This is a genomic window from uncultured Butyricimonas sp., from assembly GCF_959596855.1.
Taxonomy (GTDB): domain Bacteria; phylum Bacteroidota; class Bacteroidia; order Bacteroidales; family Marinifilaceae; genus Butyricimonas; species Butyricimonas muris.
Map to the genome: position 1 here is coordinate 1 of NZ_CAUFYA010000037.1, position 54,918 is coordinate 54,918.

The following is a 54,918-nucleotide window of genomic DNA, read 5'->3' on the forward strand; positions in this document are numbered from 1 at the left end:
GATGCCAGATTTAGAGAAGAGCGATTCTGAAAAGAGTCGCTCTTTTTTTATGGTGCTAGGGATAGTATTTCAATTGTTTATCTATCTTTGTCGTGATGAGAATACGGACGAATATAATATCGATAGGTTTAATCCTGTTAGCGTTATTTATGGTAGCGATATACTTGATCGGTAAGAAGATCAGTGATGTCGGTAATGATATGAATAACGCGAACGTTCGGGAAGCATCCCGTTATCGGGCGGAGTCCGTGGCTTATGAATTCCGGAAAACAGAAGAATTACAGCGTTTGGCAAGAGAATTTTTTGGGCGAACGGAGTCATATAATGAGGTTGATTTAGTTTCTCTCATGCAGACTATGTTGCAGTTGGATCCGAAAATAAGTCGAACGTGGTTTTTCAGAGGTACAAAAGATTCCTTGCGTGTATTGGAACGCAATAGCTATGAGTTTCATCGGTTGAAACTCTCGGGAGTGGAATTAAAATATATGTATACCTTGTTGGATACAATGAAAGGGCATCATTATAGCGGGACGTACACGGAAGAAGGTAAGATTTACTGGTCGACGATAGAGGCGATAGAACCGACGGCATCCCGGAGGGCTCTTTTCGGTTTTGATATTCTGTTGACGGATTTACATTCTTACTTTGCCGAGGCGAGCGGAAAAGTTTCCAGTTACGTGTTTATCGTGAATGAACAAGGGATATTGCTTTCTCATCCTGACGAGAGATTGTTAGGTACATCTCCTTTTCCACGGGAAGAATTGGATACGCTGAGAGAGGTGTTGAAAACGAAGCACGAGTTGGAAATGATGGTGCATTCTGTCTTTCTATCTTCTCAGGTGCTCCGCATTTATTACCCGTTGACGATAGGGGAAGAGAAATGGGTGATTGCCGTGAACGTGCCCCAGTACGGGAATAAAGAGATTTTGGACGAGTTCCATAGATACACGTTAATGATCGCTTTGATGACGATTATAATATTTGCCGTGTTGCTTTTCTTTGCCCAGCATAAATGGCGGAAGGAGTATCGCCTAAGGCGTAAAATAGAGCGGGAATCCATGGAATTGCATTTGCAACAGTTGAAGAATCAGATTAACCCTCATTTCTTGTTTAATTCTTTGAACTCGTTGAGCGTTTTGATCGGAACGGATTCGACTTTGGCGAAAGAGTTCGTGTTGAAATTATCCAAGGTGTATCGTTATTTATTGGAAACGAGAAACGAGAGTTTATCAACGGTAAAGGAAGAGATTGACTTTACACGGCAATATTATTTCCTGCAAAAAATACGGTTCGGGGAACAACTGGATTTGACGATTCAAGTATCGCCCCTCTCTCTGGAGGCAAAAATACCTTCCATGAGTTTACAAATGCTCGTGGAAAATGCGATAAAGCATAATCTGGTCACGATTCAGAATCCGTTACATATTAATATACACGATGAAGGTGATTGGTTGATCGTGGAAAACAATTACCAGCCAAGAGGGGAATCCAGCGAGGCCTCTATGGGCGTAGGTTTCGAGCGGATTCGTACCATTTACGAGTTCTATTCCCCGGAAAAATTCGTATGTGGTTGTCAAAATGGTTATTACGTGTGTCGATTACCTCTTTTGAAAAATGGTTTATAACTAAAAATCGAATCTTCACTCCGTTTTTTCGGGGGTTCACTCCACTTTTATTTTTATTCAGCGAAATCTGTCTTAATATTGTATAGCATCAAAGAGTTAGACAGATTTAACGAATAAATAAAGTATGGCAAAAACAAAGACATTAATCTTAGGTGTGACAGTAATCATCGCGTTATTGTTGCTTTCCATGACGGGATATTCCCGTGAAAGACAAAAGAAGAATGAGTCTAAAGAAAAAACGGAAGTCGCCAAGAAGGATACTTATGGTGATTTAGTAAAAAAGGCAAAGGTGGCCGAAGGAATGATCAAGATTCTGACGGTCGAGAATGATTACTATTTTGAGATCGCCGATTCATTAATGGGACGTGATCTTTTGATCGTGAATAAAGTGTCGGGAGTGCCTTACGAGTTGAATGATGCGGGGTTGAACAGGGGAATGGAATATGACGATAAACTGGTACGTTTTTATAAAGACGAGCAATTGAATAAGGTTTGGGTGACGACGTACAATCCCAGAGTGAGTGCCCCGGAAGGTGACGCGATAGCGGAGTCGGTAAAGGCGAATTACCGGGAGTCGGTGATCGAGTATTTCCCGATAGAGGCTTACGGGAAAGATTCCACGTCCGTGGTAATCAAAGTAAACAAGATTTTTGACGGAAGCGAGAAGAGTTTTAATGATGTATATAATAGTATTTCTTTAGGGGGAACTATAAAGAAAGATTTATCAAAGATATTGAGTGTGAAAGTGTTCCCGTCTAACGTGGTGGTGAAATCGCTGATGACGACATCTGTGGTGGATGGTGGCGTGGCTGTCCCTTTGACAGTGGAGACGACGACTAATCTGGTATTATTGCCGGAGAAACCGATGAAGCCGCGTTTCGCTGATAACCGTGTAGGTTTTTTCACGACGGAACATGCTTATTTTAATGATGCTCAGCAAAAAGTAGAGAAACGGGAGTTCGTTCACCGCTGGCGGTTGGAACCGAAACCGGAAGATGTAGAGAAATATAGTAGAGGAGAGGTGGTAGAGCCTGTTAAACCTATCGTGTTTTATATCGATCCCTCGACCCCCAAACAATGGAGGGAGGAGATTAAAGCAGGAGTATTGGATTGGCAGGCCGCATTCGAGGCAGCCGGTTTCAAAAACGCTGTTATCGCGAAGGATGTCCCGGAAGGTGATGAAGATTTCGACATTGATGATGTTCGTTATTCTGTCATTACCTACGCGGCGTCTGAGCAAGCGAACGCCATGGGGCCCTCTGTGGTCGATCCTCGTTCCGGAGAGATTATCGAGGCTGACGTGGTATGGTGGCATAACGTGATGTCGTTGCTTCATTCATGGATACAGGTGCAAACGGGACCGATAGACCCGAGAGCACGGGGGAATAAATTGAGCGACGAGCATATGGCAAGTGCTATTCGTTTCGTGTCTTCCCACGAGGTAGGGCATACTTTCGGGTTGAAACACAACATGGGTGCTTCATGGTCATTCCCCACGGATTCTCTAAGATCCCCGAGTTTTACTTCCAAGATGGGGGGGACGGCAAGTTCTATCATGGACTATGCCCGTTTTAATTACGTGGCACAACCGGGAGACGGGGTGGTGGATATAACGCCGAAGATCGGGGTGTATGATAAGTTTGCCATTAATTGGGCTTATCGTTGGTTGGACACGAAGACTCCGCAAGAGGAATTGCCTGTATTGAACGGTTGGATTCGCGAACACGAGGGTGACCCGATGTACTGGTACGGGGAGCAACAAGACCCGAAAGACCCGATTGATCCGCGGTCACAGGATGAAGACCTTGGGGATGATGTCGTGAAAGCGAATCGTTACGGGATTATGAACTTGAAACGTATCGTGCCGAATATCGTGGCATGGACGGAAGAGGAAGGTGAAGGCTTTACACAAGCCGGCAGGTTGTTGATGGCGGTGATTAATCAATGGAAGATGTATGCCGGACACGTGACGGCAAACGTGGGAGGAATATATATAAACAATCCGGTGATGGGAAGTGCCGAGGATCGTTATGTCCCCGTTCCGAGGGAAAGACAGAAGGAGAGCGTGAAATACTTGATTGATGAAGTCTTTATCGTGCCGGATTGGTTGTTCGGGGCAGATGTATGGAAGAAGAGTTACCCGATACAAATGGGGGTAGAGTATTCTCCTTACACGGTAGCCCGGGAAATGCAGTACGCTACGTTTTATAATTTGTTGAAAGATGAACGTCTGATGCGTATGTTTGATGCTGAGGCCACGTTGGGTCGCGCCAAGTGTTACACGCCCGAGGAGATGTTCGCGGATATTCACAATGTTATATTTGCTAGTTCTAATGCGGGAAAGAATCTGTCCCTTTATGAAAGAATGACACAGAAGAATTTTATCGATGCCATCATTGTAAGCTCCAATAAAGCCGTGGAGAAAACAACGAAAAAGGCTTTGCACAATAATTCTAATACATGTTGCTTCGCGTCAAAAGAAGCGGCATTTAAAATAGAACCTAGAGAAGACGCTCAATTGAGAGTTTTACATTTCACTTCTATGGGACGGGTTTCCGAGGCGGTATCCGTGAAGAGAGGTGAGTTGTTGAAAGTCTTGAAATTGGCGGAAAGTAAGCGAAACACGGGCGACGTTGAGACGAGAAATCATTATGAAGATTTGATCATCCGTATCAAGGAAGCTTTGAACATGAGATAATTATTATACCTTTAACATACGAAGTAAACAAATGAACATGAGAAAGATTTTATTATTAATGGCGTTATTCTGTCCGCTTTGGTTGCTCGCTCAAAACGAGGGAGATTACCGAACAATTAAGGGCGTGGTAATGGACTCCGTTACGAACGAGACTTTGATTGGCGCGACAGTGGTTATTGATCCGGATGCCCCCGAATCCAAGAATTTAGGGCCTAAAGGAACAATCACGGATATTGATGGGAATTTTGAATTGAAAGTGCCTAAAGCCGTAAATTACGTGGTAATTAGTTTTATCGGCTATAAACCCTTGAAACTGGATATCTCCAAGAAAACGGAGTTTAAAGTGCTTTTGCAACCGGATCAGGAGCAGTTGGAAGAAGTGGTGGTGACCGGGTATCAGCAGATAGAGAAACGGAAAGCGACGTCCGCGATTCAGACGGTGAAAATGGATGATATAAAACGTATAGGTGTTGCCAGTATCGACCAATTATTGGAGGGACAGGTTGCCGGTATGACATCTATTCCGACAAACGGTGCTCCGGGAGCACCGAATAAGATGCGTATTCGTAGTACGGTGTCTTTGACTGGTAGTACTGATCCATTGTGGGTTTTGGATGGAATGATATTGGAAGGGAATGATATTCCAGCTAATTTCAGTGATAAGGATAATATTGATAATTTGTATAACACCTCGATTGCAGGTGTGAATCCTGCGGATATTGAAGATATTACCATTTTGAAGGATGCTGCCGCAACTGCTATTTATGGAGCTCGTGCAGCTAACGGGGTAATTATTGTGACCACGAAAAAAGGAAAAGCAGGTAAGATGCGGGTGAATGCTTCGGCAGCTTGGTTTGTGACAACGAGACCTGATCTAGGTAAATTGGATTACATGAACGCATCTGAAAAGGTCGATTTCGAGTTAAATATGACTAAAGTTGATTATGCTGATAATAGTGATAAGGCGGGTAAAGGAGAAGTTGCTCGGATTTTGGCGAAATATGATCAATTGGAAGCTTATCGTGAAGGGGGTTTTAGTGCGCTGTCGCAAGAGGCTCAGAATGAAATTAATGCTTTGAGAAATAAAAACGTAAATTGGGGGGATGAAATCTACCAGACTGCCGTGAATCAACAATATAATTTGAGTATATCGGGTGGTTCCGAGAACGCTCGTTATTTTGCTTCTGCTGGTTATTATAATGAAACAGGGACAACGAAAAAAACAGGATTCGAGCGTTTTAACGGGACTTTGAAGACGGATTTTGATTTGCGGGATAATTTACAATTGGGATTGTCTATGTTCCTTACCCATAGCACGCGTAAGAGTTATATCACGGATTTGGGAGGGTTCACGAATCCTGCTAATTACTCGAGAATGGTCAATCCATACTTGGAAGTAAAGGATGAAAACGGTATGTACATATATGATCCGGATATACAAGGGTCAGAAGGGTTCGTTGAGAGGTATGTACCTTTTAATGCTGTTGAAGAAAGGGAAAATACGGATTATTCGTTGAAGAATTTGGCGGTAAAACCGATGATTTCTTTGGAATATAAACCGTTTACTTGGTTAAAATTATCCACGCTATTGGGATTGCAGATAGAAAATTCCGAAACGGAAAAATTAGCGGAAGCGGATACTTATTATGTGCGTAAATATAAAGAGAATGCTTATAATGGTACTTATTGGTTGCCGGAAGGGGGGATTATTCAAAATTGGACGGATAATATGTCTCAGTACCAGTGGCGTTTGCAAGGTGAGTTTCATAATGTATTTGCGGATAAGCATTCTGTGGATGTCATGGTCGGTTACGAAATGCGGGGAAATAAATCTACGCAAGTACATACGAAAGGATTTGGTTATGATTCCAAAGCGTTGACTACGAAACCTCTTGATTTTCCTAACGGGTTCAATGATAAATCTAGTTCCTTGTATAAACAATATAGCCGGACAGAATCGGAGAATCGTTATTTGTCTTATTATATGACGGCATCATATAGTTATGACAATCGTTACACTGTATTCGGTAGTATGCGTTTTGACGGTTCTAATTTGTTCGGGGTTTCGGATAAATACAAGTATTTGCCGTTGTGGGCATTGTCGGCTGCTTGGAATATTGACCGAGAGAGTTTTATGAGCAATGCTGAATGGTTGTCTAATTTGAAGTTAAGACTTTCTTACGGTTTACAGGGCAATGTGGATAAAAATACTTCTCCTTATATAGTGGGAGAGTGGGGAGAAACTTCAAATCTCGGAGATTCCAGTGAGACTACAATAACCGTTTCTTCTCCTCCTAATCAAAATTTGCGTTGGGAAAAAACCTCGAACTGGAATGTGGGTATCGATATGGGCGTATTGAATAACCGGATTACGTTTACTGTGGATGGGTACTATCGCAAGAGTAAGGATTTGATTGGGACCCGGACTTTGCCTTGGGAGAATGGATTTGATTTCACCACGATGAACTGGGCAGAGGTCACGAATAAGGGGGTTGAGTTCACGTTATCCACGGTAAATATCCGTACAAAAAAATTCCGTTGGGTAATGGATTTCAACATTGCTCATAACAAGAGTAAAGTGGATAGAATTACTGTACGGGATAATGAACGTACGCCTTCTTTACAAGGTTACTCGATTGGTGCATTATTTAAGTTGAACACGGCTGGAGTAGACGAGAACGGTCTTCAGATGTTCTGGAAAAACGGACAGAAAGTTTCATTGAAAGATTTCTTTAGTTTGACATCTGATGCTTCCGGTGCCACTGTAAGTTCGTTAAGTAATGAGGAGTTTAGAGAGTTGTATACTTATGCCGGAACAACCGAACCGAAATTCACAGGTGGATTTATTAATAGATTCTATTACAAAAATTTCGATTTAACTATTAGTACGAGTTTCGTTATAGACCAAACAATGCAGGAATCTCCCTTCTATGCTCCTTCTTCTATGTCCCCGGGATGGAATTATTCTAAGCGTGTGGCAGATATTTGGTCGCCTTCTAATCCGGATGGAATATACCCTAAAATTATGAATCATTCATATTATATGGACCCGGAAAATAATGACTTTTTCTATGACTGGATGGGAAATTCGACGGGAGCTTTTAAGAATTACGATTACTGGTTTAAGGATATGAGTTATTTACGGGTGAATAGCATTCGTTTGGGTTATTCTTTACCTGATAACATTGTTCAGAAATTGCGTTTGGGTGCCGCCCGGGTTAGTTTCGAGGCGAGAAACCCGTTCGTGATCGCTACTAATTATGATGGTTATTTTGATCCGGAAACATGGGGTAATGCTTACACGCAACCATTACCGCGGACATTCTCTTTGGGTTTGGATTTAACCTTTTAATTTAATATTTGGTAATCATGAAAATAAAAAATATACTATATACGATTTTTTCCGTGCTGGTATTTTCCTCGTGTAATTATTTGGATATAACTCCGGCAGGGAAGGTTATTCCGGAAACTGTAACGGATTTTAGGGCTTTGATGACCTCGGCTTACTCGACGGTACCTACCTATAAGTATTTGTTATCGCTTCGTTCCGACGAATTATATCCGTTGAAAGACGGAGAGGCGTATTCTACCTTTATTGATTTTGCGCTTTGGGAGGATAATTCTTCGAGTAATACGATAAGTTACCCGTGGTCAACTTTTTATAAGACAATTTTCTACACGAATGCCGTTATTGAAGACGTGATGGATGCGAAGATTAACACCACCGAAGATTCCCGGGAACAATTGATGGCGGAAGCTCTTTTATTGCGTGCTTATATGCATTTTGAACTGGTGAACTTATATGCGAAATCATACAATGCAAGTACTGCTGCTGCCGAGCGGGGAATTCCATTGGCAACGAAGGTGGATATTGAACAACATTATACTCCTGCGACCGTGGAAAAAGTATACGAACAGATATTGAATGATATTGAAGAAGCCCGGAAATTGATCAAGGTTGAGCAACAACCGGATGCTGTAAAATATCGCTTCTCGAAGGAAACGGCAATGGCTCTCGAGGCGCGCGTACGTTTGTTCCGGTCAGAGTGGGAATTAGCTTTGAACTTGGCAGAAGAGTTACTCCCGAATTGTTCTTTGGAGGATCTTAATACATCCGAAGTAGCGCCTTATGAAAAATCCTCTCGGGAAATGATGATGAATTTAGGAATGATAGGGGAAGGTCGTGATATTCGAGAGTTGTATATTCTCCCGGAATACCTTGATAAATATAAAACCGGAGATTTGCGTGTGGGCAAATATTTTGAGGAAACCGGAGATTTCCGCAAGTTGATCAAGGGAACCGAAACATTGAAGGTGTCTTTCCGGACTTCAGAAATATATTTTATAGCGGCAGAAGCGGCAGCCCACTTGGACGGGAAATTGGAAACGGCAAAAACGCATTTGAAGTCTTTTATCGAGACTCGTTTGACTCCGGAATATTATACTCGGAAGGCTGCTGAGATAGATGGAATGAATCAACAGCAATTGTTAGAAGAAATTATGGATGAGCGAGCACGTGAATTTATTATTGAAGGGCAGCGTTGGTTTGATTTGAGACGTACGACACAGCCGGAGATCACAAAACCAAGTTCGAAAGAAGGGGCTACCGTGACTTTGGGCGTCGACGGTGTTGGTTACGTGATTCCTTACCCGCGAGAAGCCACAGAGAATAATCCGGATTTGAGAAATTAATCCGAGTAGCAATTAGGTTTAGGTTAGTAGTTGGAAATCCCGCATGGTTATGTAATATGACCGTGTGGGATTTTGTTGGTAAATAGAAATGTGTATTTTATAAATTTTTTCTCTATTTTTGTGGATATGGAATCGGGGATATAACCTGATGGGTATTTATCAAAAATAGCTTATGAATGCAGTTATCATTGAAGACGAGTATCTTGCGGCATCGGAATTAGAGAGGTTGTTGGGGGAGGTGGCTCCGGATGTTGCTATTTTGGCGAAGTTGGATTCGGTGAGCGAGAGTGTGAAATGGTTGAGGAAGAATAAGGTGGATGTGATTTTTATGGATATTCATCTGGGGGACGGGCAGAGTTTTGATATTTTTGAACAGGTGGAGATCACGGTTCCGGTGATTTTTATCACGGCGTATGACGAGTACGCGTTGAAGGCGTTTAAATATCAAGGGATAGATTATATTTTGAAGCCGTTTGACAAGGATGAGTTGATGAATGCGTTGAGTAAACTGGATTCGCTTTCCGCCACGAATGCGCCTTTCCCGGCTGCTTCGTTGACGGTGTATCAAGAACGCTTTTTAGTCACCGTGGGAACGAAGATGAAGTCCGTGGCGATAGGTGACGTGGCTTATTTTATGGCGGACGGGAAGTATCTGGTACTTTTTACCCGGGACGGACAGAATTTTATCCTTGACCAGACGATTAGCGGGATCGAGTCGAAGTTGAATCCCACGCGGTTTTTCAAGATTAACCGGAAGTTTATCATCAGCTATGATGCTATCAAGGAGATGGTGAAGTATTCCAATAGTAGGATAAAAATTATTTTGTCACCCTTGCCGCCGAGCGGAATAGAGGCAATCGTGAGTTCCGAACGGATACAGGAGTTCAAGCAATGGTTGAACCAATAATAACGAAAAAAGGCTGTGTCCATCGTGAACACAGCCTCGTCCCTATTGATTACCCAGTTGTTTTTATTTGTTTTAATTTCCCATGAATACGATACCCACGCTAATCGTGAAGTTTTGCATGGCTTCTACTTTTCCGGCTTTCGTGCCGTAGGTGTATTTAGCCCCTATGTTGAATGCAAACTGATCGTTTACGGGGATGATAGTACCTATTTCAGGAGCGAAGGCGAATTGCCATTTGGAGTTCGTGGAGCTGAATTGTCCCACGTCCAGTTTCATTTCCGTCCAGCTTGTTCCGACACCTAAACCGAAATAAGGTCTGAATGTACTGTTTTGATCCGTGAACCAGTAACGCCCGATAGCCATGATGGGCACTGTATTGACGTAGCGGTATTGATAACCGGTGATGGTGTGAATGTCGCTGCTACCTTTGAATTTGAAGTTACCACTCATTTTTCCTTTATCTTTGTAGTAGGTGTTCCAGCCGATCATACCTCCGACAGAGAATCTTTCTCCCAAGAATTGATGGTACTCGAGGTCCATACCTCTGAAACTCATTTTACTCGCAAAATCGTGCATTTTGCCAAACGGGGCAGACATCTGGTAGTTCAAGTTCAGCATCTGTCCTTTTACCAATGGGCTTAACCCGAATAGTATAAGCGATATAATTAATAACTTTCTCATAATCGTTTGAATTTTAAATTGACAATTAGTGATCTACTCTATTGCTTTTTCAAATACGGTGATTGAACGAAGCATTGGTCGATGGTTGATTCCATCCTGTCAAGAATAGATTGGGCAGAGCCTTGTAACAAGCCGTCGGCAACACCACTCCAGAGTACCGGAATTTTCTTGTTCGCGCTTGTCGGGGCGGTTTGGTCCGCGGCGATCATATCGATCACGATAGAACCACTTCTGTAAGAGTACACGGCAACAGGATACCACGGGTAAGAAGGTCCCCAACCCGGTCCCCAAGTCGGACCCCAAATCCAGTCCCAACCCGGATACCAACCCCAGTAGTTGTACCAGTAGTCGTTCCCGTAATAATAATTCACGTTAGAGAAAGCTGATACGGTGACAATGAAACTCGGTTGTTCATCACTTTCGCTTTGCGGGTCGATGTAGGTGTAACCTAGCTGAGTGAAATTGTCTTTTACCAGTTGTAAGATTTGCGGATCGTAAGTGTGATTCGGTGTTTCTCCTTGAGCCACGAAATAAACGATCGTATCGGGAAGTGAGAATGTAGTGTACTTGGTGAAGTCTGCGCTCTTGTCATAATTGGTTATGGCAACATCCATCTCCTTCACTGTGTCTGCGCCTCCCGGGTAACATGAGACCAGAAACTGTGCGAACAGTCCGATGCATGATAAAAAAAGTAAACGTTTCATACTGTGTTAGTTTTAGTTTAACAATTGTTGCTAATATATTTTATCTACAACGAGATAATCATTACAAGCGATGAGTATCAAGTTCTTGATCGCTTGTGTGAGGTTGTATACGCCGACGCGGGCGATAGGTTTCAGCTTCGCCAATTTATTTTTTTACGTTGATTTTAAAGATAACCTATTCTGGGGTAGTAGCTAAGATCAAGCGATATTTATGGTCTTTCGCGATGTTCATTACTTTCACGATTTGTTCTAGAGGCACTGATTTGTCGGCTTGCAGAGAGATACAGGGATCTTCCTGTTCTTTTAGTTCTTCCACTAATCGGCGTTCGAGCATGGAGAACGGGATGACCTTTTCGTTCAGGTAAAAAGTATAATTTTTATCAATAGAAACGACAACAATCGGTCTGTCGGAGGTTTGGTTTGTACTTTGAGGTAATAGCAACCTTAGGGCGTTGGGATTGATCAACGTGGACGAAACCATGAAAAAGATCAGCAGTAAAAATACGATGTCGGTCATGGACGACATGTTGAAGTTCGGGTTAATTTTACTTTTGCGTTTGATTGCCACGATTTATAATTGAGAATTTATAATTTAGAATTATTTCTTTCGGAGGCAAAGATTGATAAACTCGGAGGAGTGGTGTTCTATACGGAGAACGATTTTATCGACTCTTGCAACCAAGAAATTATAAGCTAATTGTCCGATGATACCAACGATAAGTCCTGCCACGGTGGTGATCATTGCCGTGTAAATACCGCGGGACAGGAGGGTGATATCGATGTTACTTCCTGCCATTGACATGTCATAGAAGGCTTGCACCATACCGACTACGGTTCCGAGGAACCCGATCATGGGTGCGACTCCGGCACAAGTTGCCAGCGTGGGTAAGCCTTTTTCCAAAAGGGCTACTTCATAGTTGGCGGTTTCTTCCATGGCTTGGCGTATTTCACTCGGGGCTTCTCCCTGCATAACGATACCTTTGGCTATTGTCTTTGATAAAGGGCTTGCTTCCGCTTCACATTCGGCAAGCACGGCTTTCGTGTTATCGTTTTGGATATATTCCTTGATTTTTTGCATGAACGCGACATCGTTTATACCCGTCTTGCGGAATAACCAATAACGTTCACACGCGATGTAAATGGCTATGATGGATAGAATGAAAATCGGGATCATCAGCCAACCGCCTTTTACGACCATCCCCCACAGGCTCATGTCCGTGTTCGTTGCCGGGGCTGCAAGGATTATAAATGTTGTGTACACCATGTATTCTTTATTTTGTCGTGCGAAGATAATGTTGTTTTTGTGAACCTGCAAGAAAATGAGTTTATAAGGTTATAAACTTTATGAACTAGAGGGAGAGTCTTTTCGACTCTCCCTAATTTTTATCTCGATCTGATTTCTTTTCTCATGAATGAGGCGTATGATAACGCGAAGCAGATCACGGTAGCGGCGATCAGTCCCGTGAGTTGTGGCCAGACGACCATCAAGCTCTGCCCGAGTGGTAGCGGGCTGGGGATAGCGCCGTGTACTTGTTCCATGGTTAGCGGTCCCAAGCTTCTTACCGAGGGCATCAATAACGTGGTGGTTGCCTCGTTGAAAAGCATACTTGGGGCAAAACGCAACAGGTTGAGCATGAATCTCTGGTAACTGATGACTTGGTACGTGCTTGCCATTGCCGAGGGGCTGATGGCTTTTCCGACCAGATTGACGATCATGTTATAGAAAACGCTGAAAAATAACCATACCGCGATGCATGCCAAGGCGGAAGTGGCAGCTTGTTTGAATTTGATCGAGAAGAAAATCGACAGGTTCAACCAAAATGCCACGTACACGATACTTACCCCGATGAAACATATAATACGTAAGAATTCTTCTGCTGTCGGGGGAATCCCGATGGCGATCAACCCGAATCCCATCACCATGAATGCCAGTGCGAACAGCATGACCCCGATAACGATCAAGGCTCCCGTGAATTTGGCGTTAATCAAGTAATCCCGATGTATCGGTTGGGATAAAACCCGACTCAGTGTTCCCTTGTTTTGCTCGGAATTGATGGCGTCAAAACCCAGAGCTATCCCGAGTAGTGGTCCCAAAAAACTGATAAAAATCACGAAAGAGGGTAATGTCCCGTCAGACACGGTGAATAGTTTCAAGAAAAGAAACGAACCGTCGGGATCGTTGGGTTTTATCGCTGCCCCTATATTGGTCAGTGCCGTGTAGAGCGAACCCATGCAAGTCAGGGCGATGATGGCTATCAATATAATGAAACGCCAACTTCTGACATGGTCGGCCACTTCTTTACGGACGATAACCCAGAATGGACGTTGTATTCTACTCATGGCTTTTTCCTCCTCCGAAATAACGGTTATACATGTTTTCCAACCCGTGTTCCTCGGTTTGCAATTCGGCGATGTTCACTTCTGCCAGAAGTTTTCCCGCCCCGAACAACCCTACCCGGTCGCAAATTTGTTGTACTTGATCCAGATGGTGGGACGAGAAAAGTACGGTCAGCCCGTGCTCATCCCTCAGTTGCCGGATGAGATCCATAAATTCTTGAACTCCGGCAGGATCGATACCGGACGTGGGTTCATCGAGAATGATGACTTCCGGTTTCTTGATCAGTACATCGGCTAAGCCAAGACGTTGGCGCATACCGCGGGAGTATTTCCCTGCCTTTTTTTTCGTGTCGAGGGGTAATCCTACCCGTTCAAGTAATTCTTGTGCTTTCGTTCGGGCTTCTTTCTCGTCGATACGATTGAGGCGAGCCGTGTAGAGCAGGTTTTCGATACCGGTCATGTCATCGTAGAAACCCACGTCTTCGGGGAGATAGCCAACCTTCTCCCGTACTTGTATGGGGTTGCGGGTGGAGTTGATGCCGCATACTTTCACGTCTCCGGATGTAGGGTCGGTCAACCCGAGCATCATCAGTATTGTCGTGGATTTTCCGGCTCCGTTCGGTCCCAGTATCCCGAAGATCTCTCCCTTGTGCACGGTGAGGTTGATATGATCCACTGCCGTGAATTTCCCGTATTGTTTCGTTAAATCATGAAGTTCGATAATGGGTTCGTCCATGATTTACCTCCTTCCATATTTGCGGAATAGGAAGTACACGCATCCCAACGCGATCAGGATGACTAATACACCCATCCAGCCCCAGATCATAGGTGTTCTTACTGCAATACGGAAATCTGCCGTTGAATTGACTTCCGGTGTTTTGGCAGATATTTTGGTGACGTAATCTCCCGGTAAAGCTTTTTTGGATGCTTTCACGACAGCGACAGCATTAGCGGTTTCCCCGGCTTTCAGGCGGTCTATTTTTGTCGGCTCGAACGTGACTTCCCAATCTACCGGTTTATTGGCAGAGAGTTGAATGTCTTTCAATTCTGCCGATCCCGTGTTTTTGATTACCAAGTCGATTCGTTTCGTGTCCCCCGCCGTGATTTCCGTGCTGAGTAACCCGCGGGGAGTAGTCAGTTCCATTTGGTAAGTCCCCGTGATCACGACCTCGAGTTCCATGTCCGCGGAAGTCGTGCTGGTTGCCGCGCGAACGGGAATTTTGTATGTCCCTGCTTCAACATTGGCAGGCGGATTGATATCGATCGTGATGTTTTGGGTAGCATTCGGTTCCACTTGAGCGGAAGTTGCTTGTTTGTAATTTGCCTTGAAGACCACATTCCATCCCCGGGGGGCTTGTGCCATAAGGGCGTAAAGTTGCTGGTCCGCCGTTTGGTTTTTCAGCGTGGCATTAAACGTGAATGTCGACTTCGAATTTCCTTGCATGTTGGGTTGGTTCGTGGTGAAATCCGTTTGGTAAGTACCCTGTTTCGAGACCGTGATACTCAAAGGGAGTTCGCCTAATCCTTCCGCCATGACGGAAAAACGGTAAGTGCCTTTGTTTACCTTTAACGGAATATCCACTTTCAGGGAGAAGTTTTTCTTCTCTTTCGGGAGGACGGAAAGTTGGTTCACAGTCCATGTTCCGGCTTTGATCTCGTACTTCCATCCCCGGGGCATTCCCTTGATGGTAATGTCGGCGTTTTTCACTTCGTCACCGTTGTTGATGACGTCAATGTTGTAGTTTACAGATTCTCCCGGCGGCACGGCTATTTTCGTGTAGGGAGTGTACAGAATCACCTTTTTTTCGGGTTCTGCTGCCTGCATACTGAGGGGAAGAAATCCCGCGAGCAGGACGAGTAATAGATTTAAATAATTTGCACGCATTGTCATAAAAAATTTCGTTAGATATTTTGATATGATTCTCAATACATTGCTGACAAATTTAATTACTATGTGTATTATATAATTTTAAAAGATTAGAAAAAAGTTTATAGAGAGGTCATGATAATATAAAAAAGGCTGTCTATTTACTTTTTAGGCAGCCTTTTTATGTATAATGAAAAAATGAACGTAATAATCAGAGAAGTAGAATTACGCTAGCAGACAAGATGCTGATACAAATCCATAGTATGATACCCAACAAGATGGGTTTGAAGCCGACTTGTTTGATCGTATCTTTAGAAAGTCCGGCACCGATCAAGAACAGGGTAAACAACATTCCCACTTTGGCAAAGCTGACGATTTCCGTGTAGAGATGATTCCATTGTGGGGTGTAGGTTGCAACAATCATGGCAATGACATACAAGAAGATGAAATAAGGAATCGAAATTTTTGATTTTTTGTTTGTTCCTTTGTTGTAAAAGAATGCGGCAATGAGCGATACGGGTATGATCCACAATGCCCGGATCAGTTTGGTTGTGGTAGCGATAACCAATGCCTCGTTGCTGTATGTTTTGGCAGCACCGACTACCGAGCTTGTGTCGTGAATGGCGATAGCACACCAGTAGCCGAATTGATGGTCGTTCATTTCCAACCAACGTCCGAGAGGCGGGAATATGAATAGAGCCACGGCGTTTAACATGAAGATTGTTCCCATGGCGACCGTGATATCTTTGTCTTTTGCATTGATAACGGGAGCCAGAGCTGCGATGGCGCTTCCCCCGCAAATGGCGGTACCCCCGGAAACCAAAAAGCCGGTATCCCTTGCCACCCGTAGTTTACGGGTAAAGAAAAGTCCCAGACTGATGGTGACCACGATGGAAACGATCGTGAAAAGGATTCCTGTTTTTCCGGCTTCAATAGCTTGACCTACATTCATGCCGAAACCGAGGCCGACAACGGATATTTGTAAAAGTATATGGGTGACACGACTATTAATGGACAGGAACGGGTGTCCGATCGTCAATGATAAAATCAGACCTAATAAGAGGGCAAAGCCCGGATCAAGAAATGGTACAAGAAACATCGCTACGATGAAGAGTACTTCTTTTTGATTTTTGTTCAGTTGAATTTTGCTCATGATCTATTTAAAATTTTGTTCGGTGCAAAATTCTTCTAAATCTATGAATTTTGGAAATAAAAAATATTCAGAGGGTATTACTTAAAGATATAGTAGAGGGGGCACTCTTTTTATCCCGGTAATCAACCGGATTCTTACCCGTGTGCCTTTTGAAGTAACGGGACAGATAGGATTGGTTGGGGAAGTTCAGATGGTTGGAGATTTCTTGAATGGTCATTTCCGTCGATTGCAGCAATACTTTTATTTCAAGTATGACATGTTTGTCGATAATCTCTTTTGCCGATTCGTCGGTGACTTTTCGCGTGATGGCTGTCAAGTAGCGGGGCGAGATGCATAATTCATCGGCGTAAAAAGTGACTTCCTTTTGTTGAAGGTAATGTTTCTGCACGAGGGAAATAAAACCGTGAAAAATCTCTTCTGCCCGGTCGTGTCCTTTTTTTTCACTGGCAAAAAACTTTTGTGTCTTGTCGTACATGTTCAGAAAAAAGCATTGCAGCAGGTTTTTAATGATCGGGTTACGGAATGTGTTTTGTCGGTCGTGATACACGAGAGTGACCATTTTTATAAGTTCGTTTATGATATCGATTCTTATTCCTTCCGCGTGGGAGCACACGGGATGCTCTTTCAAAAAGCCGAAAAACGGGGCTTCCAGACGAAAAGAAACTTCGTCCATGAGTGCTTTGGAAAAAGCGATGTAATCGACCCGAAATTCCGGTGATGAACTATTGAGCGATAGGGTGGTTGCCGGTAGAATCACAACTTCGGCGTTGGGTACAACAGGATATTTTTTTAAATCGATCTCGATTTCTGCCGTCCCTTCCCGACAGAATAGTATTAATCCGCTATCCAGCCGGTATGGACGGTCAAAAATCATATTCAAGTCGGATGTCCCGGTCACGAGTGGTTCTTCGGTGGTGGTGTAAAATGGCTTCATGTATTCCTGTTTTTGTACAAAAGTAATGGAAAAAGGTCATTTATCGAATTATTTGTTCTCAAAATGGACAACGACGAGCGGATAATGGAAATAGTCGGTTGAGGACATCTCGGTATCTTTGCCCCCGAAAAAGGATAATATATAACATGAAATAATTTGTATTATGGTAAAAAATAAAAATTCAAAAGTATTCTTACTTCTTTTCACGGGTTCGCTGACAGCTTTCGGACCCATTATGACCGATGTGTACTTACCTGCCTTTCCCCAGATGCAGCAATATTTCGGGACATCGGTTTCACTCGTGCAGTTGAGCCTGACGTTCGGGATGCTGGGGCTTGCCCTCGGGCAGCTGTTCCTTGGTCCGGTCAGTGACAAGTACGGGCGTGTACGTCCTTTGGCGTTTTCTTTGGGTGTATTTTCTTTGGCAACAGTCGCTTGTATTTTTTCTCCCACGATTTACTATTTCCTGTTTTTTCGTCTCGTGCAGGGTATATTCGGGGCGGGGTGTGTCGTGATTGCCCGTTCGATCATTGTCGACTTGTATTCCGGACGGGAATTGTCGGTGTTCTTTTCCCTGCTCGCGGGAATACAGGGGATCGCCCCTATTGCCGCACCGGTACTGGGAGGTGTGATGATGAACGTGACGGATTGGCGGGGAATATTCGGTATACTATTCGCTTTCGGGATGATTTTGTTTTTTATGACTTTTGTCTTCCGGGAGTCGCACTCCCGTGAGAAACGCGTTCAAGGCAGCACGTTTTCAGCGTTGAAAGGTTTTGTCCCGATTTTGAAAAACCGGAGGTTTATGCGTTACGTGCTCACGCAGGCTTTGGCTTTTGGTGTGTTTTTCGCGTATATAGCGGCTTCCCCTTTTATTTTTCAATCGCATTACCGGTTATCTCCCGCTCAATATAGCCTGTGTTTCGGGGCGAATGCTTTTTGTATTATGATCGGGAGTGTACTGGTTTCTTTCTTTCGGAATGAACAGAAGGTATTGTCGATGATGACGAAAGTTTTTCTGTTACTTAGTGTTTTCACGGCAGCGGCGTTGATTATGGAATTATCTTTTATCGTGGTGGAAGGGATGTTCGTGTTGCTTGCCTTGTGTTTCGGGACGATTATGCCACCGACAACTTCGCTTGCTCTGGATTTGGAGAGAACGAACTCGGGATGTGCCTCGGCAATACTCGGTTTCTTCCAATTTTTGTTCGGGAGCCTTGTGTCCCCGCTGGTCGGAATAGGGAATTTGTTCGTGACCACGGGGATCATTATACTCGTGTGTAGTTTTCTGGTCTATCTTTTCTGCCCGAAACAATTCAAAGATTCAAGGAGCCAGTGATTGCCGATGGGGTGATTCTTCAATCACTGAATCATAAGATTTTCTTGCGTTGTTCGCAGAATCTCAGCAGCAATTCGGCATAAGAGTCTATTTGTCCCTGTTTGTGGATGGCGTAAAGGGTTCGGGTGATCTCGAGGTCGTCCATGTCGACGATCTTGAGCATCCCGCAAGCTAATTCATCTCGAATGGAGAAAATAGAAACCAAGGCATAGCAATCCGAGTATTTCAAGTATTGTTTGATGCCTTCCGTGCTTCCGATTACCATTTGTTGGTTGAGGTCATTGATTGCAATTCCGGTGTCGGAGAGATGTCTTTGGATGATGTTGTAAGTACCCGAACCTTTCTCGCGCACCACGAATTTCAGTTCTTGCAATTGTGCCTTGGTAATTGAATCCCACGTTGTGTTTTTGGATGAGGTTACCAGTACGATTTCATCTTTCAGGAAAGGTATGTAATGAATATCCGGTTGTGAAGGTGTTCCCTCGATGAATGCGAGTTGAATATTCCGGTTGAGGAGTTCCTGTTCGATCTGATCCGTGTTGCCGCTAATCAAGTTGATTTTTATCTGGGGGTAACGTTCTCGAAACTGGGCCAGAAGTTCGGGTAGGATGTATTGCGAGAGCGTGGTGCTTGCCCCGATATGGAGCGTGCCGGAAAACTCTTCTTTCATGTGTTGCAGGTTGAACGTGATCGCGCGTTCCCGTTCGATAAGGTCTTCGCTTTGTTCCAGCAGGTATTTCCCGGCAGGGGTAAGTGCCAATCTTCCTTTTTCCCGTTCAAAAAGGGTTAGTCCCATTTCCCGTTCCAGTTCTTTGATACTTTTGGACACTGCCGGTTGGGAAATCCGTAAAATTTCAGCCGCTTTCGTGGTGTTCAGATGTTTTGCCGTGTGGTAGAATATAGTGAGTTTGTGATCCAGCATTCTTTTTTTGTTTTAGTTCCGAGAGAATTCGGTGTTCCCTCGAAAGTTATATTCCCGGCGAAGGTATTAATTTTAGTTGATATTTCATATTTGCACCCATAGAAGACCCAATGCAATCCTACCGAGAACCCAAGGTAATAAGTTCATAGGGCTGATGTTCGAGTAGTTCTGCTCCAGTGTTTCTATATGAAAGATTATAGGATGTTCAGAGGATAAACGGAGGAAGAACGAAGGAGGGGTATGATTACGGTATTATTTGGGTATAATTACAGTGGGTCTTCTATAGGTATTGGTGGAAGAGAAAACGGGATGATGTTAAAAAGAGTAGTATTAATCGTCAATGGGGCAAAACAGCGATGTGGTGGAGTTTTGGAGTTGAATATGAGATTATTATGTGATATTTTTAAACGATCGTTTGATGCGGTGCAAATATACATCAATTTTGAGTATCGCAATACTTTTATTAGATTTTTTTTTGACTCTCGTAATTAGGTGTTTACACTTGTGTGTACATAAAAGTGAATATTAATATTGTTAATATCATTAAATGATCGTTTTCTGATATAAAATATCGTTTTGCGAAACAGCTTTCGTGCGTCTATAATACATAGCACTGTTTAAGTGGGGTGCGTGAAACACATGGCAATAAATCAAAACCGGTGAGAGGGTTAGTGCGCGAAGCGCGTCCGGTCGGCTCATCCCGCGGAATTGCCGAAGTATCAAAAAAACGTTTGTAAAGAAGGTGAATAAATAATTACATGATCAAGGAGAAACAACTACACTGGTATGTCGCTTACACGCGAGTGAACCAGGAATTATTGATCAAGAAGAAACTGGACGAACTGGGAATAGAGAATTTCCTCCCGCTGGAAGAACAAGTGCGGGAAACCCCGTTGGGTCGCAAGATGATCCGCGTGCTTTTGATTCATGGGTTGATTTTTATCCACACGGACAAGGTGACGAGTTTCTCCCTGATCAACGAGTGTTCACTGAATATCGTTTACTTGAAAGATATAGAAGGGCATTGTTCTTTGATCGTTCCTGACAAGCAAATGGAAGATTTCATGTTCCTGCTGGATTTCTCGCCTGCCGGCATCGAGATATTGAATAAAGACCTCAAGCGAGGAGACCGGGTTCGGGTGATCAAAGGTCCGTTACAGGGACTGGAAGGCGAATTGGTGCGTTTGAGAGGGCACAAACGGGTGGTAATCCGCTTGGAAGGAGTGGCATCGATCGCCACGTCTTATATCCCGGGTTCATTCTTGGAAAAAATAGAGTAAAACAAATGGATTAATTTAAGATTTATGAATCACGATTTGCGATTGAAAAAAGTGTCAACAAGTACAATTGAAATCATAAATCTAAAATCGTAAATCAAAAAATACAAATGGAAAAAGGTTTATTTCACGATTTGTACAAGCAATTGGACAACCTTGATCTCCGGTCGTATCCCCCGGCACGATTGTCGGGCTTGTTACACGGTTACCTGACGGTGTACTCTATGGTACGGGTGTACCCGTGGCTGGAGCGTGATTTTGGAACTCCCGGTATTATTCACGAGCGAGCGAAATCGATCGTTCACTTGTATCCCGGGCAGTTGCAAAACGATGATATTTCTGTGGATACCCGGGCGGGTTATGCAGCGGACAAGATGGATGTCTACCAGGTGTACTCGGACTTGAGTTACTTGAAAAACGGTTTGGATGCGGCGTACCGGATTCTCTCGGCACGGGGGAACGGCAAGATCGCGTTGCCTTGCCGCACGCCGAATATTTGCCGTTTGTTATGCAACTGTTATTATTTTGCCGGGGACGAGGAGTGTGGAGAACTTGCCGGGCGATTGGTGACAGAGGCGTTGGGGTATACGCGGGGTGGAAATCGTGAAATGTTGTTGTCTTGGTGGGATGCCATTTGCCTGTATGATGATGCGGTCGGGGCGATGATGTTGCCGTTGGAAGAACATACGCGTCTGGGGGAAGAGCGTGCGCGTTTGGTTGTCACCGTGAGGCAAGAGGAGGAGGAGATTGTCAAACGATTCCTGCAATCGCGGGAGAATGGTTTTGATGTTACAATAAAAGTGTTTAATATACTTGCAAAGCGGGAGTTCGCCGCTTACAACGAGAGATATGCCGGGTTACGCAACCCCCGGTAACAGCGTCACCCTCGACGGTACTTCTATGCCGGATCAAGCTATTATACCGGAGGGGACGCTTCTTTTGCTGAAGCACAAGTAGTGTGTTTTCGTGCGTGCAAAATAACTAAATAAAGATAATATAATTAGCGTATTATGTTGAATAATAAGTCTGTGTTGATAACCGGGGGAACAGGTTCTTTTGGTAAAAAGTTTATTGAAACGATTTTGAGAGATTACCCAAATGTAAAACGAATTGTGATTTATTCGCGTGACGAGTTGAAGCAGTTTGAATTGAAACAAAAGTATCCGGAGAATAGTTATCCTCAATTACGTTTTTTTATTGGAGATGTACGTGATGGAGAGCGATTGAAGCGGGCTTGTGAAGGGATTGACGTGATTATTCATGCTGCCGCAATCAAGCAAGTTGATACAGCAGAGTATAACCCGGAAGAATGTATTAAGACTAATGTTCATGGAGCACAAAATGTGATTAATGCTGCTTTGCAGATGGGAGTAAAGCATGTTGTTGCTTTATCAACGGACAAGGCTTGTGCCCCGATTAATTTATATGGAGCAACCAAATTGACATCAGATAAATTATTTGTAGCCGCTAATAATATAAAGGGAAGTAGAGATATCCGATTTTCTGTTGTTCGTTATGGAAACGTGATGGGGTCTAGAGGCTCTGTGATTCCGTTTTTTATTAATAAACGAAATAGTGGGGCAAAAGAATTGCCAATTACTGATATGCGGATGACTCGTTTTAATATATCATTAGAAGCGGGAGTTGATCTGGTAATGTATGCTATCGCTCATCACCTGGGAGGAGAGATTTTTATTCCCAAAATTCCGTCTTATCATATCAAGGATGTTGCAACTGCAATAGCCCCAACTTTACCGCAAGTGGAGGTCGGCATTCGTCCAGGAGAGAAATTGCATGAAGAGATGATAACAATAACGGATGCACTAGATACCATTGATCTAGGAAAGTATTATGTGATTATGCCTTCTGTTTCGTTCAATCATTCCAGAGAAGAGTATGTAAAACATCATCATGCTGTTTATGTTCCGGATGGATTCCATTATAGTTCGGATAATAATATAGAATGGGAAACCGTGGAGAGTATGCGAGAGAATATTAAAAGGTTTGTTGATCCTAATTTTGAGGTGAAATGATAGAAAGGGCGATTCCTTATGGTCGGCAACATATCACGGACGAGGATATTCAGGCGGTTGTCGAAACGTTATGTTCGGATTATCTTACGCAAGGACCCAAGATCACTGAATTTGAGAAAGTTTTTGCCGAATACGTGGGAGTAAGATATGCGGTAGCGGTAAATAATGCTACCGCCGGGTTGCATTTGGCAGCTTCTTCTTTAGGAGTTAAGCCGGGGGATAAAGTGATCGTGACTCCAATGACATTTGCAGCTAGTGCCAACTGTGTTCGTTATTGTGGGGGAGAGGTCGTGTTTTGTGATATTGACAAGGATACTTATTTGATGGATGCTGTCAAGTTACGTCAATTATTGGCTGAAAATCCTAAAGGTACATTTAAAGGAATTATTCCGGTCGATTTCGCGGGTTATCCCCAGAATTTGGAAGAGATGAGAGGGATTGCAGATGAATATGGTTTATGGATACTTGAAGACGCTTGTCACGCTCCCGGGGGCTATTTTATGGATAGTAAAGGAGATAAACAATTCTGTGGGAATGGGAAATACGCGGATATCGGTGTTTTCTCCTTTCATCCGGTAAAGCATATTGCCACGGGAGAGGGTGGCATGGTAACGACGAATGATGAGGAGTTATATAAAAAATTGAGCTTGTACCGCACGCATGGGATCACGAAAGATCCAACTTCCCTACATGAGAATCACGGAGGGTGGTATTACGAGATGCAGCAGTTGGGATTTAATTACCGAATGACTGATTTTCAAGCTGCATTGGGTGTTTCTCAATTGAAGAGGGCGAACGAAGGTTTGATGCGTAGACAAGAGATCGCTCATAGGTATTATGAAGCTTTTCAAGCAGTAGAAGGTATTAATACTCCCAAGGTATTGGGGAATGTATATCACGCTTTTCATCTTTATATTATTCAAGTTGAGGATCGGTTAGGGTTGTATAATCATTTGCGGGAAAATAAAGTATACGCTCAAGTCCATTATGTGCCGGTACATATGCAACCTTATTATCAACAATTGGGATGTAAGAAAAAAGATTGTCCAGTAGCAGAGAAGTATTACGAACATTGTTTGAGTTTACCGATGTTCCCGACATTGACAGAAGAGGAACAAGAATACGTGATTGATCGAGTTCTGGAATTTGTGAGAAAGTAAATCATGAAACAATATTTGCCCGAGATAAACTTTTTAAAAGGAATGGCGATTATATTTGTCTTGTTCTTGCATTCGTTGGATAAGTCTATTTTAAAAGATACTTATTCTGTGTGCCATATAGGGCAAGCTGTCCCGATATTTTTTTCTGTGACATTCTATCTTGCGTTCCTTTCTTTAAAAAATAGAGAGAAAATGTTTCAATATTGGTTTTCTAAAGAACGATTTGTTAAATTATTTAGAAGAATTGTGGTGCCTGTGATAGTTCTAACATTTTTTCAATTACTATATCTAATAATAATTGGGGATATTGATATGATTAAAAGAATGTTGCTTTTAGGTGGATGGGGACCGGGGTCTTATTATGTGTGGGAGTATTTGCAAATATGGATACTTGCTCCATTTTTATATATGTTGTTAGAAAAATATGAAAATGCGGGACGGGGGATTATACTACTTTTGGGTATATGTGTATTATTAAATATTGGTTGCTCCTACTTTGTTCATATAAACAGATTGTATAGCATTTTATGCATTCGGCATTTATTTTTAGCGGCAATTGCTTATATTTGGTTGAATAACGACAAATATAAATCATGGGCGTTAGGTGTATTGGGTATTTTGTCATTGATTTATTTGATATATTTCCGGAATGTAAATTTAGAACCATTCGTTTATTATGGAGAATGGAATGGGCAGAATTATCCGATTTATTTTTGGAGTCTAATATTTATATATATGTTGTTGAGCGTTTTTAGAAAAATAAAGGATGTAAGAACGATTCGACTTATAGAATGGTGTGGGATAAATTCTTGGTCAATTTTTTTATGCCAAATGTTCGTGATAGGTTTTATCCCTTTATCTAGATTTTCCACAATAACACGCATGAATAATCCAATAATCATTCAATTGTTATATTGCACATTTGTATTCTTTATTTCAATTGTGCCTATTAGTATCACCGAAGTGGTGAGAAATAAGTTTTTAAGAAAAAAATATTGAAAGTTCGAGATACTAAATAATAATATCGACTTGAAAATGCGGTGAAACTTGTCACTTCCAAATTTGTGTGATTTTTATATCGTGAGAAAGAAATATTATTTGAATTATTGGTGGACGTATATGGATAGCTCAACTAAATTAATTTTAGGTACGGTTCAATTTGGATTGAATTACGGTGTTAATAATCAGTCTGGACAAGTTTCAAAAGAGTCGGTAGAAACAATATTGTCATTGGCTGGCAATAAAGGAATTAAAATATTGGATACCTCTAGTGCTTACGGAGCAAGTGAAAAGGTTCTTGGTGAAGTATTGAAAGAGAATGATATGAAATTTCGTATTATATCTAAATATCCTCGATCTTCTCGCTCTGTAAAGACAATCTTTGAGGAATCTTTATATACCTTGAATCAAAAAAAACTTTATGGTTATTTGATTCATCATTTTGATTTTTTTAGAGAGAAACAAGGGATGTGGAGAGAATTTTTGTCATTGAAAGAAGAAGGAAAAGTTACAAAAATAGGTTTTTCTCTTTATAATGTAGATGAATTGAAGTTCTTGCTTGATAGAGATATTACTTTTGATATATTACAATTCCCGTACAATATTTTTGATCGACAGTTTGAGGAATTTTTCCCATTATTAAAAGAAAGAAATGTTGAAATCCATGTTCGATCTGTTTTTCTTCAAGGTTTATTTTTTAAGCCATTGAAGAATTTTGAAGGGAAATTACTTCCTCTAAGGAAATATGTTGAAAGCTTACATTCTTATTGTAAAGTTCATTGTCTAAAAATAGAAGAATTGGCTTTAGGGTATGTGTATTCTTCGGAATACACGAATGGGGTTTTAATAGGTGTTGATACCAAAGAACAATTGGAATCAAATATAAAAAATCTCGGTTATAATATTTTACTTGAGGATATTGATTTTGTTCGTTCGATAGAAATAAAGGAAAAGGAGTTATTGTCTCCTGTAAATTGGAAATAAAATGAAAGTATTAGCAATTACTCAGGCTCGGTATGGTTCAACTCGTCTTCCAGCCAAAATATTAAAAACAGTTAATGATCGAACTTTACTTGAAATACATCTTTCGAGATTACTCCAATCAAAAAATATCACGAAACTTAAAGTGGCAACGACAACCGAACCTAATGCTGTATATATAGTTGATGTCGCAAAAAAGATGAATGTTGATGTTTATCAAGGTTCTATTAATGATGTTCTTGATCGATTTTATCACACTGCTCTGCCGGAAGATCCTGATTATGTAGTGAGAATTACCTCTGATTGTCCTTTGATTGATCCATTAATTGTAGACAGGGTTATTGAATTGGCGATAAATGGTAATTTTGATTATGTATCTGCAGATACAAAATCTTTCCCGGATGGCATGGATGTGGAGGTGTTTAAGTTTTCTGCATTATTAAAAGCATATGATGAAGCCACAATGCAATCAGAAAGAGAACATGTTACTTCATATATATGGAAAAATGGTACGGTAAAAGGAGGGAATCTTTTTAAATCAGAAAAATTGTATTGTAAAGAAGATTATTCCAATTATAGGATGACAGTTGACACGGCTGAAGATTTTGAATTAGTGAAAAGGCTTATCGAGGCTCTTGGATATGATAAGAGTTGTGAGGAATATGTTGAATATCTTCAAATACATCCTGAAATTTTGGAGATAAATTCTATGTATGAACGTAATGAAGGATATATGAAGTCTATAAATAACGATAAAAAAATAAAGTAATTATATGGGGCAAGGACAAGAACTTTATAAAAAAGCGAAGACATTGATTCCTGGAGGAACGATGTTGCTATCTAAAAGACCGGAGATGTTTTTACCGGAACAATGGCCATCATATTTTAGCAAAGCTAAAGGATGCAAAGTATGGGATTTGGATGGTAAAGAATATATAGATGTCACGATAATGGGGATCGGAACTAATACTTTGGGGTACGGGAATGATGAGGTTGATGAAGCTGTTATGAAAGTTATCCGTGATGGAAATATGTCTACGTTTAATTGTCCGGAAGAAGTACAGTTGGCTGAAAGATTACTTTCTTTAGATCCTTGGGCAGATATGGTGCGTTTGGCGAGAACAGGAGGAGAAGCGAATGCAATTGCGATTAGAATAGCTAGAGCCGCAAGTGGAAAAGATAAAGTCGCTGTTTGTGGTTATCATGGTTGGCATGATTGGTATCTTTCTGCGAATATAGCGGATCACGGTAATTTGAATCATTTACATTTGGCAGGACTTGATACTGCTGGTGTCCCGAATGCATTGAAAGGGTATACGATTCCATTTTATTATAACAATTTTGAAGGATTGGTGGATGTTGTTCGTAAAAACGATATTGGCGTAATTAAAATGGAGGTACAACGCAATATGGGACCTGAAAATAATTTTCTTCAAAAGGTTCGAGAACTTTGTGATGAAAGGGGTATCATATTGATTTTTGATGAATGTACAAGTGGTTTCCGGGAAACATTTGGTGGGCTTTATAAAAAGTATGGAGTGGAACCAGACATGGCGATTTATAGTAAAACCTTAGGTAACGGATATGCGATTTCTGCGATTGTTGGCAAAAAGGAGATAATGCAAGTTGCAGATGGAAAAACATTTATTAGTAGTACATTTTGGACTGAGCGGATTGGACCTGCAGCAGCCTTAGCTACATTGAATGTTATGGAAAGAGAAAAATCTTGGGAAAAAATCACGGAGATTGGAAAAAGTAACAAGAAAAGATGGCAAGAACTTGCGGATAAACATGAAATATCTATTACTCAGTGGGGAATACCTGCTCTTGCCGGATATACATTTAGTAGTGAAAAAAAACTTGCTTATAAAACCTATATTACTCAGCAAATGTTGGCTAAAGGTTATTTAGTCGGGAATAGTATGTATACTTGTCTTTGTCATACACCGGAGATACTGGAAGGGTATTTTTATGAATTGGATAAATTATTTGCTGATATTAGAGAGTTTGAAGATGGAAGGGATGTGATGAAGGAATTGAAAGGACCTGTATGTCATTCCGGTTTTAATCGATTAAATTAATATTTGTTTTTGTAATATACTGAATGTCATGTAAGTATGTTTTTGTTATAATGCAATTGTAAATATTATCCAGATCAATATTGTAAGAGTATATTAATTTTGAATTATGGCAAGATTATTTTTAGGAAATGATAAAGATGTATTTCTTGAATTCAAGAGACATAATTTGGGAATTGGATTTCATAATTATTCCAGTTTTGAAAAGGATAATATATCTGTTATTGCATTTAAAAAACTGAAAATTGATAATGAAAATTATTGCGAATTTGGAAATGATTTTATATCAGGTGTCGGTACATTTGTTTATAAAGAAAGTATTGGGGCTGTAGCTTTAAAACAGATTTATAATGATTTTTCCGGGGATCTTTTGGAAATTCGTAAAAATCTCATTGGGAATTATTTATTGGCATTAAAAAAGTCTGAAAAAGTTTATGTTTTTTGTGATGCTAATAATATTTTTAATGCGTATTATTATGAGAATAAGGGGCAATGGTGCATAAGTAATTGTTTATATGAAATCGCTTTAGCTCTTCCAATAGAATTGGGAATAAATGAATTTAATGTTATCGAGCAAATTTTTCAGTATAATATTTTAGGTAATGGTACTGTATTTAACGAGATTCAGAAATTATTAGGTAGTGAGTATTTAGAAATAGATCTTGAGGAAGGCTCGTTCTGTAAAAAGCAATTATACCTCAGTAGTCCATACAAGATAAGTGAACGACCTTTAGAAGAATTAGTTGATGAGTTTTGTTCGGATCTTCAAAAGATTACACGAAAGATCGTCAAATGTTTTAACGGGGACATTGGTGTATGTATGACGGGAGGACTTGATGCGAGAATGATATTAGCTGCTTTCTTATCGGATGGTTGTAAGCCTGTATTGACTTATGGAGTAGGTAATAGCCAATTGACAAATACTAAAAATGGAGATTTAGAAGTAGATAAGATTTATTCAGAAAGATTTGATTTGCCTCTGAAAATAATGGATTGGAGTACTCCTGAACCCGTGGATTTATTCTGGGATAAATATATTGATAAGTATGGGTTTTATGCGAGTGTTTATTCAAGTTCTAACTATGTGATGTCAGCTTTTGAAAACCTAGAGGAGAGGTTTTTGAATATTGGTTGTTATGGTGAATTATATCGAAATATAGAATGGATAGATAGCTTAGATTCTACATATTTTACGTTAGATTCATTTTTAGATAATTTTTATATAGAGCAAAAATTAGATACGAAGATTTTGAATTATTTAGAATACAGGAAACATTTAAAAAGTAAGATTAAGAAACTAATAAAAAATTATGATGGATGTATATATGAGCAGGAGAAAATTAGTAAAGAATATTTTACATTTTTAAATTTCGAGAGAAGAAAAAATGCAGATTCTAGTGTAATCAATTTGTTGAATCAGCATCGATATTCATTTGCTATTCTGGCAGAACCAAATCTAATAGAAAAAGCATTTATCCCAATAGATAGTAAAAAAGATGCGATATTTATCATTAAAGTACTTGAAAGATTATTTCCTCCAATTTTAGAGATCCCATTTTTTTCTCGTTGTGAATGGTGTGTTTTTGATCCAGAGTGTAAACTAATAGTGAAAGATCCTAAAGGACTTTCCAAGTATCATAAATTAATACGGAAATTCTTTTTTTTAACTCATATCGGGCAGCGTGTTTATTATAGCTTGGGTGCTGTTGTAAATTTATTACGAGGTAATAAAAAAACAGCAAAAGAAGCATTTCAGCGAAAAAAAATAGCAAGTCGTTTATCTTGTATTATTCGAGAATATGGAATATTTAATCATCATGTTGATCCGATGGTTTCTGTTTATTTGTCGCAAGAGTCTAGATATGCTATTTTATTAAAAACTTTCTTTCACTTAAGGCGTAGAGAGCGGATATGAGGAAACTTTTCTTTAGAGCAGATGCAGGAATTAAAATCGGTTGGGGACATTTTATTCGAACCTTGGCTCTTGCCGATATGCTAAAAGACGTTTTTGAATGTACGTTTTTTACACAGGAGCCAACATTGTATCAGATAAATGAAGTTGAAAAAGTTTGTAAACTTGTGTCGTTACCTAGTGATGATTCTAAACTAAGTATTTTCTTGGATTATTTGTGTGGAGATGAAATAGTGTTTTTAGATAATTATTTTTTTACTTCGGAGTATCAAAAGCAAATAAAGGAGAAAGGATGTAAGTTAGTTTGTTTAGGGACAAATGATAGGCATTATTATGCGGATTTGTTATTTAATTTTGCAGAAACCAATCCTTGTATTTTTTCTGTAGAACCATATACAAAGATTTTCTGTGGAGTAGAATGGGCGATTCTTAGAAAACCTTTTAGGGAGAAATTTGCAGATAGAGTTGTAAATCGAAATGGTATTGTCATTTGTTTTGGTGGGACGGATCAATATTTTATGACTGAAAAAGTTGTAGATTATCTAAAATCGTTTACTCCAAATTGTGAGATTCATGTCATTTTGACAACATCTTTTTCATCGGTTCGAATCAAGGCTTTACAAGAGAAAAAAATTATTATTCACGTAGATCTATCGGCAGAGCAGATTGCATTGTTGTTTGACCGTGTATCTTTGGCGATATTGTCAACTAGTACGATATGTCTAGAAGCATTATCGAGAGATGTAGATGTAATTGCAGGATATTATGTCGATAATCAGGTGAAATTGTATGATTTGTTAGTCGGGAAAAATCTAGTGAATGGGATAGGAAATTTGATGGATGGTGATTTGAAAATAAGATTAAGAGATACGTTAAAGGATATGCTAAATAGGCATAAGGCATCATTAAATTTTCATGATATAAAAGAACGTTATATTGATTTATTTAAAAAAATATGCTGATAGATAGAGATAAAGTCTATACGGTAGATGTTTATTCTTATAAAAACTTTGTTTCTCTTTCTAAAGAAGAAATTAAACTTGTTTGGGAATGGAGAAATCATGATAAAACGAGGAAATGGATGATAAATCAAAATGAGATTACTTGGGAGAATCATTTAACGTTCCTTAGGAAATTGAAAATGCGGGAGGATGCTTTTTATTGGTTGATGTTTCGAGAGAATAAACCTATTGGAGTCCTGAGTATTGTAAATATTGACTATTTAAGGTCAGAATGTGATCCGGGGTATTACCTTGCTCCGGATTTAGATGGTACAGGGCTGGGTTTAGAGATGCACTACTACTATAAACAGTTAATATTTAATTATTTGGGATTTGATTATTTAGTTAGCCATATATTGTTTGGTAATACAAATGCCTATCAACTCTCTCTCTTTTTTGGAGCAGAAAAGGAAGGGGAGGAACATATTAATGGAGAAAAATATGTTATAGTACGAACTCCTAAATCTAGATTCAATAAAATTGGGAGAGAAAAACTTATAAATCAATTTGTGAAATTTAATAGGGAAAATCCTATAAAATGGGAATAGAAAAATTCTTAAATAAGAAAGAGGCCTTTATTATTGCAGAGTTATCTGCAAATCATAATCATGATTACGATTTGGCGATAAAAACGATAGAGGCAATGGCAGATGCCGGGGCAGATGCCGTTAAAATTCAGACCTATACGCCGGATTCGCTCGTTATGGATATTGATAATGAGTTTTTTGGACCGATAAGAGGAGGGTTATGGGATGGTATTAAGAGATATGATCTTTATAAGCAAGGAATGTTACCTTATGAATGGCAGCCAAGGTTGAAAGCATTTGCTGAAAAATTAGGATTGCTCTTTTTTTCTACACCTTTTGATTGTGCTGGAGTTGATTTTTTAGAACAAATGAATGTTCCGCTGTATAAGATAGCCTCTTTTGAAATCAATGATATTCCTTTAATCCGTTATATAGCAAAAAAAAAGAAACCGATAATTCTTTCAACGGGAGTAGGTGATGAGGAAGATATTGCTTTAGCTTTGAAAGTATGCCATGAAGAAGGGAATAACGATATTTCTTTGTTAAAATGTACATCTGATTATCCGGCTTCTTATGAGAAAGCTAATTTGCAGACAATACCTGATATGAAAAATCGTTTTGGCGTTCGCGTTGGTGTTTCAGATCATTCAATGGGAAGTTTAGTGCCAATGGTAGCGGTTGCTTTAGGAGCAACTATTGTTGAAAAACATTTTATCCTCTCTCGTTCTGTTGGGGGACCGGATGCCGCATTTTCAATGGAGCCACACGAGTTTAAACAAATGGTGCAGGATGTGCGTAATGTTGAAAAAGTTCTGGGCAATGTTAAATATGATATTTCGGAAACGGAACGTCGTAAACGTCGTTCTTTATATGCTTTTCATAATATAAAAAAGGGAGAAGCTTTTACTGAAAATAACGTACGTTCATTTCGTCCCGGTTTTGGGCTTTCTCCAAAATATTATGATATTATAATGACAAAAATCAGTCGCCGCGATTTCCAACGAGGAGATATTTTAACAGAGGATGATATTAGATAGCATGCGAACAAGTGTTGTTGAAAAATTTGCTGTAGGTGCAGGTATTTTATGGTTATTGACCGTTTTAGACTCATTTTTTATTTGGAATTCATACGAGAATTTTTTGAAAGTATTGGCGGGGATGTTGGTTGTGATTGCATCATTTTTTTTGTACAATAGGAAAAAAATGATATTTACAATTCCTAGAATGTGGTTGGTGTTTTCGGGCTTTTTGTTTTTCATGTATGTTAATCTTAGAATAGATATAGGAATATGGGGTATATTGGTACGTTTTTTTGTTGTCTTTCCGTTTGTGCTTTTAGTTACCTGGAAAAATGAGATTTTGAATAACCTATATTTGATATTTAGAAAAATCATTATTTTTTTTGCAATAGGTTCCATCCTGATAACTCTATTTTTTGTAACAGGTTTAATACAGTATATTCCTTATTATGTTGTAGAAGCCCGTTCTAACGTTCATGAATTAGCAGATCTAAATTATCATATATATGGTTGTTTTGTAACAATTCATAGCTATATTCCTTCAATGATACCAAGGGCTTGTGGACCTTTGCAGGAGCCGGGGCACTTTGCGATTATTTTGGGATTTGTTTTTTTGATAGACCGATTTTTGAAGCAGAAAGTTAATATAGGAATTGTAATGTGTGGTATCTTGACATTCTCAATGAATTTTTTTGTACTTGCAGCTTTGGGTGAAATTTATGATTTTGTATATAATAAAGCCGGATTGAAAAAACTATGGATATATATATCAATTTTATTAATGATGCTTCTTGTATTTCTATTTTTGAGTAAAGGGTTACAGGAACAATTAATATATTTGTTTTATGAACGGAATTTAGAACGTGTTTTTGAAGCTTACCAATCAACAAATTCTTTGTCTAATGCGTTAGATGAAAGAATTAATCAAACAGGTGCATTTTACTATGAACAATTTCTTCATTCATCAAAATTATTGTTTGGAGTCGGAACGACTGATGATGAAATTGTCCTTTCTGATTACCGGGGGATGTTGCTCAGACTCGGGTATGTTGGATTTTTCTTGTCACTTTTATGGGCTTATATGTCGTTATTGAATGCTCCTTTCCGTCTTAGAATTTGTCTTATTGGTGCGATGCTTTTGATTTATCTTCATAGAGCATGGATGATGCAGCAGCCATATATTTATTTTTTAGTGTTTCTTTCAGTTTGTGTCTACAATTATCATTTGTCTCATCGTGTAAATGAATTGAAATGAAAATTTTAAGAGGGATAAAGTTAGTACTGAAAAATAAAGTGATGCTTTATATGTTGACGCGATATGTTACATATGGGATGAGTTTTTTTGTATCAATGTATGCTGCTAATCGAATGGGACCTTACTATTATGGTATTTGGGGATATTTGATATTACTATTGAATTATTTTAATTTAATTAATTTTGGAATACCTCAAGCTGCTCAAGTGCTTCAAATTCAGAATAGAGAAAACTTAAGTCGGCGAGATGCTTTTGAAAAGAGTGGATTTGTGTTGACCGGAGTATTGGGAGTTGGTGTTATCTGTTTTGCATTGTATGAAAGAATTGTCGGAATAGCTTTTTTTGAAAAATATGAACTTGGGAATTTATTTTATTGGATTTGTTTATGTGGTATAATAAATTATTTTAATCTGTATTGTAGTAAAGTCTATCGGGTTAAAAATAAATTGCTGGAAATAGCTTTTCATCAAACTTTCGTTGTGTTGTTGACTTTTGTGGTGGTTTTTTGGAAAGAAGGTTATCCATTATTACAATGGATGTTGGGTGCATATGTTATTGCTTATTTCGTTATTTTTTTATTTTATTCATTTCGGGGAGGAATTACTTTAAAAGGAGAATTTCGATTTTATGATTGCAAAAAAATAATTAATAAGGGATTCTTTCTATTTTTATATAACTCTGGTTTCTATTTTATTATGATTTCTACTAAAACAATAGTTAGTATCAATTATACTGTAACGGAATTTGGTTATTTTACATTTGCCTATTTGTTAGGACATGCTGTTTTACAATTATTAGAGGCTTTTTCTTATTTGATCTCTGCAAAGTTATTAAATAGATATCGTTCTTCTGATACAGAAGTTGTTTCTTCAACCATTCGACTGATAAGGGTAAATTATGTTGCCTTGTTTCATGGGATTATGTATTTGGCAATGATTGTTTTTCCTGTATTTATTCGTTTTGTGCCCAAATACGAAGGCACATTATTAATGATTAATTTGGCTTGTTTGACAATGTTACTTTTCACAAATTCCTTTGGTTACTCTACATTTCTTATGGCAAGAAATAAAGAAAGAGTACTAGCTTTTATTGCAATATTTTCTTTGGGAATAAATGTTTTACTGGGTGTGTTTTGTGTGAACGTTTTACAAGTAAATTATCAATATACGATATTACCAACACTTTTGACTTATTTTATATATGCTTATTTATGTGTATATTATGGTCGGAAAGAATTAAAATTGAATCGAAGTATCATGAATGTTTTTAAAGACTGTTTTCCATTGCGGTTATTACTTCCATTTATTGTAGCAATTATCCTAATTCTTTGTAATATAACGTATTTGTTGTGTATACCTTTGGTTATTTATATCGCTTTAAATGGAACGACAATAAAAGAGATTTTTCATTCGTTCAAGAGAATTTTTTATAAACCTGAGATTGTTGATTTGTAGATTATGTGATTGATGAACGACCAATTTTATATACAATAAAAGGTTGAGAAATGATAAGTTTGTTAGAGAAGTATTTAAGCACGATTAGTTAAAAAAATGATAAACGAGATTTAACGAAAGATATGACACAGTTATCAAGGGGAGAAGAAGAATTACTGCGTATTATTGAGGATGAAAAGTTGCTGTATAAATATAAGATATATGGAATATCCGTATGGACTATAGTAAGGAGAAGGTATAGACAACTTCGTCTTGAAAAGATTTGTGGTATTGCTTCGATGTCAAATCATGCTCATTTTAATTTCAAGAGGTTATTATTGACATTTTTTGTATCATTGAGGCAGTTTATTCATTTTTTATTAAAACGAAAACAAGTCGATATATGGTTTTTAAATTTTACGCGATTGGATTGTGCGAATGGGATTTGGTTGGATAAATTTATAGATCCTATCATTGATGAATTAGGACTAAGTAATTATATATGTTTCGAACGAGGAAATTCTGGTGTACACCGGAAGCCTCGTTTGCATCAAAATTCAATTGTATACACGGAAGTGATAGATTTTTCAGTTAATTTATTGGAGATTCTAGTTTCCCCTTTTTATTATTTGAGGTATAGGAAAGTTTATTTGGGACTTTTTAATGCTGCCCAAAATTCATTTTTCATGCGGCGGAAAGATTTCTGGCAAATTGTTCGCTTGTTCGCTAGATTTGATATCAAAAGGAGAATATTCAAGAATGTTTTTAGAAGAAAGCATGTTAAATATTTATTGGGAGTTGCTAGATCGGGCTTTTATCCAGAAATGGTGGCATGTAAGGAACTCGGCATTCCAGTGTTCGAGTTTCAGCATGGAATAACGGTGGGTGAGACGGTTCTTTATTCTGGTTCTGTTGATGAAATGTTTGTTCCTGACTATTTTTTGGCTTTTGGTAAGATGTGGGTCGGAGCTCAATTTGGGATTAATTGTGAAAGAATAAAAGTAATAGGATGGGCCTATCGGGACTATCTTCGTAAAACACTTGCTGCCATATCAAAAAAGGAAAAATATATATTATTTGCATCAGAACCTGAAATATCAGACAAGATAATATCAGCCGTTACTGGATTAGCAAAGGCTTTTCCCGATTATTTTTTTGATATCCGTCTTCATCCGCAGGAGCGATTTAAGTCAGGGCAAAATGCGATAATTGAAACTATTCCCAATGTTAGGGTTGTGGATAATAAAATTGGCTCGTTCGTAGCACTTATGCAGTATGATTATGTTGCGGGTGAACATTCAACTGTTCTATATGAAGCGATGAGTTTGGGTAAAAAGGTTGCTAAAATATGTTTTGCTGATTTGCATCCCAAGTCGTTAATTGATAATTATGATGATGGATTCTATTATGTTCATAATATAGAGGAATTCGGTCTTTTCTTGAAGACTGAATTGAACGAGTCTCAAAAAGAAAAAATGAGTCAGATATATTCACCATTCGACAAAGAGGGGTTCTTGAATTTGTTAGGATGTGATTCGTAGTTTGTCGGTTGATAATAATGTTGATGACATATCATTTTTATTCTTAAATTCTTGATGATGAAAAAATTAATAATCATTGGTGCCGGAGGAATGGGGCGAACATTCTATGACTGGGTGAGAGAAAGTGTAGGGTATGGGGAGTTGTTTGTGATAAAAGGTTTTATTGATGACAATGTTAATGCATTGGATGGTTTTGAAGGATATCCTCCGATGTTAGGTCCTATTAACGAGTACGTTCCAGAAAAAGATGATGTGTTTACTTGTTCAATGGGAGGAAGAGCCAAGAAGATATGTTGTGAGAAAATTTTAAGCAAAGGTGGGGTATTTGTAAATATTATTCATTCAACGGCTCGTGTTGGTACGAACGTGAAATTGGGTTTAGGGAATGTAGTTGGGGCTTATGTGGCGTTAGGGGCGGATGTTAGAATTGGGGATCATAATCTGCTCCAGAGTTATAGTGTTGTCGGGCATGATGCTGTTATCGGAAATTGGAACCGAATAGATACGCATGTGACTTGCGTGGGGGGAATAAGAATTGAGAACGAAACGATGATTCATACCTCTGTGGTTATCAATCATAAGGTGGTCGTTGAAACTGGTGCAAAGGTTGGGGCGTGTAGTTTTGTGATTAAAAAAGTGAAAGCAGGAACGACCGTGATGGGAAATCCTGCTAAAAGGATTGAAATTTAAAGTAAGTTAGTTATATAAAATATTTAGTTATGGAGATTTTTAAGTTTATCGAGTTATTTGCAGAGTTGTTTGACGAGACGGATGTAAACGTGTTTACTAAAGAGACAGAATTTAAAAAGTTGGAGGAATGGTCTTCTTTGATGGCTCTTTCTGTTATTGCGATGGTGGATGAAGAATATGGGATAACTATTCAAGGAGAGGATATTCGAAATGCTAACACAATAGCAGATCTTTTCGATAACGTGAAAGCTAAGCAGTAATGGAGATGTTATATAATCCGTTTTCGCTTTGCGATAAAGTCATTTTGGTTACAGGGGCGGCGTCCGGTATCGGGAGGGCTACCGCAATAGAGTGTTCTAAAATGGGAGCTTCAGTGATTATCACGGATATCCGTGAAAACGGATTGACGGAAACCTTGCATTTATTGTGTGGAGAGAATAGAGAGCATCGAATGATCACTTGTGATTTAACGGAAGATGCTGATTTGGAGAGAATGGTGTCGTTTCTTCCCATGTTGGACGGGATGGTAAATAATGCGGGGATCACAAAACCATTGCCAGTGAAATTTATAAACCGTGGAGATATTGAAAAAATACTTTCGGTGAATGCACTTGCTCCGATATATTTAACACAAAAATTATTGAAAAAGAAGAAGTTGAAGAAAGGAGCATCTCTTGTTTTCACTGTTTCAATCGGCGGAGTTTATACAGTGGCTCCGGGTAATGCGATGTATGGTGTTTCTAAGGGTGCTTTACATGTATTCATGAAAAATGCAGCTTTAGAGTTAGCTTCTACAGGGATTCGGTGTAATAGTGTAAATCCGGGGATGGTGGATACTAATTTAGTGGCAGGTAAACAGTATTCGCAAGATGATAGGGAGCGGGATATGAAAACCTATCCGATGAAGCGATACGGGGAACCTCGAGAGGTCGCATTGGGGATTGTTTACTTGTTATCGGATGCTTCCTCGTTTGTTACCGGACACACGTTAATTATTGATGGGGGGAAAACTTTGTATTAAAGATGGAAAAATTATTACATGGCAAGGTTTGTATTGTTACAGGAGCCGCTCAAGGAATTGGGAAGGCAATCGTGGAGCGTTTTGCCGCAGATGGAGGTATTGTCTATGCTTTTGACCGGCAAACGGGAGTAATGGAGCAATGGGCGAAGGATTGTTCAGAACGTTATGATGTGAGAATAATTCCTGTTTGTTGCGATATAACAGATAGTACTGGAGTGAAAAATGTTTTAATGTCGATACACAAGCAAGAGGGAAAAATAGATGTACTAGTGAATAATGCCGGAGTTGTTTTTAATCGGAAGATTGGGATGATCATACGAGAGGAAACGGAGTTGATGTTTCGTGTGAATGTGATTGCCGTATTGGAATTAATGCAGTTGGTGGCTCGTTTTATGGCTAGAAATAAACGTGGGACGATTGTGAATATTGCGTCCGTTACAGCCGTATTGGGTTCCTCGGGACAGGTTGCCTACTCTGCCACGAAAGGGGCGATAATTTCATTGACCAAATCGGCAGCGAAAGAACTTGCTCCGCAAGGAATACGCGTGAATGCGGTGGCTCCGGGAATAGTGGAAACAGAGCGTTTTGCAGAGTTGTATGAATCTTCCGGAGATAAAATAGACGAGAGGATAAACCGGATTGCTTTGGGCAGGTTGGGGACTCCCGAAGATGTAGCTAATGCATGTTCCTTTTTAGCTTCCGAGAGAGCTTCATATATTTCAGGACAGATATTGGGAGTTGACGGTTGTGCTTCGATTTAGAAGTTATGATACTGAATATTAATAAGCATGAAAGAGATTCTTTGGCTGTAATAGATTCAGCCGGAGACATGTTGAAATATGGTGAATTGACGGAATTTGTCAATGAGTTAAAAGAACTAGTACGAAATCGTTCTCTCGTGTTCGTTCTTGCAGGTAATGACGTGGGGGGAATAGCTTGGAGCGTTGGATTGATTGGGGCGGGGATTATTCCTTTGTTGTTAAGTCCGAAGATAGACAAGGAGCTATTACAAAAATTAGAGGATATTTATCAGCCTGGGTATATATGTCTTTCAAATGGGGATTTAGGAGGGGTTGGTGTTGAACGGGAATTGTGTCGTTGGGGGTATTCCCTGTTGGAAACAGGTAAAAAGAATTACCCTCTTTATGAGCAATTATCACATCTTCTTCCCACATCAGGATCCACGGGTAGCCCGAAACTCGTGCGTCACAGTTATGAAAACGTGGAAGCCTCGGCTTTAAATATTTCGACTTTTTTTGAACTGAAGAGCGAGGATCGCCCCGTGCTTGTTTTGCCCCTGTATTATACCATGGGCTTGTCGGTTGTATTCAGTCATCTATACGTGGGGGCGACGGTTCTTGCGACGGATTTGAGTATGACACAAAGAGAGTTTTGGACTTTTTTGAAAGAGCGAAAAGCGACGAGTTTCACCGGAGTGCCTTATAGTTTCGAGATTTTGCGAATGATGCGTTTTTTCAAAATGGATTTACCTGATTTGGAGTTGTTGACGCAAGGGGGAGGTAAGTTGTCGAGGGAATTGAATCTCCAATTCGTGGAATACGCACAACAAACGGGAAAACGATGGATTGCTACTTACGGGCAAACGGAAGGGACGGCTAGGATGGCTTATTTGCCACCGGAATATGCCTTGTCGAAATGTGGGAGTATCGGGAAAGCGGTACCTAACGGGGAGTTATTTTTAATAGATTCGGAAGGACAATTAGTTAAGGAAAGTCACAAAGAAGGGGAGCTGTGCTATCGGGGGAGGAATGTAACTTTGGGGTATGCCTTGTGCAAGGAGGATTTGGCGTTGGGTGATGAACGAAAGGGATGTTTGAAGACGGGAGATTTGGCTTATCGGGATGATGATGGGTTTTATTATATCGTGGGGCGTACGGGACGATTCTTAAAACTTTATGGGATGCGGGTTGGGCTTGATGAATGTGAGCAAATCGTAAGAGCTGCATTCCCGGTTGAATGTGCATGCGTGGGAACGGATGCAAAGATGATAGTTTATATCACAAATGCGCAGTTAGCTGGGTTGGTGAAAGGGGAGTTGGTTGAAAAAACTGGTATTGTGGCATCAGCTTTTGAAGTGCGAATTATATCTGAGATACCCCGAAATAGAGTGGGGAAAGTTTTATATAGTCAATTGAATAACCAATAAGTAAAAAATGGAGCAAAAATATAACAAGGTGTTTGTGGAAGTATTTGGCGTGACAGAAAGTGTTTTAAATGATGATTTTTCTAAAGACAATGTGAAAGAATGGGATTCGGTTCATCAGTTAAATATAGTCGCTTTATTGGAAGAATCGTTTGATGTCATGTTCGAGCCGGAAGATATCATGGGATTCACGTCTTACAAGGCGGGTAAAGAGATATTGTGCAAATACGGGGTTGAAATTTAAACACGTTAGAACTTATGGCAAGGTGGGAAATTAAAAACGTGAAGGTGGCGGGAGTGGCTGCTGCTGTTCCCCGGAACGTGGTTCACACGACGGATTTTGAGTTTTTTACCCCGGAAGAGGCTGAGGTGTTTAATAATACTGTCGGTATTAAGCAGAGGCATATTGCCCCCGATGATGTTTGTGCGTCTGATTTGTGTTTTGCCGCAGCGGAACGACTATTGGCAGACCTTAAATGGGAGCGGGAGAGCGTTGATGTTTTGATATTCGAATCAGTAACGGGTGATTATAAAACTCCTCCAACTTCTTGTTTGTTGCAAGATCGGTTGGAACTTTCGGAAGATTGTTTTTCGATGGATATTCCTATGGGATGTTGCGGGTGTATGTATGCAATCACAACAGGAGGAAATTTGTTGTCTTCCGGTAGCGTGAAGCGGGCGTTGTTACTTGTCGGGGATACGGCTTTGCGGATGGGCTCCATGAAGGATAAGAGTAGAGTTCCGTTATTCGGGGATTGCGGAACGGCGATGGCTTTGGAATATGATCCGACAGCGAATGATATCGTGGTCGACTTTCACACGCACGGGAAAGGGTACGAGGCGTTGATGACTCCCCACGGGGGATTTCGTCACCCGGTCACGAAAGAGTCTTTCGAGTACAAGGATTTCGGGAACGGGATTGTTCGTGCTCCTATGCACACGTTGATAAATGGGATGAATGTGTTTTCTTTTGCGATTTCCAAACCGCCCAAGTCGATAGAGTCTTTTATGGCAGATTATAGTATTGATAAGGAGCATGATGTGGATTATTTTTTGATTCATCAGGCGAACAAGATGATTGTGGACCGGATCGTAAAGAAATTGAAGTTACCCTTGGAAAAAGTCCCTTATAACTTGGAGGAATTCGGGAATCTAGGTGGAGCTTCAATCCCCTCGTTAATGGTGACCCGTATGCGGGAACAGTTGATGAGAGAGGGGAAAAGTTTATTAATGTCGTCTTTTGGTTTAGGATTGACTTGGGGAACGATGTGGATGAGAACAAATCCGATGGTAATATCAAAATTAATATTAGTATAGAAACAGCTCGCTGTAATGGTTATTATAAAAATTTAAGCTTGTAAAATTAATTGAATATTATTAGTGAATATATGGAAAATATCAAAGTTTGTGTAGTGGGATTAGGTTATGTGGGTTTACCTTTGGCTCGTCTGTTTTCTACTAAATATGAGACCATAGGATTTGATTTAAATGAAGAACGTGTGAATGCTTTGAATGCAGGTCATGATTTGACTTGTGAAATTACAGATGATTTATTACAAGTGGCGATAAAAAATGGTTTTAAATGCACTGCAAATATAGAGAAGATAAAATCTTGTAATTTTTATATAGTTGCAGTCCCAACTCCTGTCGATTCAAATAATCGTCCTGATTTATACCCTTTAATTAGTGCAAGTACAACTATTGGTAAAGTAATTTCTAGAGGAGATATTGTCGTTTATGAATCAACAGTATATCCAGGAATGACAGAAGAGGAGTGTCTGCCTGTAATAGAGCAAATTTCGGGACTCAAGTTTAATGTTGATTTTTTTGCAGGGTATTCACCGGAACGCATTAATCCTGGAGACAAGGAACATACTGTGGAACGCATTAAAAAGGTAACATCAGGTTCAACGCCTGAAATAGCAGAGATTATAGATAATGTTTATAACTCCGTGTTGATAAATGGAACTTTTAAAGCCTCTTCTATAAAAGTTGCGGAAGCTTCAAAAATTATAGAGAATAGCCAACGAGATGTAAATATTGCTTTTGTAAACGAATTAGCTAAAATTTTTAATGCAATGGGTATAGACACCATGGAGGTTTTGGAGGCTGCTGCAACAAAATGGAATTTCATAAAATTGACACCAGGGTTAGTTGGAGGGCATTGTATAAGTGTAGATCCATATTATTTAATACAGAAAGCTCAAGTGTATGGCATATTGCCGCGAGTGATGTCAACAGCTCGTCGATTAAATGATGGTATGGGAGAATATGTTGCAAATCAGGTGATTAAGCTAATGAATAAAAAAGGAGTTTTAGTGAAGGATTCTAAGATTCTAATACTAGGTGTGACGTTTAAAGAAAATTGTCCTGATATTAGGAATACTAAGATAGTAGATGTATATAATTTGTTGAAAGAATATACAGAAAATATAGATGTGTATGATCCTTGGGCGGATGTTCAAGTTTTAGAACGAGAATATGATGTACATTTACTACAAGATAATCCATTTTTGTTGGAGAAAAAGTATGATGCAATAATTTTAGGCGTTGCTCATAAACAATTTAGTGATTGTAATATCCGACAATTGCTCCAAAATGAGAATGGAGTGGTATATGACGTGAAGTCATTTCTGGATAAAGAAATGGTTGATGGTCGATTATAATTAGGTCCCTTTATGAAAAAAATCATACTTGGAGTAACTGTCCCAGAAAGTTGTATATTGTTGGAAGGACAATTAAAATTTCTTCATGAACGTGGTTTTGATGTTTATTTTATAACAGGATATTCCGATGCGGCAAAATTGTTTTGCGAGAAAGAAATGTGTACATTCGTTCCCGTTTTTATGAGAAGAGAAATATCTCTTTGGGAAGATATAAAAGCTTTCTTTTTAATATTGCGAATTATTTATAGAATAAAACCAGATGTTGTAAATTTTGGGACTCCCAAAATGGGATTACTTGGAATGCTTGCTGCTTGTTTATTAAGAGTAGAACGTCGAATTTATACTTGTAGAGGTTTTCGTTTTGAGCGAGAGTATGGTTTTAAAAAGAAAGTTCTTCTATTAATAGAAAAAATTGTTGGGAAATGTGCCAATAGAATAATTTGTATAAGTTCTTCATTGAAAGATATGGCAATTCGGGAAAATATATTTTCATCTTCAAAAGTTTTAATAATAAATAAAGGTAGTAGTAATGGGATAAATCTTAATTTGTTTTCAACACATACTGTAGAAATTGAGAAAAAGAGAGAAATAACCATTAAGTATCATTTGGATCATACTTTTGTATATGGATTTGTTGGGCGAATTTGTAATGATAAAGGTGTGTCTGAATTATATCAAGCATTTGATCAGCTTTATTTGCAAAATAATAATCTTCGGTTAATTATTGTGGGAAAAGTAAATCCAGGTAATTTGAAAGAAAAATCATTACTTAATACAATTAAAGAGCATCCGGGGATAATTTATTTGGGTACATTTCCTAAGATGGAATTACCAACATATATGTCGTTATTTGATGTATTTGTTTTACCAACGAAAAGGGAAGGTTTTGGAAATGTGTTGATCGAAGCGGCTGCATTGGGGATACCTGTAATAACAACAGATGCTACAGGGAGTCGTGATGCCATTAAAGACTATTATAATGGTCGTCTTGTACCAGTAGAAAACGTTGAAGCTTTAAAAACAATGATGTTACTATTCTATGAAGATGAAAAATTAAGAAAATGTTACGGAGAGAATGGGAGAGCATGGGTAAAGAATTTTAGTAGGGATTTAATTTGGCAAGAGCAGTATAATTTGTATGTATCGTAATTTAGGGAAACGTTTGATTGATTTAATATGTGCATTCTGCCTATTATTGATATTTATTCCATTTTTGTTATGTGTGTCGTTAATTTTATTGTTAGTCAATAGAGGTGCGGGAATATTCTTTATACAGAAACGTCCTGGCAAAGATGCAAAGATTTTTGATGTTATAAAATTCAAAACGATGACGGATGAACGAGACAAAGAGGGGAAATTACTACCAGATGACAAACGCTTGACGAGGGTTGGAAGAGTAGTGCGTTCCCTGTCTATTGATGAGCTACCGCAATTGATAAACGTATTGAAAGGGGATATGGCCTTTGTAGGCCCACGTCCCTTGTTACCAAAATATTTACCGTTATATTCTGAAGAACAGTTTCGACGTCATGAGGTGCGGCCTGGTATTACTGGTTGGGCACAAATTAATGGGAGGAATAATATATCGTGGACAAAAAAGTTTGAATATGACGTTTGGTACGTGGATCATGTTTCGTTTTGGTTGGACTTGAAGATTTTGTTTTTGACGGTGAAGAAAGTTTTCGTGAGGGAAGGGATATCGAAAGAAGGGGAAGCAACAACAATTCCTTTTGATGGGACGAATTGAGAGGTCGAGAGTGAAAAAATGAATGTGTTCGTTATTAGAGGGATATTTGTCATACATGAATATTGTTCGAGTTGTAAATACTATTTTTAGTTCTAACACGTACGTGTTGCAAGAGGAAGGGATGGCTTGGTGTTGGTTGGTAGACGTGGGGGATGTTGATTCGGTATTGGAGATTATTTTTGGCGAAGTATCGGTTCGAGGAATATTTCTCACGCATACGCATTATGATCACTTGTACGGGATTAATCGGATCGTGGGACTCTACCCGGAATGTGTAGTTTACACGTCAGAGGCGGGGAAAGAGGGTTTATACTCGGACAAGTTGAACTTCTCGAGGTATCATGATGACCCCGTCGTGTTCACGGGTGACAATGTTCAAATTTTACATGATCGAGATGAAATTGAGCTATTTCCCGGGGAATTTTTGACAGTGTTGGAGACGCCCGGGCATGACAAGAGTTGCTTGACTTATTACACGAGGGGAGAGGTATTCACGGGCGATTCTTTTATACCGGAAGTGAAGGTAATAACTACTTTCCCACGTAGCAACAAACAAGATGCAGCCCGATCCGTGGAGGCGATTTTGAAAGTCGCGGAGGGGCGGGATTTATATCCCGGTCATGGAGAGGTCTTGTTGGGGAATTGAATATTTCGTAGTATAATCATAAGTTTTATTTATCAATAGGGCACTCGCGGGAGTGAAGACGTGGTTGTTATGTCTTGACCGGAAGGGTGTGTTCAAGAGATTTTTGCATGAAAAGGGAACGAATTTATCTTTGTTTGGCGCACATGAGCGGCAAGGAACAGGATTTTATTAAAGAAGCGTTTGACACGAATTGGGTAGTGCCCTTGGGACCAAACGTGAACGCTTTTGAAAAATCACTGCGGGATTTTTTGATTGGAAGTGGAGAACAAGCAATTGAAAATGGAAAGTTGAGAGTTGAAAATGAAGGGAAGCAGGTGGTGGCATTGAGTGCGGGGACGGCGGCCTTGCACTTGGGGTTGATATTGTTGGGGGTACAGGCGGGTGACGAGGTGATATGCCAGAGTTTCACTTTTTGCGCTTCTGCCAACCCGGTGACATATCAAGGGGCGACGGCTGTTTTCGTAGACTCGGAGGAAGAGACGTGGAACATGAGTCCCGTGTTGTTGGAGAGAGCTATACAAGACCGGATCGCTAAAACGGGACGGAAGCCGAAAGCAATTATTCCGGTGCACCTGTACGGGATGCCGGCGAAGATGGACGAGATTTGTGCGGTGGCCGGGAAATATGACATTCCGGTACTGGAAGATGCTGCCGAGGCATTGGGTTCGGAATATAAGGGACAAAAGTGCGGGACTTTCGGGTTGTACGGGGCGTTGAGTTTTAACGGGAACAAGATGATAACAACCTCGGGAGGAGGAGCATTGGTTTGTCCGGACGAGGAGTCAAAGAAGAAGGTGATGTTCTACGCCACGCAGGCACGGGAACCGTATCCTTATTACCAGCACGAGAAGATCGGTTACAATTACCGGATGAGTAATATCTGTGCCGGGATCGGTTTGGGACAGATGACAGTATTGGACGAGCATGTGGCTCATCACCGCCACGTGCATGAATTATACGAGCGGGCATTCGCCGATGTGGATGGAATAGAGTTGATGTCGAATCCCGATAACCGGTTTAATGCGAATTACTGGTTGTGTACGATTTTGATCGACAAAGCGGTGACAGGGGTAGATCACGAGGAGGTGCGTGTGGCTTTGGACGCTAAAGGAATTGAAACCCGACCGTTGTGGAAGCCTATGCACCTGCAGCCGGTTTTCGCGGGAAATCCTTGTTACGTGGATGGTACTTCGGAAAAGTTATTCGAGAGGGGGTTGTGTATCCCTGCCGGTCCTCGCGTGACGGATGAGGATGTGGCGTATATCACGAGAGAGATAAAAAATTGTATCAAGAAATAATCTAAATCTATGTGTTTGATAAAAAACGTGATCGTGTTGTTGTTGACCGGGGGATTGTTGGCCTCCTGTGCCTCGAGCAAGAAAGTGGTGTATTTGCAGGATGTGGATGTTAATAAACGGATAAAAGCGGAGAGTGAGTACAAGACTGTGATCCACACGGATGATCTGTTATCCATCATCGTGTCGTGTGATGATCTGGAATCTGCGTTACCCTTTAACACGCCGATGATTGGGTTGGGGCGGGAGGTAAGCACGACTTCGACACAACAGATTCCAAGGGGATACCTCGTGGACAAGAACGGAGAAATAGATTTCCCGGTACTCGGGAAATTGAAAGTGGAGGGAATCTCGCGAAATGACTTGGCAGAGATGTTGAAAGAAAAATTATCTGTTTACTTGAAGAATCCGATCGTGACGATACAATTCCAGAATTTCAAGGTGACGATATTGGGAGAGGTGAAAAGTCCCGGTAGTTATAAAGTGGTCAGCGAGCGAGTGTCTTTGTTGGATGCCTTGGGTATGGCGGGAGATTTGCAGATTAACGGGAAACGGAAGAACGTGCTGGTGATGCGAGAACAGGGCGGCGAGAAAATCTTCGCACGGATAGATTTAACATCGAGTGATTTTATAGATTCCCCCTTTTTCTACCTGCAACAGAATGATGTGGTTTACGTGGAGCCAAACAAGGGGCGTATAGCCGGGGGAAGCGTGAGTACTTTCTTGCCTTATATATTGTCGAGTTTATCGACGATCGTGGCACTTATAACCTTGACTAAATAGTTTCGGAAGAATTAATTTATGAAGATGACCAACCAAGATAGTAATTTGATTCAGGCAGAAGAAGAAGAGTATTTTGACCTGAGAGCTTTTTTCTTTAAAATTTTGGCTCGTTGGTGGTGGTTTGCCATCAGTATTCCGTTGTGTGCAGGCATAGCTTTGTACGTTTGTTTTAGTTCGACGCCGGTGTATAAAGTGGGGGCGAAGGTGATGATTAGTGACTCGAAGAAGGGGGAAGTCGGGGTGAACCCGATGTTGAAAGAGTTGGGTTTGTTTCAGGGGAACATGATGGTGGAGAACGAGATCGTGGAATTGAAATCCAAGAATTTGATTCTGGATGTGGTAAAGGAACTGGAATTGAACGTGGATTATACGCGGGAGAAAGTATTGAGGGACGAGAAGTTGTATAAGGACTCTCCCGTGCGGGTTTTGGTAGATTTGCCGGAGAATATTAAAGATACGACGCTTTACGTGATAGCAAGAGAGATGAACCGGATTGAGGTACTTGATGCGGACAGGAATATCATGTTCGAGGGGGAGTTTTCCCGGGCGATCCCGATGGGTGATTATCGGATGACGGTGGAGAGAAGTGATTCGTCGTTACGGGCTGGAGATGAAATACGCGTGGATCTGTTATCTTACGGGAAAGCCGCCACGGATTTCCACAAGCGGCTGGAAATAAATTTACTGGAGAAGAACACGAGTGCGGTGGGGGTTTCGTTGAAAGAAACGAACCCGATAAAAGGCATGGATTTTCTTTACACGATGATCCGGCGTTACAATGAAAACGGGATTGATGATAAACAACTCGTGTCGGAAAAGACAGTGGAGTTTATCAATGAGCGTTTGCGGGTGATCAACCAAGAGTTGGGTGATATAGAGAATGATGCAGAATCGTTCAAGAAAAGGAACCAGTTGACGAACTTGACTTCGGATGCGGCTTTGGTGATGGAGCAGAAGAAGGTGACCGATGCGGAGTTGTTGAAGTTGGCGACGGAAATGGACGTGGTAAAGAGCGTGCGCTCTTACCTTGAGGATAGGCAAGGTGAGGAGTTCAGGATTTTGCCGGAACGGCTCGGGCTTACGGACGAGACATTAAACAGCGGGATCAGTAAGTATAACGAGATGGTGTTGCGAAGGGGAAAGTTATTACAGTCTGCCCGCGAGAGTAACCCGATTATCACGGGGTTGGAAATGCAGCTCCGGGAATTGAAAAGTAGTATCCGCTCGGCAATTGCGAATGTGGAGAAGGGGTTGGATATTAAGATTAAGAGTCTGGAGCGTGAGAGTCAACTGGTGGAAGAGAAATTGATATCCGTTCCCACGCAAGAAAAACAATACCGTTCCATTGCCCGCGAACAGGAATTAAAGGAGAATCTTTTCTTGTTCCTGATGCAGAAACGGGAGGAGGCGGAGATCGCCAAGCTGATGTACGTGCCGATGGCCAAAATTATCGAGAACCCGGACCCGGGGGAGCATCCGGTAGCCCCGAGAAAAATGCTTATTTTATTATTCGGGTTGTTTATCGGTGTCGTTTTGCCCGTGGGGATTATGTTTGTGGCAGATATGTGGGATACGAAGGTGAGAGATGCTTCCGAGGTAGAAAAGGTTGTGAGTTCACCTTTGCTGGGAACTTTGCCGCAATTACCCGAGGATAAAACGTCTGTTTCCCAAGAAGATTTCCTGATGTCGGAATCGATGCATTTGATTCGGGAAAATTTGAATTACTTGATCAAGCAAAAGGGAGTGCCGGTGATCATGGTTTCTTCCACTATACCAAGAGAGGGAAAATCGCTAGTTGCCGCACATCTGGCTAACGCTTATGCCAAGGCGGGTAAGAAAGTGATCGTGATCGGTTGTGACTTGCGAAACCCGAAATTGAACGAGTATTTCAAGAGAGAGAACAAGAAAGGGCTGTCTGCGTACTTGGCAGGGATGGTGGATGACCCGGGTTTGATTATCGAGAAGGTGGATGATAACCTTCACGTGATATTCGGGGGTACTGTACCGCCGAACCCGACACAGTTGATAGCGAGTCCCCGGATGGGCGAATTGTTGGAATGCTTGAAAAAAGATTTTTCTGTTATTATTCTTGATACACCGCCGTTGGGGATACTGGCGGATGGATTCTCCTTGAGCGGGTACGCGGATGCCTGTGTTTACGTGGTTCGGGCAAATGTGCTTGACAAGAAGGGATTGCGGGTGATTACCGATCTGGAGAAAGGGAAACGTATGGAGAATTTAGGAATCGTGGTGAACGGTATAAAGATGAGTCGTTCCGGTGGTTACGGGTACGGTTATGGCTATGGTTATGGTTATGGCTACGGTTATGGTTATGGCTACGGGCAGGATGCCGGTGAGAAAAAGGGGAAAAAACGTAAATCGACAAAGTGATGAGTTGGTTTCGAAGGGAGAATAAACAATACTTCTTTTACGAGCATGACGTGCATTCTCATATCTTGCCGGGATTGGATGACGGGGTGAGGAAGATGGAGGATTCGGTGGTGATCGTGAAGAAAATGTTGGCACTGGGGGTGAAGAGGTTTTCTTTTACCCCTCATATATCTTTCCCGTCGCCTTTGAACACGCGAGGTGGGATTTTAGAGAAGTTGGAGGTATTGAGAACGTGTTTGGCAAAGGAGGGGATTGATATAGACGCTGACGCGGGAGCGGAGTACAAAGTCGGGGAGTACATGATAGATTTGATCAAGCAGGGGGATATTGCCTCGTTTGACGGGGGAAAAGTGCTGGTGGAGCATAGTTTCGTGGCGGCATCGCCTTCTTTCGAGGAGGTGGTTTTTCGATTGCAGGACAAGGGCTACACGCCGGTATTGGCACACCCGGAACGTTACCCGTTTTACGCGGGGCATTTGGAAGAACGTGCTGAGGATTTGAAGCACAGGGGATGTCGGATGCAGGTGAATCTGTTATCGTTTGTCGGATTTTACGGAAAAGAGGCTCAACACGGGGCGAAGGCTCTGGCAGCGGCAGGTTTGATCGATCATGTTTCGGGAGATATTCATTCGATCAAGCAAGTGGAGCTTTTGGAGAAGTTTTTGAGATCGGGAGAGGCGAAAAACCTGACTAATTTACGATTTTAAATTTTAGATTGAAGGAATTTCTTGTTCGTTCCATGATTTACGATTGATGAAAGGATTTATGGGTAAAGGGATTGCCGGTTAGACGATGCGGTGATTGAAGATATGCCTCGGGAGAAGAGTTCCCGGGGCTTTTTTTATAAATTAAAAAATGTGATTATGGAACATTTATTGAAAGGGAGGTTGTTCTCTTGGTTAAAAGAAGGTGCTCAAGAGATGTCGGGTGAACAAATAGAGGTGATTGTTCAGGAGTTCGTGAACGATTTGGTGAAATGGAGTGAGGAGGTGCGAGATTATAGTGAGGTGGCTCGAGGTTTGGAAGGTATCCGTATCCGGTTGCAGGTTTGGGACGAGGTGTATCAAATTTGTGACGGGACTGGAAAAAAAGATCACGGTGAGTTTGTGTCTTCATGCCGTATTGATGCGGGTGGAGCACGAGATCCGGTTGGTGCGGGAGCGATTGGAAAAACCGGAATGGTTTGCCGGGCATCTGGATGACGGACCGCTGGCAATTTGGAAGTCGGAAAATCCGAAAATGGAAATGGCGGAATTGGCATTGGGGATTTGTCTAGCGAAGGTGTTGTGGTCGCCGAGGGGAAAGTTGATGGGTTATGACGAGATTATCAAGCTGGTGGAGCGGGTTTTCGGGATGAAACTTCCGAATTACCGGGATCTGAAGCGGGATATTTTTGGAAGACTGAAGGATGTAGCGGTGTTTTCGAAACAGTTGGTGTTTTTGATAGAGCAGGCCAAAGATGAGAAGGATGCCCGGAGGCATTAAATGATGTGGGGTAGAGTTAGTTTGTGGATTTTTCAAAAAAAAATCGCTATTGATAATCAATGCATTGAAAATAAAATCACTACACGCGGGGCACGCGTGTAGTGATGGAGTTTGGCAGGGGATGTACTTTTGCATTCAGAAAAACGAGAGAGATGTAAACGTTGGTATTTATTAAAACGAGAGCTTATGGCAGAAGTAAAAAATTGTTTGGGAATCAGAGGACGAGTGGGTGATTTTGTTCTCTACCGGTTAGGGGGTAAAACGTTTCTGAGAAAACGGGCAAAGCGGAATGACTCCAATACGGAGGAACAACGGGCGGTGCGGGCAAGGTTTCGGACGGCAGTCCGGTTTTACCAGAAATTGAAGGAAACGCCTTTGGATGAGGTGCTGGATATTGCAGCCCAAGGGATCTGTGTTAGCGGTTATGCTTTTTTCATGAAGGAGAATTTGAAGGCGTTTGGTCCGGACGGGAGGATCAAGGATTATTCACAATTGCAGTTTGCTGCCGGGAAACGACAGAAGGTGTTTAACTTGGAAGGATGGGTGGATAAGGAAGGACAGGTGACGTTGAAATGGATGAATAGTTTGATCGGGACGTTGACGGAAGGGAAAGATCGGTTGGGGGTAATGGTGTTGTGCGAGGATAGGGCATTTTCCCCGGAGGTAATTGATGAATTGACGGTTTGTCGAAAGGAACGGGAAGCTCATTTTAGGGTGTTCCGCAAGAAAGGGAAAAAAGTACACGTGTATTGTTATTTTATTTCCCCTAACGGAAAAGTGTTGTCGCCGAGCCAGTATATCTGTTTGCAAGAGGAAGAATGAAACCGGTAGTGAATATGGTGAACGCGCTCGGAGAGTTAGTCGGTCGGTTGACACTCCCGGCGAGGGAGAAAAAGGAATTGGAAGCAGAGATCATGAAGTTGATGTACGAATATGAACGTGAGATCGCGGAGGTCCAAGCAAACGTGATTCAAGCGGAAGCGACGGGGAATTGGTTGCAGAGGTCGTGGAGACCGTTGGTGATGCTGACATTCGCGGTGATCATTCTGGTGGGGACTTTCACGAGTTTGCCAATCTTGGCGGATTCTTCCCGTTTTTGGGATTTGTTGGAAATCGGATTGGGTGGGTACGTGATCGGGCGGAGCGGGGAGAAAATGTTGGGGGCTATCGCACGAAAGCGGCGCTGATTTTAAATTTTAAGATTTACGATTTATGAGTTACGAGTATTAATTTAAAGATTTTTGTTATGACATTTTCAATTTTCAATTCTCAATTTTCAATTGTGAACGATCGGTTGATAGGTCACGGGGTGATTTATCTGGATTGCGTGAAGAATACACGAGCTATTGTCGGGCCGGACATGATTATTTTACATTACACGGCAGGGAGTAATTGTATGTCATCGGCTCATTATCTGACTCGACCGGATGTGGCGGCTTCGGCTCATCTGGTAATCGGGAGAGCGGGGGAAGTGGTTCAGTTGGTGCCGTTTAATATCGAGGCTTGGCATGCCGGGAGAAGTTGGTATGCCGGACGAGAGGAGTTGAATCATTATTCTATCGGGATCGAGTTGGATAACTTGGGACAATTACGGATGGAAGGGGGAAAGTTTGTGGCGGAATGTGGACGGGAGGTGCCTTTCAAGGAGGTATACACGGATGATTCCGGGAGAGAACTTACTTACTGGCACAAGTACACGAGGGTACAGATGGACGTGTTGCGGGAGGTGTGCCGGTTGTTGAAGAAGCGTTACCCGATAAAGTACGTGGTAGGGCATTCGGATGTAACGGCGAGGAAGGTGGATCCGGGACCGGCGTTACAATTTTAGATTTATGATTTACGAATTACGATAGAGTGATTTTTAATTTTTGATTGGGGTGGTGCGCACGCTTCAATCGGGAGAGTGAGTTTTTTATTTATTAATTATTTAAATTTTGTTGTTATGGCAATATTTGATTCAAATTTGTTGGGAAAGGTAACGAAGTCCGTCGGGAACGTGACGATGTGTTACACGAATAAGAAGAATGTCGCGAAAGCGAAAGTATTCAAGAGGAAAGATAATCCGACGCCGGAGATTCTGGATCAGCGGGCACGGATGAAAGTGTTGATACAGTTGGCCCGTCGTTTGTTAGCGGTTATCCGGAAAGGATTCAAGGGAGTGGGAGGAGGAACGACTTCGAACGCTTTCGTGAAAGCAAACATGGGAGCCGTGAGCGTGACTGAAGGACACGTTGCCACGATGGAGTTCGAGCGGATGAAGGTGGCAGAAGGATGGCTTGAGGTACCGGAGATTTCGGTGACGTATAGTGCGGATACAAGTAAATATCAATTCGAGCAAGAGACAAACGAGGACGAGTACGCTAACTCGTTAGTGGATGATAGGGTATATGCCGTATTGTTCGAGACTGCATTGAAACGCCTGAAGATTGTCACGTTGAGGAATAGAGGCGAGAGTGGCAGTACCAGTTTTGCGCTTCCGAAAGGTTGGGATAACTCGAAGGTTGTGGCCTATTGTTTTGCCACGTCAAAGAATGGTAGTCAAGTATCGGATAGTGAATATTTGATTATCGAGTGATCCGTGATGAGTATTTATTTTTTTACCGGAATATTTTTCACGTTGAGTTTGAATGCCTTTTTCTCACAGTTGGCGAATGATTTAGTGGCGGGGATATTGAGTATCGTGGGAGGAGTGATCAGTTCAGTCGTGGTGGCTTGGTGCAAATATCGGTGGAGTAAGCATCGACGAGAGAAATAGCGAAAAGTTAAACAAGTGAAGAGTCGCATCTAAATGGTGCGGCTTTTCGTTTTATAAGTTTTTCTCGTGTACTTTTGGCAGGCTGTTGGAATACGAGCAGGGCGAATGCGTCAAAACGCTTTTCGCCCTTTTAGTTAAAAGTTTATAAAGTCTATAAAGTTCATAAGGTTTATGGACCCTAGCGGGCGCTTTGTCCACGG

53 protein-coding genes are annotated in these 54,918 nt (G+C 40.7%); 43 read left to right on the forward strand and 10 right to left on the reverse strand.

Translation table 11 applies throughout. The features are described from left to right. Positions 1–149 precede the first annotated feature (149 nt). From Q5866_RS14885 to Q5866_RS14905, 5 genes are all read left to right on the forward strand, one after another. Positions 150–1,625 carry a histidine kinase gene (locus Q5866_RS14885; protein WP_176554946.1) on the forward strand — a complete coding sequence of 492 codons (1,476 nt, stop codon included), beginning with the start codon at positions 150–152 and terminating at the stop codon, positions 1,623–1,625. Between the two features lie 124 nt (positions 1,626–1,749). Next, on the forward strand, positions 1,750–4,323 hold the full coding sequence (locus Q5866_RS14890; RefSeq protein WP_303181033.1) for a zinc-dependent metalloprotease: 2,574 nt from the start codon (positions 1,750–1,752) through the stop codon (positions 4,321–4,323). Positions 4,324–4,360: 37 nt separating this feature from the next. Beyond that, positions 4,361–7,675, forward strand: a complete 3,315-nt coding sequence (locus Q5866_RS14895) for a SusC/RagA family TonB-linked outer membrane protein (RefSeq protein WP_303181034.1) — start codon at positions 4,361–4,363, stop codon at positions 7,673–7,675. Positions 7,676–7,692: 17 nt separating this feature from the next. Then, a complete protein-coding gene (locus Q5866_RS14900) occupies positions 7,693–9,015 on the forward strand; it encodes a RagB/SusD family nutrient uptake outer membrane protein (protein ID WP_303181035.1) in 1,323 nt (440 codons plus the stop codon). A gap of 172 nt (positions 9,016–9,187) precedes the next feature. After that, the gene (locus tag Q5866_RS14905) at positions 9,188–9,922 is read left to right on the forward strand and encodes a LytTR family DNA-binding domain-containing protein (RefSeq protein WP_186977114.1); all 735 of its coding nucleotides are present in this window, start codon (positions 9,188–9,190) and stop codon (positions 9,920–9,922) included. A gap of 72 nt (positions 9,923–9,994) precedes the next feature. On the opposite strand, the gene Q5866_RS14910 is transcribed toward Q5866_RS14905, so the two are convergent. From Q5866_RS14910 to Q5866_RS14950, 9 genes are all read right to left on the reverse strand, one after another. After that, a complete protein-coding gene (locus Q5866_RS14910; RefSeq protein ID WP_227217709.1) occupies positions 9,995–10,603 on the reverse strand; it encodes an OmpW family outer membrane protein in 609 nt (202 codons plus the stop codon). A gap of 38 nt (positions 10,604–10,641) precedes the next feature. After that, a complete protein-coding gene (locus Q5866_RS14915) occupies positions 10,642–11,307 on the reverse strand; it encodes a DUF4136 domain-containing protein (RefSeq protein WP_099290787.1) in 666 nt (221 codons plus the stop codon). Between the two features lie 175 nt (positions 11,308–11,482). Next, positions 11,483–11,875, reverse strand: coding sequence for a biopolymer transporter ExbD (locus Q5866_RS14920; RefSeq protein ID WP_099290786.1), 393 nt, complete (start codon positions 11,873–11,875; stop codon positions 11,483–11,485). A 30-nt stretch (positions 11,876–11,905) separates the two neighbouring features. Beyond that, complete coding sequence (locus tag Q5866_RS14925; RefSeq protein WP_099290785.1) at positions 11,906–12,571, reverse strand: MotA/TolQ/ExbB proton channel family protein; 666 nt, start codon at positions 12,569–12,571, stop codon at positions 11,906–11,908. A gap of 119 nt (positions 12,572–12,690) precedes the next feature. Further along, positions 12,691–13,647, reverse strand: coding sequence for an ABC transporter permease (locus Q5866_RS14930; RefSeq protein WP_099290784.1), 957 nt, complete (start codon positions 13,645–13,647; stop codon positions 12,691–12,693). Then, on the reverse strand, positions 13,640–14,380 hold the full coding sequence (locus Q5866_RS14935) for an ABC transporter ATP-binding protein (protein WP_186977110.1): 741 nt from the start codon (positions 14,378–14,380) through the stop codon (positions 13,640–13,642). The genes Q5866_RS14930 and Q5866_RS14935 overlap by 8 nt, the downstream gene beginning before the upstream one ends. A 3-nt stretch (positions 14,381–14,383) precedes the next feature. Further along, positions 14,384–15,529, reverse strand: a complete 1,146-nt coding sequence (locus Q5866_RS14940; RefSeq protein WP_186977161.1) for an NEW3 domain-containing protein — start codon at positions 15,527–15,529, stop codon at positions 14,384–14,386. Positions 15,530–15,722: 193 nt separating this feature from the next. Beyond that, positions 15,723–16,664, reverse strand: a complete 942-nt coding sequence (locus tag Q5866_RS14945; protein ID WP_303181037.1) for a YeiH family protein — start codon at positions 16,662–16,664, stop codon at positions 15,723–15,725. Between the two features lie 67 nt (positions 16,665–16,731). After that, positions 16,732–17,598, reverse strand: a complete 867-nt coding sequence (locus tag Q5866_RS14950; RefSeq protein WP_303181039.1) for a helix-turn-helix domain-containing protein — start codon at positions 17,596–17,598, stop codon at positions 16,732–16,734. Between the two features lie 163 nt (positions 17,599–17,761). Between Q5866_RS14950 and Q5866_RS14955 the strand changes: the two genes are divergently transcribed. Next, a complete protein-coding gene (locus Q5866_RS14955; protein WP_186977104.1) occupies positions 17,762–18,937 on the forward strand; it encodes a multidrug effflux MFS transporter in 1,176 nt (391 codons plus the stop codon). A 31-nt stretch (positions 18,938–18,968) separates the two neighbouring features. On the opposite strand, the gene Q5866_RS14960 is transcribed toward Q5866_RS14955, so the two are convergent. Further along, on the reverse strand, positions 18,969–19,859 hold the full coding sequence (locus Q5866_RS14960; protein WP_303181041.1) for a LysR family transcriptional regulator: 891 nt from the start codon (positions 19,857–19,859) through the stop codon (positions 18,969–18,971). 758 nt (positions 19,860–20,617) lie between these two features. Here Q5866_RS14960 and Q5866_RS14965 point away from each other — a divergent pair. The 37 genes from Q5866_RS14965 to Q5866_RS15145 all read left to right on the forward strand — a co-directional run bounded on the left by Q5866_RS14965 (position 20,618) and on the right by Q5866_RS15145 (position 54,718). After that, positions 20,618–21,139, forward strand: a complete 522-nt coding sequence (locus tag Q5866_RS14965; protein WP_099290779.1) for a UpxY family transcription antiterminator — start codon at positions 20,618–20,620, stop codon at positions 21,137–21,139. A 107-nt stretch (positions 21,140–21,246) separates the two neighbouring features. Next, entirely contained in the window at positions 21,247–22,011 is a 765-nt protein-coding gene (locus tag Q5866_RS14970) for a hypothetical protein (protein WP_303181044.1), read from the forward strand. A 135-nt stretch (positions 22,012–22,146) separates the two neighbouring features. Continuing rightward, on the forward strand, positions 22,147–23,169 hold the full coding sequence (gene pseB, locus Q5866_RS14975; RefSeq protein ID WP_303181046.1) for a UDP-N-acetylglucosamine 4,6-dehydratase (inverting): 1,023 nt from the start codon (positions 22,147–22,149) through the stop codon (positions 23,167–23,169). Beyond that, complete coding sequence (gene pseC / locus Q5866_RS14980; RefSeq protein ID WP_303181048.1) at positions 23,166–24,329, forward strand: UDP-4-amino-4,6-dideoxy-N-acetyl-beta-L-altrosamine transaminase; 1,164 nt, start codon at positions 23,166–23,168, stop codon at positions 24,327–24,329. The genes pseB and pseC overlap by 4 nt, the downstream gene beginning before the upstream one ends. Positions 24,330–24,332: 3 nt before the next feature. Further along, positions 24,333–25,328, forward strand: coding sequence for an acyltransferase family protein (locus Q5866_RS14985; RefSeq protein ID WP_303181050.1), 996 nt, complete (start codon positions 24,333–24,335; stop codon positions 25,326–25,328). A 120-nt stretch (positions 25,329–25,448) separates the two neighbouring features. Continuing rightward, a complete protein-coding gene (locus tag Q5866_RS14990; RefSeq protein ID WP_303181052.1) occupies positions 25,449–26,312 on the forward strand; it encodes an aldo/keto reductase in 864 nt (287 codons plus the stop codon). A 1-nt stretch (position 26,313) separates the two neighbouring features. Continuing rightward, positions 26,314–27,078: a glycosyltransferase family protein gene (locus Q5866_RS14995; protein ID WP_303181054.1), complete on the forward strand. Its 765-nt coding sequence runs from the start codon at positions 26,314–26,316 to the stop codon at positions 27,076–27,078. A 4-nt stretch (positions 27,079–27,082) separates the two neighbouring features. After that, the gene (locus Q5866_RS15000; protein ID WP_303181056.1) at positions 27,083–28,390 is read left to right on the forward strand and encodes an aminotransferase class III-fold pyridoxal phosphate-dependent enzyme; all 1,308 of its coding nucleotides are present in this window, start codon (positions 27,083–27,085) and stop codon (positions 28,388–28,390) included. A 106-nt stretch (positions 28,391–28,496) separates the two neighbouring features. Next, positions 28,497–30,302: a hypothetical protein gene (locus tag Q5866_RS15005; protein WP_303181057.1), complete on the forward strand. Its 1,806-nt coding sequence runs from the start codon at positions 28,497–28,499 to the stop codon at positions 30,300–30,302. After that, positions 30,299–31,261: a hypothetical protein gene (locus Q5866_RS15010; protein WP_303181058.1), complete on the forward strand. Its 963-nt coding sequence runs from the start codon at positions 30,299–30,301 to the stop codon at positions 31,259–31,261. Before Q5866_RS15005 ends, Q5866_RS15010 begins: the two co-directional genes overlap by 4 nt. Further along, positions 31,255–31,848: a UDP-4-amino-4,6-dideoxy-N-acetyl-beta-L-altrosamine N-acetyltransferase gene (gene pseH, locus Q5866_RS15015; protein ID WP_303181059.1), complete on the forward strand. Its 594-nt coding sequence runs from the start codon at positions 31,255–31,257 to the stop codon at positions 31,846–31,848. The genes Q5866_RS15010 and pseH overlap by 7 nt, the downstream gene beginning before the upstream one ends. Then, positions 31,839–32,864: a pseudaminic acid synthase gene (gene pseI / locus Q5866_RS15020; protein WP_303181061.1), complete on the forward strand. Its 1,026-nt coding sequence runs from the start codon at positions 31,839–31,841 to the stop codon at positions 32,862–32,864. Before pseH ends, pseI begins: the two co-directional genes overlap by 10 nt. Before the next feature lies 1 nt (position 32,865). After that, positions 32,866–34,101, forward strand: a complete 1,236-nt coding sequence (locus tag Q5866_RS15025) for a hypothetical protein (RefSeq protein WP_303181063.1) — start codon at positions 32,866–32,868, stop codon at positions 34,099–34,101. Then, positions 34,098–35,555: a lipopolysaccharide biosynthesis protein gene (locus Q5866_RS15030; protein ID WP_303181064.1), complete on the forward strand. Its 1,458-nt coding sequence runs from the start codon at positions 34,098–34,100 to the stop codon at positions 35,553–35,555. Before Q5866_RS15025 ends, Q5866_RS15030 begins: the two co-directional genes overlap by 4 nt. 122 nt (positions 35,556–35,677) lie before the next feature. After that, positions 35,678–37,075, forward strand: a complete 1,398-nt coding sequence (locus Q5866_RS15035) for a hypothetical protein (RefSeq protein WP_303181065.1) — start codon at positions 35,678–35,680, stop codon at positions 37,073–37,075. A 57-nt stretch (positions 37,076–37,132) separates the two neighbouring features. Next, the gene (locus Q5866_RS15040) at positions 37,133–37,765 is read left to right on the forward strand and encodes a sialic acid O-acetyltransferase (protein WP_303181067.1); all 633 of its coding nucleotides are present in this window, start codon (positions 37,133–37,135) and stop codon (positions 37,763–37,765) included. 29 nt (positions 37,766–37,794) lie between these two features. Next, the gene (locus Q5866_RS15045) at positions 37,795–38,025 is read left to right on the forward strand and encodes an acyl carrier protein (protein WP_303181069.1); all 231 of its coding nucleotides are present in this window, start codon (positions 37,795–37,797) and stop codon (positions 38,023–38,025) included. Further along, positions 38,025–38,786, forward strand: a complete 762-nt coding sequence (locus Q5866_RS15050; protein ID WP_368502041.1) for an SDR family NAD(P)-dependent oxidoreductase — start codon at positions 38,025–38,027, stop codon at positions 38,784–38,786. Before Q5866_RS15045 ends, Q5866_RS15050 begins: the two co-directional genes overlap by 1 nt. Before the next feature lie 2 nt (positions 38,787–38,788). Continuing rightward, a complete protein-coding gene (locus Q5866_RS15055; RefSeq protein WP_303181070.1) occupies positions 38,789–39,547 on the forward strand; it encodes an SDR family NAD(P)-dependent oxidoreductase in 759 nt (252 codons plus the stop codon). A 5-nt stretch (positions 39,548–39,552) separates the two neighbouring features. After that, on the forward strand, positions 39,553–40,953 hold the full coding sequence (locus Q5866_RS15060; RefSeq protein WP_303181071.1) for an AMP-binding protein: 1,401 nt from the start codon (positions 39,553–39,555) through the stop codon (positions 40,951–40,953). A gap of 7 nt (positions 40,954–40,960) precedes the next feature. Continuing rightward, entirely contained in the window at positions 40,961–41,194 is a 234-nt protein-coding gene (locus tag Q5866_RS15065; protein ID WP_227217691.1) for an acyl carrier protein, read from the forward strand. Between the two features lie 14 nt (positions 41,195–41,208). Beyond that, positions 41,209–42,267 carry a 3-oxoacyl-ACP synthase III family protein gene (locus tag Q5866_RS15070; protein WP_303181072.1) on the forward strand — a complete coding sequence of 353 codons (1,059 nt, stop codon included), beginning with the start codon at positions 41,209–41,211 and terminating at the stop codon, positions 42,265–42,267. Between the two features lie 71 nt (positions 42,268–42,338). Further along, positions 42,339–43,616, forward strand: coding sequence for a nucleotide sugar dehydrogenase (locus tag Q5866_RS15075; RefSeq protein ID WP_303181073.1), 1,278 nt, complete (start codon positions 42,339–42,341; stop codon positions 43,614–43,616). Between the two features lie 12 nt (positions 43,617–43,628). Further along, positions 43,629–44,765 carry a glycosyltransferase family 4 protein gene (locus Q5866_RS15080; protein ID WP_303181074.1) on the forward strand — a complete coding sequence of 379 codons (1,137 nt, stop codon included), beginning with the start codon at positions 43,629–43,631 and terminating at the stop codon, positions 44,763–44,765. Further along, positions 44,755–45,363 carry a sugar transferase gene (locus Q5866_RS15085; RefSeq protein ID WP_303181076.1) on the forward strand — a complete coding sequence of 203 codons (609 nt, stop codon included), beginning with the start codon at positions 44,755–44,757 and terminating at the stop codon, positions 45,361–45,363. The genes Q5866_RS15080 and Q5866_RS15085 overlap by 11 nt, the downstream gene beginning before the upstream one ends. Before the next feature lie 55 nt (positions 45,364–45,418). Further along, on the forward strand, positions 45,419–46,009 hold the full coding sequence (locus Q5866_RS15090) for an MBL fold metallo-hydrolase (protein ID WP_303181078.1): 591 nt from the start codon (positions 45,419–45,421) through the stop codon (positions 46,007–46,009). A gap of 107 nt (positions 46,010–46,116) precedes the next feature. Beyond that, complete coding sequence (locus Q5866_RS15095) at positions 46,117–47,307, forward strand: DegT/DnrJ/EryC1/StrS family aminotransferase (RefSeq protein WP_099290750.1); 1,191 nt, start codon at positions 46,117–46,119, stop codon at positions 47,305–47,307. 9 nt (positions 47,308–47,316) lie between these two features. Beyond that, positions 47,317–48,087 (forward strand): polysaccharide biosynthesis/export family protein, encoded by a 771-nt coding sequence (locus Q5866_RS15100; RefSeq protein WP_099290749.1) that lies wholly within the window; start codon positions 47,317–47,319, stop codon positions 48,085–48,087. 18 nt (positions 48,088–48,105) lie between these two features. After that, on the forward strand, positions 48,106–50,478 hold the full coding sequence (locus Q5866_RS15105) for a polysaccharide biosynthesis tyrosine autokinase (RefSeq protein ID WP_303181081.1): 2,373 nt from the start codon (positions 48,106–48,108) through the stop codon (positions 50,476–50,478). Continuing rightward, the gene (locus Q5866_RS15110) at positions 50,478–51,185 is read left to right on the forward strand and encodes a tyrosine-protein phosphatase (RefSeq protein ID WP_303181083.1); all 708 of its coding nucleotides are present in this window, start codon (positions 50,478–50,480) and stop codon (positions 51,183–51,185) included. Before Q5866_RS15105 ends, Q5866_RS15110 begins: the two co-directional genes overlap by 1 nt. A 156-nt stretch (positions 51,186–51,341) precedes the next feature. Beyond that, complete coding sequence (locus Q5866_RS15115) at positions 51,342–51,680, forward strand: hypothetical protein (protein WP_303181085.1); 339 nt, start codon at positions 51,342–51,344, stop codon at positions 51,678–51,680. Then, positions 51,577–51,963: a hypothetical protein gene (locus Q5866_RS15120; RefSeq protein WP_141560889.1), complete on the forward strand. Its 387-nt coding sequence runs from the start codon at positions 51,577–51,579 to the stop codon at positions 51,961–51,963. The genes Q5866_RS15115 and Q5866_RS15120 overlap by 104 nt, the downstream gene beginning before the upstream one ends. Positions 51,964–52,149: 186 nt before the next feature. Beyond that, on the forward strand, positions 52,150–52,785 hold the full coding sequence (locus Q5866_RS15125) for a hypothetical protein (RefSeq protein ID WP_303181088.1): 636 nt from the start codon (positions 52,150–52,152) through the stop codon (positions 52,783–52,785). Further along, a complete protein-coding gene (locus tag Q5866_RS15130) occupies positions 52,782–53,150 on the forward strand; it encodes a 3TM-type holin (RefSeq protein ID WP_303181089.1) in 369 nt (122 codons plus the stop codon). The genes Q5866_RS15125 and Q5866_RS15130 overlap by 4 nt, the downstream gene beginning before the upstream one ends. Before the next feature lie 59 nt (positions 53,151–53,209). Next, complete coding sequence (locus tag Q5866_RS15135; protein WP_227217679.1) at positions 53,210–53,791, forward strand: N-acetylmuramoyl-L-alanine amidase; 582 nt, start codon at positions 53,210–53,212, stop codon at positions 53,789–53,791. 114 nt (positions 53,792–53,905) lie between these two features. After that, positions 53,906–54,538, forward strand: a complete 633-nt coding sequence (locus Q5866_RS15140; RefSeq protein WP_303181092.1) for a DUF6266 family protein — start codon at positions 53,906–53,908, stop codon at positions 54,536–54,538. 6 nt (positions 54,539–54,544) lie between these two features. Continuing rightward, positions 54,545–54,718: a hypothetical protein gene (locus Q5866_RS15145; RefSeq protein ID WP_176554941.1), complete on the forward strand. Its 174-nt coding sequence runs from the start codon at positions 54,545–54,547 to the stop codon at positions 54,716–54,718. The last annotated feature ends 200 nt before the right edge of the window (positions 54,719–54,918 follow it).

What these genes read in the sequence shown, in the direction of transcription:
- Q5866_RS14925 (WP_099290785.1), bottom strand. Translation starts at nt 12,571, where the DNA reads ATGGTGTACACAACATTTATAATCCTTGCAGCCCCGGCAACGAACACG.
- Q5866_RS14915 (WP_099290787.1), bottom strand. Translation starts at nt 11,307, where the DNA reads ATGAAACGTTTACTTTTTTTATCATGCATCGGACTGTTCGCACAGTTT.
- Q5866_RS15105 (WP_303181081.1), top strand. Translation starts at nt 48,106, where the DNA reads ATGAAGATGACCAACCAAGATAGTAATTTGATTCAGGCAGAAGAAGAA.
- Q5866_RS14970 (WP_303181044.1), top strand. Translation starts at nt 21,247, where the DNA reads ATGGAAAAAGGTTTATTTCACGATTTGTACAAGCAATTGGACAACCTT.
- Q5866_RS14985 (WP_303181050.1), top strand. Translation starts at nt 24,333, where the DNA reads ATGAAACAATATTTGCCCGAGATAAACTTTTTAAAAGGAATGGCGATT.
- Q5866_RS15115 (WP_303181085.1), top strand. Translation starts at nt 51,342, where the DNA reads ATGGAACATTTATTGAAAGGGAGGTTGTTCTCTTGGTTAAAAGAAGGT.
- Q5866_RS14885 (WP_176554946.1), top strand. Translation starts at nt 150, where the DNA reads ATGGTAGCGATATACTTGATCGGTAAGAAGATCAGTGATGTCGGTAAT.
- Q5866_RS15035 (WP_303181065.1), top strand. Translation starts at nt 35,678, where the DNA reads ATGACACAGTTATCAAGGGGAGAAGAAGAATTACTGCGTATTATTGAG.
- Q5866_RS15030 (WP_303181064.1), top strand. Translation starts at nt 34,098, where the DNA reads ATGAAAATTTTAAGAGGGATAAAGTTAGTACTGAAAAATAAAGTGATG.
- Q5866_RS14895 (WP_303181034.1), top strand. Translation starts at nt 4,361, where the DNA reads ATGAGAAAGATTTTATTATTAATGGCGTTATTCTGTCCGCTTTGGTTG.
- Q5866_RS14940 (WP_186977161.1), bottom strand. Translation starts at nt 15,529, where the DNA reads ATGCGTGCAAATTATTTAAATCTATTACTCGTCCTGCTCGCGGGATTT.
- Q5866_RS15145 (WP_176554941.1), top strand. Translation starts at nt 54,545, where the DNA reads ATGAGTATTTATTTTTTTACCGGAATATTTTTCACGTTGAGTTTGAAT.
- Q5866_RS15140 (WP_303181092.1), top strand. Translation starts at nt 53,906, where the DNA reads ATGGCAATATTTGATTCAAATTTGTTGGGAAAGGTAACGAAGTCCGTC.
- Q5866_RS14930 (WP_099290784.1), bottom strand. Translation starts at nt 13,647, where the DNA reads ATGAGTAGAATACAACGTCCATTCTGGGTTATCGTCCGTAAAGAAGTG.
- Q5866_RS15085 (WP_303181076.1), top strand. Translation starts at nt 44,755, where the DNA reads ATGTATCGTAATTTAGGGAAACGTTTGATTGATTTAATATGTGCATTC.
- Q5866_RS14950 (WP_303181039.1), bottom strand. Translation starts at nt 17,598, where the DNA reads ATGAAGCCATTTTACACCACCACCGAAGAACCACTCGTGACCGGGACA.
- pseH (WP_303181059.1), top strand. Translation starts at nt 31,255, where the DNA reads ATGCTGATAGATAGAGATAAAGTCTATACGGTAGATGTTTATTCTTAT.
- Q5866_RS15125 (WP_303181088.1), top strand. Translation starts at nt 52,150, where the DNA reads ATGGCAGAAGTAAAAAATTGTTTGGGAATCAGAGGACGAGTGGGTGAT.
- Q5866_RS15095 (WP_099290750.1), top strand. Translation starts at nt 46,117, where the DNA reads ATGAAAAGGGAACGAATTTATCTTTGTTTGGCGCACATGAGCGGCAAG.
- Q5866_RS14900 (WP_303181035.1), top strand. Translation starts at nt 7,693, where the DNA reads ATGAAAATAAAAAATATACTATATACGATTTTTTCCGTGCTGGTATTT.
- Q5866_RS15100 (WP_099290749.1), top strand. Translation starts at nt 47,317, where the DNA reads ATGTGTTTGATAAAAAACGTGATCGTGTTGTTGTTGACCGGGGGATTG.
- Q5866_RS15050 (WP_368502041.1), top strand. Translation starts at nt 38,025, where the DNA reads ATGGAGATGTTATATAATCCGTTTTCGCTTTGCGATAAAGTCATTTTG.
- Q5866_RS14935 (WP_186977110.1), bottom strand. Translation starts at nt 14,380, where the DNA reads ATGGACGAACCCATTATCGAACTTCATGATTTAACGAAACAATACGGG.
- Q5866_RS15005 (WP_303181057.1), top strand. Translation starts at nt 28,497, where the DNA reads ATGGCAAGATTATTTTTAGGAAATGATAAAGATGTATTTCTTGAATTC.
- Q5866_RS15070 (WP_303181072.1), top strand. Translation starts at nt 41,209, where the DNA reads ATGGCAAGGTGGGAAATTAAAAACGTGAAGGTGGCGGGAGTGGCTGCT.
- Q5866_RS15040 (WP_303181067.1), top strand. Translation starts at nt 37,133, where the DNA reads ATGAAAAAATTAATAATCATTGGTGCCGGAGGAATGGGGCGAACATTC.
- Q5866_RS14995 (WP_303181054.1), top strand. Translation starts at nt 26,314, where the DNA reads ATGAAAGTATTAGCAATTACTCAGGCTCGGTATGGTTCAACTCGTCTT.
- Q5866_RS15055 (WP_303181070.1), top strand. Translation starts at nt 38,789, where the DNA reads ATGGAAAAATTATTACATGGCAAGGTTTGTATTGTTACAGGAGCCGCT.
- Q5866_RS14890 (WP_303181033.1), top strand. Translation starts at nt 1,750, where the DNA reads ATGGCAAAAACAAAGACATTAATCTTAGGTGTGACAGTAATCATCGCG.
- Q5866_RS15135 (WP_227217679.1), top strand. Translation starts at nt 53,210, where the DNA reads ATGACATTTTCAATTTTCAATTCTCAATTTTCAATTGTGAACGATCGG.
- Q5866_RS15065 (WP_227217691.1), top strand. Translation starts at nt 40,961, where the DNA reads ATGGAGCAAAAATATAACAAGGTGTTTGTGGAAGTATTTGGCGTGACA.
- pseC (WP_303181048.1), top strand. Translation starts at nt 23,166, where the DNA reads ATGATAGAAAGGGCGATTCCTTATGGTCGGCAACATATCACGGACGAG.
- Q5866_RS14905 (WP_186977114.1), top strand. Translation starts at nt 9,188, where the DNA reads ATGAATGCAGTTATCATTGAAGACGAGTATCTTGCGGCATCGGAATTA.
- Q5866_RS15080 (WP_303181074.1), top strand. Translation starts at nt 43,629, where the DNA reads ATGAAAAAAATCATACTTGGAGTAACTGTCCCAGAAAGTTGTATATTG.
- Q5866_RS14960 (WP_303181041.1), bottom strand. Translation starts at nt 19,859, where the DNA reads ATGCTGGATCACAAACTCACTATATTCTACCACACGGCAAAACATCTG.
- Q5866_RS15090 (WP_303181078.1), top strand. Translation starts at nt 45,419, where the DNA reads ATGAATATTGTTCGAGTTGTAAATACTATTTTTAGTTCTAACACGTAC.
- Q5866_RS15010 (WP_303181058.1), top strand. Translation starts at nt 30,299, where the DNA reads ATGAGGAAACTTTTCTTTAGAGCAGATGCAGGAATTAAAATCGGTTGG.
- Q5866_RS15110 (WP_303181083.1), top strand. Translation starts at nt 50,478, where the DNA reads ATGAGTTGGTTTCGAAGGGAGAATAAACAATACTTCTTTTACGAGCAT.
- Q5866_RS15000 (WP_303181056.1), top strand. Translation starts at nt 27,083, where the DNA reads ATGGGGCAAGGACAAGAACTTTATAAAAAAGCGAAGACATTGATTCCT.
- Q5866_RS14945 (WP_303181037.1), bottom strand. Translation starts at nt 16,664, where the DNA reads ATGAGCAAAATTCAACTGAACAAAAATCAAAAAGAAGTACTCTTCATC.
- Q5866_RS14965 (WP_099290779.1), top strand. Translation starts at nt 20,618, where the DNA reads ATGATCAAGGAGAAACAACTACACTGGTATGTCGCTTACACGCGAGTG.
- Q5866_RS15075 (WP_303181073.1), top strand. Translation starts at nt 42,339, where the DNA reads ATGGAAAATATCAAAGTTTGTGTAGTGGGATTAGGTTATGTGGGTTTA.
- pseI (WP_303181061.1), top strand. Translation starts at nt 31,839, where the DNA reads ATGGGAATAGAAAAATTCTTAAATAAGAAAGAGGCCTTTATTATTGCA.
- Q5866_RS14955 (WP_186977104.1), top strand. Translation starts at nt 17,762, where the DNA reads ATGGTAAAAAATAAAAATTCAAAAGTATTCTTACTTCTTTTCACGGGT.
- Q5866_RS15130 (WP_303181089.1), top strand. Translation starts at nt 52,782, where the DNA reads ATGAAACCGGTAGTGAATATGGTGAACGCGCTCGGAGAGTTAGTCGGT.
- pseB (WP_303181046.1), top strand. Translation starts at nt 22,147, where the DNA reads ATGTTGAATAATAAGTCTGTGTTGATAACCGGGGGAACAGGTTCTTTT.
- Q5866_RS15060 (WP_303181071.1), top strand. Translation starts at nt 39,553, where the DNA reads ATGATACTGAATATTAATAAGCATGAAAGAGATTCTTTGGCTGTAATA.
- Q5866_RS14990 (WP_303181052.1), top strand. Translation starts at nt 25,449, where the DNA reads ATGGATAGCTCAACTAAATTAATTTTAGGTACGGTTCAATTTGGATTG.
- Q5866_RS15045 (WP_303181069.1), top strand. Translation starts at nt 37,795, where the DNA reads ATGGAGATTTTTAAGTTTATCGAGTTATTTGCAGAGTTGTTTGACGAG.
- Q5866_RS15025 (WP_303181063.1), top strand. Translation starts at nt 32,866, where the DNA reads ATGCGAACAAGTGTTGTTGAAAAATTTGCTGTAGGTGCAGGTATTTTA.
- Q5866_RS14910 (WP_227217709.1), bottom strand. Translation starts at nt 10,603, where the DNA reads ATGAGAAAGTTATTAATTATATCGCTTATACTATTCGGGTTAAGCCCA.